The 52,231-nt window shown below is 39.5% G+C and carries 37 protein-coding genes, 4 tRNA genes and 1 rRNA gene; 38 read left to right on the forward strand and 4 right to left on the reverse strand.

Annotation, left to right across the window (positions count from 1 at the left end; genetic code table 11):
• The 9 genes from BM097_RS11940 to carB form a co-directional block, all read left to right on the forward strand.
• A 23S ribosomal RNA gene (locus BM097_RS11940) occupies positions 1-140 on the forward strand; the annotation flags it as partial.
• Positions 141-227: 87 nt separating this feature from the next.
• Positions 228-300, forward strand: a tRNA-Ala gene (locus BM097_RS11945).
• 167 nt (positions 301-467) lie between these two features.
• Positions 468-538: transfer RNA gene (locus BM097_RS11950), tRNA-Trp, on the forward strand.
• 160 nt (positions 539-698) lie between these two features.
• Entirely contained in the window at positions 699-1,922 is a 1,224-nt protein-coding gene (locus BM097_RS11955) for an EAL and HDOD domain-containing protein (RefSeq protein ID WP_090549997.1), read from the forward strand.
• 170 nt (positions 1,923-2,092) lie between these two features.
• Positions 2,093-2,320, forward strand: a complete 228-nt coding sequence (locus BM097_RS11960) for an HPr family phosphocarrier protein (protein ID WP_090550001.1) — start codon at positions 2,093-2,095, stop codon at positions 2,318-2,320.
• Between the two features lie 54 nt (positions 2,321-2,374).
• Positions 2,375-4,780, forward strand: coding sequence for an ATP-dependent DNA helicase (locus BM097_RS11965; protein WP_090550004.1), 2,406 nt, complete (start codon positions 2,375-2,377; stop codon positions 4,778-4,780).
• 143 nt (positions 4,781-4,923) lie between these two features.
• Positions 4,924-8,724 carry a phosphoribosylformylglycinamidine synthase gene (locus tag BM097_RS11970; RefSeq protein WP_090550008.1) on the forward strand — a complete coding sequence of 1,267 codons (3,801 nt, stop codon included), beginning with the start codon at positions 4,924-4,926 and terminating at the stop codon, positions 8,722-8,724.
• A gap of 63 nt (positions 8,725-8,787) precedes the next feature.
• Positions 8,788-9,858 (forward strand): carbamoyl phosphate synthase small subunit, encoded by a 1,071-nt coding sequence (locus BM097_RS11975; RefSeq protein WP_090550012.1) that lies wholly within the window; start codon positions 8,788-8,790, stop codon positions 9,856-9,858.
• Positions 9,859-13,059, forward strand: coding sequence for a carbamoyl-phosphate synthase large subunit (gene carB, locus BM097_RS11980; protein ID WP_090550016.1), 3,201 nt, complete (start codon positions 9,859-9,861; stop codon positions 13,057-13,059).
• 83 nt (positions 13,060-13,142) lie between these two features.
• On the opposite strand, the gene BM097_RS11985 is transcribed toward carB, so the two are convergent.
• Entirely contained in the window at positions 13,143-14,546 is a 1,404-nt protein-coding gene (locus tag BM097_RS11985) for an aldehyde dehydrogenase family protein (RefSeq protein ID WP_090550021.1), read from the reverse strand.
• A gap of 201 nt (positions 14,547-14,747) precedes the next feature.
• Here BM097_RS11985 and BM097_RS11990 point away from each other — a divergent pair, with 201 nt between their 5' ends.
• The 17 genes from BM097_RS11990 to BM097_RS12070 all read left to right on the forward strand — a co-directional run bounded on the left by BM097_RS11990 (position 14,748) and on the right by BM097_RS12070 (position 37,512).
• Positions 14,748-15,533, forward strand: a complete 786-nt coding sequence (locus BM097_RS11990; protein WP_090550025.1) for a YhfC family intramembrane metalloprotease — start codon at positions 14,748-14,750, stop codon at positions 15,531-15,533.
• A gap of 2 nt (positions 15,534-15,535) precedes the next feature.
• Positions 15,536-16,345 carry an alpha/beta fold hydrolase gene (locus BM097_RS11995; RefSeq protein ID WP_090550030.1) on the forward strand — a complete coding sequence of 270 codons (810 nt, stop codon included), beginning with the start codon at positions 15,536-15,538 and terminating at the stop codon, positions 16,343-16,345.
• Positions 16,346-16,405: 60 nt separating this feature from the next.
• A complete protein-coding gene (locus BM097_RS12000; RefSeq protein WP_090550034.1) occupies positions 16,406-17,050 on the forward strand; it encodes a MerR family transcriptional regulator in 645 nt (214 codons plus the stop codon).
• Positions 17,031-17,342, forward strand: coding sequence for a YbjQ family protein (locus tag BM097_RS12005; RefSeq protein WP_090550038.1), 312 nt, complete (start codon positions 17,031-17,033; stop codon positions 17,340-17,342). Before BM097_RS12000 ends, BM097_RS12005 begins: the two co-directional genes overlap by 20 nt.
• Before the next feature lie 110 nt (positions 17,343-17,452).
• Positions 17,453-18,142 (forward strand): YczE/YyaS/YitT family protein, encoded by a 690-nt coding sequence (locus BM097_RS12010; RefSeq protein WP_242944709.1) that lies wholly within the window; start codon positions 17,453-17,455, stop codon positions 18,140-18,142.
• Positions 18,143-18,154: 12 nt separating this feature from the next.
• Positions 18,155-18,610, forward strand: coding sequence for a GAF domain-containing protein (locus BM097_RS12015; RefSeq protein ID WP_090550042.1), 456 nt, complete (start codon positions 18,155-18,157; stop codon positions 18,608-18,610).
• 188 nt (positions 18,611-18,798) lie between these two features.
• Complete coding sequence (gene gltB / locus BM097_RS12020) at positions 18,799-23,340, forward strand: glutamate synthase large subunit (protein ID WP_090550047.1); 4,542 nt, start codon at positions 18,799-18,801, stop codon at positions 23,338-23,340.
• Positions 23,341-23,352: 12 nt separating this feature from the next.
• Positions 23,353-24,849, forward strand: coding sequence for a glutamate synthase subunit beta (locus BM097_RS12025; protein WP_090550050.1), 1,497 nt, complete (start codon positions 23,353-23,355; stop codon positions 24,847-24,849).
• Between the two features lie 57 nt (positions 24,850-24,906).
• Complete coding sequence (locus BM097_RS12030; protein ID WP_090550055.1) at positions 24,907-26,154, forward strand: glutamine synthetase family protein; 1,248 nt, start codon at positions 24,907-24,909, stop codon at positions 26,152-26,154.
• A gap of 17 nt (positions 26,155-26,171) precedes the next feature.
• A complete protein-coding gene (locus tag BM097_RS12035) occupies positions 26,172-26,738 on the forward strand; it encodes an ANTAR domain-containing response regulator (protein WP_090550058.1) in 567 nt (188 codons plus the stop codon).
• A gap of 144 nt (positions 26,739-26,882) precedes the next feature.
• Positions 26,883-28,469, forward strand: a complete 1,587-nt coding sequence (gene asnB / locus BM097_RS12040; protein WP_090550062.1) for an asparagine synthase B — start codon at positions 26,883-26,885, stop codon at positions 28,467-28,469.
• 23 nt (positions 28,470-28,492) lie between these two features.
• On the forward strand, positions 28,493-30,586 hold the full coding sequence (locus BM097_RS12045; protein WP_090550065.1) for a glutamine synthetase III family protein: 2,094 nt from the start codon (positions 28,493-28,495) through the stop codon (positions 30,584-30,586).
• 154 nt (positions 30,587-30,740) lie between these two features.
• Positions 30,741-32,486, forward strand: coding sequence for an ammonium transporter (locus BM097_RS12050; RefSeq protein ID WP_090550070.1), 1,746 nt, complete (start codon positions 30,741-30,743; stop codon positions 32,484-32,486).
• A 185-nt stretch (positions 32,487-32,671) separates the two neighbouring features.
• Complete coding sequence (locus BM097_RS12055) at positions 32,672-33,049, forward strand: hypothetical protein (RefSeq protein WP_090550075.1); 378 nt, start codon at positions 32,672-32,674, stop codon at positions 33,047-33,049.
• A 9-nt stretch (positions 33,050-33,058) separates the two neighbouring features.
• Positions 33,059-33,361 carry a hypothetical protein gene (locus BM097_RS12060; protein ID WP_090550080.1) on the forward strand — a complete coding sequence of 101 codons (303 nt, stop codon included), beginning with the start codon at positions 33,059-33,061 and terminating at the stop codon, positions 33,359-33,361.
• A 172-nt stretch (positions 33,362-33,533) separates the two neighbouring features.
• The gene (locus BM097_RS12065) at positions 33,534-35,729 is read left to right on the forward strand and encodes an alpha-galactosidase (RefSeq protein WP_090550083.1); all 2,196 of its coding nucleotides are present in this window, start codon (positions 33,534-33,536) and stop codon (positions 35,727-35,729) included.
• 121 nt (positions 35,730-35,850) lie between these two features.
• Positions 35,851-37,512, forward strand: coding sequence for a bifunctional metallophosphatase/5'-nucleotidase (locus BM097_RS12070; protein ID WP_090550141.1), 1,662 nt, complete (start codon positions 35,851-35,853; stop codon positions 37,510-37,512).
• 4 nt (positions 37,513-37,516) lie between these two features.
• Here the strand turns inward: BM097_RS12070 and BM097_RS12075 are convergent, their stop codons facing one another.
• The gene (locus BM097_RS12075) at positions 37,517-37,915 is read right to left on the reverse strand and encodes a DUF6548 family protein (protein WP_090550144.1); all 399 of its coding nucleotides are present in this window, start codon (positions 37,913-37,915) and stop codon (positions 37,517-37,519) included.
• Positions 37,916-37,942: 27 nt separating this feature from the next.
• Positions 37,943-39,388, reverse strand: coding sequence for a GGDEF domain-containing protein (locus BM097_RS12080; protein WP_090550148.1), 1,446 nt, complete (start codon positions 39,386-39,388; stop codon positions 37,943-37,945).
• A gap of 203 nt (positions 39,389-39,591) precedes the next feature.
• Here BM097_RS12080 and BM097_RS12085 point away from each other — a divergent pair, with 203 nt between their 5' ends.
• From BM097_RS12085 to BM097_RS12105, 5 genes are read left to right on the forward strand one after another with little or no spacing between them, the layout of a single operon-like run.
• The gene (locus tag BM097_RS12085) at positions 39,592-40,182 is read left to right on the forward strand and encodes an HD domain-containing protein (RefSeq protein WP_090550153.1); all 591 of its coding nucleotides are present in this window, start codon (positions 39,592-39,594) and stop codon (positions 40,180-40,182) included.
• A 14-nt stretch (positions 40,183-40,196) separates the two neighbouring features.
• Positions 40,197-41,264, forward strand: a complete 1,068-nt coding sequence (mnmA, locus tag BM097_RS12090; RefSeq protein ID WP_090550157.1) for a tRNA 2-thiouridine(34) synthase MnmA — start codon at positions 40,197-40,199, stop codon at positions 41,262-41,264.
• A 40-nt stretch (positions 41,265-41,304) separates the two neighbouring features.
• The gene (locus BM097_RS12095) at positions 41,305-43,737 is read left to right on the forward strand and encodes a homocysteine S-methyltransferase family protein (RefSeq protein ID WP_090550160.1); all 2,433 of its coding nucleotides are present in this window, start codon (positions 41,305-41,307) and stop codon (positions 43,735-43,737) included.
• 6 nt (positions 43,738-43,743) lie between these two features.
• Complete coding sequence (rsmH, locus tag BM097_RS12100; protein WP_177197457.1) at positions 43,744-44,787, forward strand: 16S rRNA (cytosine(1402)-N(4))-methyltransferase RsmH; 1,044 nt, start codon at positions 43,744-43,746, stop codon at positions 44,785-44,787.
• A 23-nt stretch (positions 44,788-44,810) separates the two neighbouring features.
• Positions 44,811-46,445, forward strand: a complete 1,635-nt coding sequence (locus tag BM097_RS12105) for a glycoside hydrolase family 9 protein (RefSeq protein ID WP_090550168.1) — start codon at positions 44,811-44,813, stop codon at positions 46,443-46,445.
• A 37-nt stretch (positions 46,446-46,482) separates the two neighbouring features.
• On the opposite strand, the gene BM097_RS12110 is transcribed toward BM097_RS12105, so the two are convergent.
• Entirely contained in the window at positions 46,483-47,211 is a 729-nt protein-coding gene (locus BM097_RS12110; RefSeq protein ID WP_090550172.1) for an ion transporter, read from the reverse strand.
• Positions 47,212-47,623: 412 nt separating this feature from the next.
• On the opposite strand from BM097_RS12110, the gene BM097_RS12115 reads away from it, so the two are divergent.
• The 7 genes from BM097_RS12115 to BM097_RS12145 all read left to right on the forward strand — a co-directional run.
• Positions 47,624-47,696 (forward strand) — tRNA-Val (locus tag BM097_RS12115).
• A gap of 26 nt (positions 47,697-47,722) precedes the next feature.
• Positions 47,723-47,796, forward strand: a tRNA-Met gene (locus tag BM097_RS12120).
• A 90-nt stretch (positions 47,797-47,886) separates the two neighbouring features.
• A complete protein-coding gene (locus BM097_RS12125) occupies positions 47,887-48,075 on the forward strand; it encodes a M15 family metallopeptidase (RefSeq protein ID WP_090550177.1) in 189 nt (62 codons plus the stop codon).
• Between the two features lie 98 nt (positions 48,076-48,173).
• Positions 48,174-49,847 carry a methyl-accepting chemotaxis protein gene (locus BM097_RS12130; RefSeq protein WP_090550182.1) on the forward strand — a complete coding sequence of 558 codons (1,674 nt, stop codon included), beginning with the start codon at positions 48,174-48,176 and terminating at the stop codon, positions 49,845-49,847.
• 133 nt (positions 49,848-49,980) lie between these two features.
• Entirely contained in the window at positions 49,981-50,331 is a 351-nt protein-coding gene (locus BM097_RS12135; RefSeq protein ID WP_090550185.1) for a hypothetical protein, read from the forward strand.
• A gap of 216 nt (positions 50,332-50,547) precedes the next feature.
• On the forward strand, positions 50,548-51,849 hold the full coding sequence (gene eno / locus BM097_RS12140) for a phosphopyruvate hydratase (RefSeq protein ID WP_090550188.1): 1,302 nt from the start codon (positions 50,548-50,550) through the stop codon (positions 51,847-51,849).
• A 107-nt stretch (positions 51,850-51,956) separates the two neighbouring features.
• Positions 51,957-52,231, forward strand: a 275-nt coding sequence (locus BM097_RS12145; protein WP_143084988.1) for a helix-turn-helix domain-containing protein, incomplete at its 3' end; no start/stop codon positions are given.

Genomic DNA, 52,231 nt, shown 5'->3' on the forward strand with positions numbered 1-52,231 from the left:
GTGAAGCCCCCCTCAAGATGAGATATCCCATTCCTTCAAGGAAATAAGATCCCTTAAAGACGATAAGGTAGATAGGTTCAAGGTGTAAGTGCGGTAACGCATTCAGCTGATGAATACTAATAGATCGAAGGTTTATTCTAAAAGAAAAGAATGTAGCAAAAATCGGAAGACTAAGTTTTACTGTGTGAAGTTTTGAGGTTGCTATCGAATAGATGGTTTACCCATTTGGGGGCGTAGCTCAGTTGGGAGAGCACCTGCCTTGCAAGCAGGGGGTCAAGAGTTCGAATCTCTCCGTCTCCACTAAAGTTCTTGTTAGTCACAAGAACTTTTTGTTTCTAAAAATTCAGTAGAAAAAAATGTGAAAAAATTGTGTTTTTTCTATTGAAAGCGACTTAAGAATGTGTTACTATTTATAAGTCGCGTGGGTGAGGGACTTAAACCATGTTTAGGTTTTTCGCTTACGATTTAGGGGACTGGTCAAATGGTATGATAGGGGTCTCCAAAACCTTTGGTGGGAGTTCGATTCTCTCGTCCCCTGTTTGACTAATAGCTGTGAATCTTATGATTCACAGCTATTTTTTTTATGCTATTAATTGAATCTAAAAATACAGAATGCTATAATAAAAACAAGTATTCTGAATATTCTGTCAGAATGATTTTGCAACAAAAAATATGGGGTTATACAAAGGAGAGGGATTATGCTTGCTACGTTAGTACCACTATTTTACGAAGATATGTCTGTTGCATCATATTGTTTATATGCACAGAAGGAAAACCTATTTGAAAAACCACATTTATTGATGGCTGGTAAATATGATGGGGCTGGTTCTATTGTTGGATTAGAAGTTTTTGATAGCGTTTCTGAAGACGATTTAGTTGCAAATTGTAGTATTATCGTTCCGATTAACAATATTTCTTTGTTTTCTAATATAGAACAACAGCTGACAGGGTTTGTTGGAAGAATTATTCTTCTTGTTGATCAAACTATAAAGCCTGAAGAATCTTATAATAAGCGTCTCCAGGATTTAAAGAGCAAGGGATTTAAGCTTGCACTTAAAGACTTGCCAATTACAAGTATAGATGAATTCAAATTCATGATGGATGATTTTGATTTATTACTAATAAATAGTGATAATGGGGATGTAATTGAACAGGCTAAAGCTTTTAGAAAGTTAGTTCCTAAAATTGATTTATGCGCAGAGAATATTCATACAATAGAAGAGTTTGAGGCAGCTAAGGAATCAGGATTGTTTAAGGTATTTGAAGGAACATTTTTCAGAGTTCCAATTAATACCGGTGATACTGAAGTTGCTCCAATTAAAGTTAATTATATGAAGCTTATGAAGGTTATTAATGAGCCTGATTTTGATTTAGATGATGTTGCTAATGTAATTAGTCAAGACCCTGCTCTTACTATTGAGTTACTTAAGATTGCTAATAAGCTTACAATTAATTCTAATATTCGTTCTATTGCCCAGGCTACTGCTTTACTTGGACAAAAAGAGCTTAGAAGATGGCTTAACACCACTTTACTTAGCGAATTGGCAGCAGGTAAACCAAATGAAATTACTAGACTTTCTCTTGTTAGAGCTAGATTTGCTGAAAATCTAGCGCCAATCTTTGATTATGCAATGAGAAAAGAGGAATTATTCCTAATGGGATTGTTCTCTCTATTGAATTTGATTTTAGATATGCCGATGGATAAAGCCCTAGAGCAGGTTGGTGTAAGTAATGAAATCAAGAAGGCTTTGGTTAGTGATGATGGCATATTTGCACCACAGCTTGAGTTTTTATTAAGCTACGAAGCTGGTGACTGGCAGGAAGTTTCAAGATTAATGGTTTTACATGATATTGAGATGGATGAAGTATATGATGCTTATGTAGAAGCATTGAAATGGTACGGTAATATGTTCATACAGTAAACATTATAAAAGATGCTCAAAACCCCGATTAAATCTAGTCGGGGTTTTGTTTTTGATACAGTGCAAAAATGACTAAAATCATAGCTCCTAATGCATTGACACTTTGTATATACCATGATATAAATGTTAAATAAGTTTTTGTTTTTTAGTAGTATAGGAGTTGGATTTTTATGAAATTTAAGATTCGTTTAGAGAACACACAGGATGCAGAAGAGTTTGTTAATGCTGCTTCACAGTGTGGTAGTGATATTGATCTTCACAGTGGTGTAGTTTACATCGATGGAAAGTCTCTTTTAGGAGTACTTGCAATGGGTATTAAGCGTGAGTTAGATGTTCATGTTTCTGAGCATGATGATTCAGTGTTCTTAAATGCCGTTAAGAAGTTCGTTGTTGCATAGTTTATTATATTGTATAATATGACCTGTGAGTTTAGCTCATAGGTCTTTTTTATTATGAAAGTATCAAGATTAGTTACTCCAGATGGAGAAAAAGCACAAATAAATATATCCGTAAGAAACCTTGTTGAATTCCTTCTTAGGGAAGGAGATATAGATGATAGAAGGGGGTCAGTCGACCCTTTTGAGGCTATGCAGGCAGGTAGTAGGATCCATAGAAAAATTCAAAGTTCTATGGGTCCCTTTTATAGTGCCGAAGTTCCTCTTAAATATCAGGTTGAATATGATGATTATATTCTTGGAATTGAAGGCCGTGCTGATGGTCTTGTTTTAGATAGAGATGAAGAAGGCCTGGTAGTGGCAGCCACAGTAGATGAAATTAAAGGCATGTATATGGATGTAATGACCTTTGAAAAGCCAGTTCTTGTACATGAGGCTCAGGCCAAGTGCTATGCCTATATTGTTGCCAGGGAATATCAGCTTGAGACAGTAGAGGTTCAAATGACCTATGTAAGTCTTGAGACTGAGGAAATAAAATACTTTAATCAGATATATACTTATGAAGAAATCGAAGATTGGTTTTTGACTATCATTGGTATATTTAAAAAGTGGTCAGATTTTCAATATTATCACAAGCAGGAGCTGCTTGAATCTGCCAAGGATTTGAAGTTTCCTTTTGAATATAGGGATGGTCAGAAGAAGCTTGTTGGAGATGTTTATAGAAGTATATTCAGGCAGAAGATTTTATTTATGCAGGCACCTACCGGCACAGGAAAGACTATTGCGAATGTTTATCCAGCAGTCATGGCATTAGGCCAGAATCTTGCTGAACGAATCTTTTATCTTACAGCCAAAACAGCTACTGCTATTGCAGCTAAGGATGCATATTCGCTTCTTACTCAAAATGGATACGAAGGAAAAACAATCATGCTTACTGCTAAGGAAAAAATGTGTATGTGCGATGAAGCGGATTGCAATCCAGATAATTGTCCTTTTGCCAGAGGTCATTTTGATAGAATTAATGATGCAATATATGAAGTAATAACTAAAGAAAATGTAATCACAAGAGATGTAATTTTAGGATACGCTAACGAGTATGTGGTTTGTCCATTTGAGCTAGCCTTAGATGTTAGTACTTGGTGTGAGGGAATCATTTGCGATTATAATTACGTCTTTGATCCTAATGTTTATTTGAAGCGATTTTTTGCAGATGGCAAAAGCGGCGAGCATATCTTCCTGATTGATGAAGCCCATAATATGGTAGATAGGGCTCGAGATATGTATTCTGAGACCTTAATCAAGGAAGAAATACTTTCCATAAAAAGATATGCAAAACCTGTTAGCAAAAAGCTGGTCAATGCCTTGGAAAAATGCAACAGAATATTGCTTGAATACAAGCGTGAATGTGAACATGATTTAACAGTGTTTGACGACATAGATATGCTCTTGAATGCCTGCGATAATCTTCAGATGATTTTAGAGCAACTTTTTAAAAAGGAAATCAAATTTGGTATATATCAGGATGAGGTTTTAGATTTTTATTTCAGATTGAGGAATTTTACAGCGCTGGCATATCAACAGGACAGTGCTCACTATAGGATATATGCAGATTTTGATGAGGATAAAAACTTCAATCTCCATCTGTATTGTATTGACCCATCTGCTCAGCTCCAAGACAGGCTTAAAATGGCCAGGGCATCAGTTTACTTTAGCGCCACATTGTTGCCTATTGATTATTATAAAAATCTGCTATGTAACGAGCAGGATGTTTACGCCATTTATGTAGATTCAGTTTTTGATCAGAAGAACAGGTTACTTTTGCTAGGGACAGATGTAACCAGTAAATATACCAGAAGAGGCGACGAGGAATACTTAAAGTTTGCAAAATACATCCATGCAATAGTGGAAAAGAAGCAAGGTAATTACATGGTGTTTGGACCTTCCTATAAGTTTTTGGAAGACATTCGTGAACGGTATGAAACCTTGGCAAAGGATGTCGATATTATTGTTCAATGTCAAAACATGACAGAACAGGAGCGTGAAGAATTTTTAGGGGAGTTTGATAAGAACAGAAATAAATCCATGGTTGCCTTTTGCACCTTGGGTGGTATTTTTTCAGAGGGAATTGATTTGGTTGGAGGAAAGCTGATAGGCTCCATAATTCTCGGTGCAGGCTTACCACAGGTTGGAAATGAGCGAAAGCTTATGAGTGATTTTTTTGATGAAAGTGGTAAAAATGGATTTGAATACGCCTATCTTTATCCTGGAATGAATAAGGTTATACAGGCAGCTGGGCGCTTAATCCGTACCAAAGATGATGTAGGAGTTATCGCTTTATTAGATGATAGATTTAGATTATCCAGCTACAGAAAAACTTTTCCACGAGAATGGAATGATGCTACTTTTACCACATTAGATGATATTTCGTTAAAAGTAACAAATTTCTGGCAAAAAAAGATATAAAAAATTATTAGGAGATGTGAATTTTTTGTGTTATACTCTTTTTGACTGTGAGGCTGACTGTCAGTGAATTACTAGTTTAGGTGACATAAATCTGACAGGAAGCAACACTCACAGATTTTCAAGTAAATATACGGAGGTGTAAAGTGGGCAAGGTAAGAAGAGTTTACGTTGAAAAAAAGCCACAATTTGCAGTATCTGCCAAGTCATTGCTATCCGAAATTGGAAGCTACTTAGGCATTAAGGATGTTACGGGAGTTAGAGTCTTGATTCGTTATGACGTTCAAGATGTTTCTGACGACGTTTTTAAGAAGGCAGTTAAAACTGTTTTTTCGGAGCCTCCTGTTGATAACGTTTATGAAGAGACTTTCGATATTACTGGCAGAGTCTTTTCTGTTGAGTTTCTTCCAGGGCAGTTTGACCAGCGTGCTGATTCAGCGGAGCAGTGTCTAAAGCTATTAAATGAAAACGAAGAGCCAACCATTCACACAGCAACTACCTATGTTATTGAGGGTAGCATATCTGACGACGAATTCGATGCTATCAAGAAGCATTGCATTAATCCAGTTGATTCTAGAGAGACATCAGAAGATTTACCAGAGTCTCTATCTAATAATTTCGATGAGCCAGCCGACGTCAAGACATTTGACGGTTTCACTTCAATGGCTGAAAATGATTTACAAGATTTATATAATTCCTTGAATCTTGCTATGACATTTAAGGATTTCCTTCATATTCAAAACTATTTTTCCAAAGATGAACACAGAGACCCTACTGTTACTGAAATCAGGGTGTTAGATACATATTGGTCTGATCATTGTAGACATACAACATTCTCTACAGAGCTTAAGAACGTTACTATCGAAGATGGTTACTACAAGGCTGCTATTGAAGACACTTACAATGATTATCTTGATAACTTCAAAATTCTTTATAAGGACAGAGATGACAAGTTCGTTTGCCTTATGGACCTTGCACTTCTTGCAATGAAGAGATTAAAGGCAGATGGCAAGCTTGCTGACCAGGAAGAGTCAGACGAAATCAACGCTTGTTCAATCGTAGTTCCAATCAATGTAGATGGAACAGAAGAGGAATGGCTTATCAACTTCAAGAATGAGACACACAACCATCCTACAGAGATTGAACCATTTGGTGGCGCTGCTACTTGTCTTGGTGGAGCAATCCGTGATCCACTTTCAGGACGTACTTATGTATATCAGGCAATGCGTGTTACAGGCGCCGCAGATCCTACAGTATCAGTAAAGGATACAATCGAAGGTAAGCTTCCACAGAAGAAGCTTGTTAGAGAGGCTGCTCATGGCTACAGCTCTTATGGTAACCAGATTGGTCTTGCTACAGGATACGTTAAAGAGCTTTACCATCCAGATTATGTTGCAAAGCGTATGGAGATTGGTGCGGTAATGGGTGCTGCTCCAAGACGTGCAGTTCAGCGACTTAACTCTGATCCAGGAGACAGAATAATCCTCCTTGGTGGACGTACAGGACGTGATGGTATCGGTGGTGCTACAGGTTCTTCAAAGGCACACAACACAGAGTCTACTGCAGTTTGTGGTGCAGAGGTTCAGAAGGGTAACCCACCTACAGAAAGAAAGATTCAGAGACTTTTCAGAAGAGAAGAAGTTTCTTATATAATCAAGAAGTGTAACGATTTTGGTGCCGGCGGTGTTTCAGTTGCAATCGGCGAGCTCGCTCCTGGTCTTACCGTTGACCTTGATAAGGTTCCAAAGAAGTATGCTGGTCTAGATGGAACAGAGCTTGCTATTTCAGAATCTCAGGAGAGAATGGCAGTTGTTGTTGATCCAGCAGATGTGAAGAAATTCCTTGAGTACGCAGCTGAGGAAAACCTTGAGGCTATCGAGGTTGCTGTTGTTACAAAGGAGCCACGCCTTGTACTTAACTGGAGAGGTAAGGAAATCGTTAATCTATCAAGAGCTTTCCTTGATACAAACGGTGCACATCAGGAAACAGACGTATATGTAGAGCTTCCTGACAGCAACAATAAATATATTGATAAATTCGGAATTGAAAAGGTAGCTGAGGACCTTGAAAGAGGAGATGTTAAGGCAGCATGGCTTGATACTTTATCAGACCTTAACAACTGTTCACAAAAGGGACTTGTTGAAATGTTTGACGGTTCAATCGGAGCAGGCTCAACACTGATGCCTTTCGGTGGAAAATATCAGCTTACAGAAACTCAGTCAATGGTAGCGAAGGTTCCTGTAGCAGATGGAAAGACTGATGCAGTTACAATGATGGCATTTGGTTTCAATCCTTATGTCAGCTCATGGTCGCCATATCACGGTGCCCAGTATGCAGTACTTGAATCAGTAGCTAGAATAGTTGCAACTGGTGGTGATTATAAGAAGATTAGATTTACATTCCAGGAGTACTTCCGCAGAATGAGCGAGGATCCAAAGAGATGGAGCCAGCCATTTGCAGCACTTCTTGGTGCATACAGAGCTCAGATGCAGTTTGAACTTCCATCAATCGGTGGTAAGGATTCAATGTCTGGAACCTTTAATGAAATCGATGTTCCACCAACACTTGTATCCTTTGCAGTGGATGTTGCTTCTGACAAAGACATTGTTACTCCAGAGCTTAAGGAAGCAGGAGATAAGCTCTTCGTTCTTAGAGTTTTAAGAGATGCTTATGATCAGCCTAACTACGAACAGGCAAAGCAGATTTACGCAGCCGTTCGTCAGATGGTTGAAATGGGAAACATCAAGGCTGCTTATGCACTTGATGCTTACGGACTTGTACCTGCTATTTCAAAGATGGCCTTTGGTAACAAGCTTGGCGTTAAGATTGAAGATGGTTTCTCAAACAAGACCTTGTTCGGATATTCAGTTGGTGATATCGTCCTTGAGGTTTCAGAGGATGCCGCTCTTGCTATTGATAGAGAGCTTTCTAAGGTGGGACTTACAGATTGCGGATATGTGGTAGGTGAGGTTACAAATGACGGAGTCTTCACATATAAGGATGTAAGAATCACAATGGATGAGGCACTTGAAGCTTGGACAAGCCCTCTTGAAAAGGTATTTAAGACAAAGAGTACAGATGATAAGACACCAGTTCAATCTGACATATATCAGGCTAAGGACTTCTACATTTGCAAAAACAAGATTGCAAAGCCTAGAGTATTCATCCCAGTATTCCCTGGTACAAACTGTGAATACGATTCAGCCAGAGCCTTTGAGCAGGCCGGGGCAATCACAAATGTTAAGGTTTTCAAGAACCAGACAGCAGAAGACATCAGAGAATCAGTTGATGAATTCTCAAGAGCAATTGCTCAGTCACAGATTGTTATGTTCCCAGGCGGATTCTCAGCAGGTGATGAGCCAGAGGGTTCAGCAAAGTTCTTTGCTACAGCATTCAGAAATGCAAAGATGAAAGAAGCTATCACAAATCTTCTCGAAAACAGAGATGGCTTGATGCTTGGTATTTGTAATGGTTTCCAGGCACTTATAAAGCTTGGCCTTGTGCCTTATGGAGAAATCCATACACAGACAGAGGATTCACCAACACTTACATACAACACTATCGGACGTCATATTTCAAAGATTGCATACACAAAGGTAGTCAGCAACAAGTCGCCATGGCTTGCAGGTACTCATTTAGGTGAGACATATTGTGCACCTGCTTCACATGGTGAAGGACGCTTCGTAGCTTCAGAGGAATGGATTAAGAAGCTTTTCGAAAATGGTCAGGTTGCTACACAATATGTTGATGTAGACGGAAATGCATCTATGGACGAGGAATGGAATATCAACGGAAGCTTTGCTGCTATCGAAGGTATCACAAGTCCAGATGGTAGAGTTTACGGAAAAATGTGTCATGCAGAGCGTAAGGGCGATGGTGTTTCTATAAACATCTATGGTAACCAGGATATGAAATTATTCGAATCTGGTGTAGACTATTTTAGGTAAAAAGAAACTCCAAGGTAAATTTACTACCTTGGAGTTTTAATAAAAAGGGTAGAAAGAGGAAAGATGAAAGCATTTTTAATTTTGGAAGACGGGACAGTTTTTGAAGGAACCAGCATAGGTTCAACAAGAGAGGTCATTAGTGAGATAGTTTTCAATACTTCTATGACTGGATATTTGGAGGTTCTTACAGACCCTTCTTATGCAGGCCAGGCAGTGTGTATGACCTATCCACTCATCGGAAATTATGGAATTACCGATGATATGGAAAGTGGCAGACCTTGGCCAGATGGATTTATTGTAAGGGAGCTTAGCAGAATCCCTTCAAACTTCCGCTGCAAAGGAACCATTCAAGATTTCTTGGTAAAGCATAATATTACAGGTATTTCAGGAATCGACACACGTGCCCTTACCAAAATCCTTAGAGACCGCGGAACTATGAATGGAATGATTACCACAAACGAGCACTTCAATTTTGAGGAAATCCAGCCAAAGCTTAAAGCATATGCAACAGGTGATGTGGTATCAAAGGTTACTTGCCATGAGAAATCTGTGTTATCAGGAAATGGTAAGAAGGTTGCGCTTTTAGATTTTGGTGCAAAGCGCAATATCGCCAAATCATTAAATGATAGAGGATGTGAGGTAACAATTTATCCTGCACATACAAAGGCTAAGGAAATTTTAGCAGCAAACCCAGACGGAATTATGCTTTCAAACGGACCTGGGGATCCTAAGGATTGCGGCGAAATTATAGATGAGGTTAAAAAGCTATATGACAGTGATGTACCAATCTTTGCAATCTGTCTGGGACATCAGCTTATGGCACTTGCAAATGGACTTGATACACACAAGCTTAAGTACGGTCACCGCGGTGGCAATCATCCTGTAAAGGATTTGGAGACTGGCAAGGTTTACATTTCATCACAGAACCACGGTTATGTAGTAGATACAGATGGCTTAGACGAAAAGATCGCAGTACCTGCATTTGTAAATGTAAACGATGGTACAAATGAAGGACTTAAGTACACAGGAAAGAACATTTTCACTGTTCAGTTCCATCCTGAGGCATGCCCAGGACCACAGGACAGCGGATATTTATTTGATAGATTTATTAAGATGATGGGAGGAGAGCAGTAAATGCCAAAAAGAAGTGACATTAAGAAAGTAATGGTGATTGGCTCAGGTCCTATCGTAATCGGTCAGGCAGCAGAGTTTGATTATGCGGGAACACAGGCTTGTCGTTCACTTAAGGAAGAGGGCATGGAGGTATGCCTTGTAAACTCTAACCCAGCAACAATTATGACTGATAAGGAGATTGCTGACCAGGTTTATATCGAGCCACTTACAGTTGATGTTTTAAAACAGATTATTATAAAGGAAAAGCCAGATTCACTTCTTCCAACACTTGGAGGACAGGCTGGACTTAATCTTGGTATGGAGCTTGCAGAATCAGGCTTCTTAGAGGAGCAGGGAGTTAAGCTCATCGGTACAACAGCTGAGACAATCTTTAGAGCAGAGGATAGACAGGCATTTAAGGACACCATGGAAAAGCTTGGAGAGCCTGTTGCAGCTTCACTCGTTGTAAATACAGTAGAGGATGGAATCAAGTTTACTAATACTATCGGATACCCAGTAGTACTACGCCCTGCTTACACACTTGGTGGTTCAGGCGGTGGTATCGCTCACAACCAGACAGAGCTTGTAGAAATCCTTACAAACGGTCTTAGACTTTCACGTGTACATGAAGTACTTGTTGAAAGATGTATCGCTGGTTGGAAGGAAATCGAGTACGAGGTAATGCGTGATGCCAATGGTAACTGCATCACAGTTTGTAACATGGAAAACATCGACCCAGTTGGTGTACATACAGGTGACTCAATCGTAGTAGCACCTTCACAGACACTTGGTGATAAGGAATACCAGATGCTTCGTACATCTGCGCTTCGTATCATCGACGAGCTTGGAATTACAGGTGGATGTAACGTACAGTACGCTCTTAACCCAGACAGCTTTGAGTACTGCGTAATCGAGGTTAACCCACGTGTATCTCGTTCATCAGCCCTTGCTTCAAAGGCAACAGGTTACCCAATCGCAAAGGTAGCAGCAAAGATTGCCCTTGGATACACACTTGATGAGATTCCAAATGCAATCACAAAGAAGACCTTTGCATCCTTCGAGCCAATGCTTGATTACTGCGTAGTTAAGATTCCACGTCTTCCATTTGATAAATTCATTACTGCTACTAGAAAGCTTACAACTCAGATGAAGGCAACTGGCGAGGTTATGTCAATCTGCAACAACTTCGAGGGTGCCCTTATGAAGGCTATCCGCTCGTTGGAGCAGCATGTAGATTCACTTTTAAGCTACGACTTCTGTGATATGACAGACGCAGAGCTTGAGGAAGCACTTACAGTAGTAGACGATAGAAGAATTTACTGCATCGCAGAGGCACTTAGACGTGGCGCTTCATACGAAACTATCCACAATATTACAAAGATTGATATGTGGTTCATTGATAAGATTAAGATTCTTGTTGAAATGGAGCTTAGACTTCAGCAGGAGGAGCTTACAGTAGACCTTCTTAAGGAAGCAAAGAGAATCGAATTCCCAGATAGCGTCATCGCTCACTTAAATGGCAAGATGACTGAGGAAGAAGTTAGAAAGATGCGTTATGACAACGGTATCGTGGCAGCATACAAGATGGTTGATACCTGCGCAGCAGAGTTTGATGCCATGACACCTTACTACTACAGCGTTTACGGCAGTGAGAATGAGGCTGTAGAGACTAAGGATAGAAAGAAGGTTCTTGTTCTTGGCTCTGGTCCAATCCGTATCGGACAGGGTGTTGAGTTCGACTACTGTTCAGTTCATGCTACATGGGCATTTGCTAAGGAAGGCTGGGAGACAGTCATCGTAAACAACAACCCAGAAACAGTTTCAACAGACTTTGATATTGCTGACAAGCTTTACTTCGAGCCTCTTACAAACGAGGATGTTGAGTCAATCGTAAATCTTGAAAAGCCTGATGGAGCCATCGTACAGTTCGGTGGTCAGACAGCTATCAAGCTTACAGAGCATCTTATGAAAATCGGTGTACCAATCCTTGGTACAAAGGCAGAGGATGTAGATGCAGCAGAGGATAGAGAGCTCTTCGATGAAATCTTAGAGCAGACACAGATTCCTCGTGCAGCAGGCGGTACAGTATTTACAGCCGAGGAAGCAAAGGAAGTTGCAAACAGACTTGGCTACCCAGTACTTGTTCGTCCTTCATACGTACTTGGTGGACAGGGTATGCAGATTGCCTTCAACGATGATGAAATCGAAAAGTTCATGGATATCATCAATCAGATTGCTCAGGACCACCCAATCCTTGTAGATAAGTACTTACAGGGTAAGGAGATTGAGGTAGATGCCATCTGTGATGGAGAGAATATCTTAATCCCTGGTATCATGGAGCATATCGAAAGAACTGGTATCCACTCAGGTGATAGTATCAGCGTATATCCAGCCCATACCATCACTCAGGATATTAAGGACAAGATTGTAGATTATACAGAGCGACTTGCAAAGGCACTTCACGTACTTGGAATGATTAATATCCAGTTCATCGCAATGGATGGTGAGGTGTACGTAATCGAGGTAAACCCACGAAGCTCTCGTACAGTACCATACATCAGTAAGGTAACAGGTATTCCAATCGTAGATCTTGCAGCAAAGTCAATACTTGGTCACAAGATTACAGATATGGGATATAAGCCAGGTCTTCAGCCAGAGGCAGACCACATCGCAATCAAGATGCCAGTGTTCTCCTTTGAAAAGCTTAGAGGTGCTGAAATCAGTCTTGGACCTGAAATGAAATCTACTGGTGAGTGCTTGGGTATCGCAAAGACCTTTGAGGAAGCATTATATAAGGCATTCCTTGGAGCTGGTGTGGTACTTCCAAAGCACAAGCAGATGATTATCACAGTAAAGGATGCTGATAAGCCAGAGGCACTTGAGGTTGCAAAGAGATTTGAAAAGCTTGGCTACAAGATTTATGCAACACGATCTACAGCAAAATACTTGCAGGACGGTGGAGTAGATGCACTTCAGGTAAACAAGATTACTCAGGAATCACCAAACGTTATGGACCTTATCTTAGGTCACAAAATCGACCTTGTAATCGACACACCTACACAGGGCCACGGTGATAAGACAAGAGACGGATTCTTGATTAGAAGAAATGCAATTGAAACTGGAATTAACTGTATCACAGCAATGGATACTGCAGTGGCGCTTGCAACATCACTTGAATCCGCAACTACAGAATATACACTTGTGGATGTAGCAAAAATATAAGAGTATTAAATAGAATATCCCGCTAGCTTTGGCTGGCGGGATATTTTTATTATGGTTATATTGTAGATTCTAAGCTTAGGATATTATCTTTCAAAAAATTCAACAAGCTTTCTTTTCCTAGGAGAATAAGGATGCTCTCTCATAGCTAGATTAAATATGGTGGAACCAATAAGAACTGTTTGAGGATGGGTGAATTCCATAAAGCCCCATTTTCCATGATAGGCACCCATTCCAGAATGCCCTACACCATTAAATGGAACGCCTTTTACCATCATATGAAGGCATACTTCATTTATGCAACCGCCACCAAACTGCATCTTTTGCATTACATTTTTTGCCCAGGCTATGTCCTTCGTAAATACGTAGAGGGACAGGCCCTTTTCTCTTTTTGAAATAGTATCAAGCAGGTTATCTATCTGGGAATCATTGTATGGTACTATAGGAAGAAGAGGGCAAAACAGCTCTCTTTGAACTATTTTTTCGTTAATATCTATTGGATATAAAATGGTTGGGGAATATTTTAAAGTTTCTTTATCACCAAAACCTCCAAATATAATTTTTTCCTTATAATCTTCAGCCATAGAGGCGCATTTGTTATAAGCTGCCTCATTTATAAGATGTGGATATTCTTCATTTAAAGTAGCATTTTCACCAAGCTGATTTATGAATGCCTGTTTTAATTCTTCTATGAACTCTTCAGCCACCTCATTTGCCACAGCAATCTGATTTATATTTATACAGATTTGTCCACTGTTAAGAGCTTTGAAAAAGGCAATTTTTCTAGCGGCATCCTTTAGGTTTGCGTCTTTTCTGATGATGCACCAGTTTCCAGTTTCGCCACCAAGCTCTAAGGCGGTAGAAGTAAGATTTTTAGCAGCTTCCTGAAGTACATGGACACCAACTCTAGGAGAACCAGTGTAGAAAATCTTATCAAAACGTTGAGCTAAACACATATCAGCAACATCATGGCCTCCATCTATGAGGGTGATGTATTCCTCTGAAAAGGTTTCACTTATAATTTCTTTTAAGGCCTTTGTACAGGCAGGAGATTTTGAACTTGCCTTAATGACGGCAGTATTTCCTCCGGCTATGGCAGCAGCGAGCACACCAAATGAGAGTATTACCGGAAAATTAAATGGACTTATAATTAAAGAAACTCCGTATGGAACTTTGTATACCTTGGTAATAATGCTTGGGAAACAATGGAATCCACTAAAATGAGTTTCAGGTCTGGCCCATTTTTTTAATCCCTTAATGGTTTCATTTATTTCTAATATAAGACTTCCAATATCGCAAAAATAAGCTTCCATTGGAGCACGGCCTAAATCTTCAAAAAGTGCCTGCTCCAATTTTTCTCTATTACATATGACAGCCATCTTTAGTTTTTTCAATTTATCAATTCGCCAGCCGATGTCTAAGGTTGCCCCTGATAAAAAGAAAGCTCTCTGTGCTTCAACTATTTTTTCGATTTCTGAATTAGTGTACATATTTTCCCCTCATAGATTACTTTAAACTATATTAAAGGTACTATATGTGTTCATATTACCACATGGATTATGGTATACTCTAAAATAATTGTGTAATATTTGTTAATTTCTAAAAATGTGTTGACCTTCCACCTTATGGAAGGTTTATATTCTAGACATAGACAAGGCCAAGTCTAAAACTTTTCTTCAAAGGAGGCTGTTATGGGAACAGTATCTGCGTTATCAATTATAGGAATGTGCATTGCTTTTATAGTGGCAGTTGGGCTTCCAATGGGACTTATGGTTTATGCATTTCTTAAACTAAAGGCAGATATGCTTTGGTTTGGGATTGGAGCTGCTACATTTATTATCTTCGCACTTGTGTTAGAGCAATGTCTTCATGTTGTTATGATTAAACAATTTGGTGAAGCATTAACAGGAAATCTTTTAGTGAAGGCTGTTTATGGTGGTCTTGCAGCTGGTGTGTTTGAAGAGATGGGGCGGTTCACTTCAATGAATCTTTTTAAAAAGAAGGGGCTCAATAAACTAAATGCATTAATGTATGGCATAGGTCATGGTGGAATAGAGGCTATTATCATTGTTGGATTAACATCAATTTCAAATCTGATTACATCAATAATGATTAATACAGGAACCTTTGAACCAATGCTAGCTTCCCTTGATGATGAAGTGAAGGCTCAAACCTTAAAACAGGTTTCATTACTTTGGACTACTAGTCCACTGGATTTTTACCTGGCAGGATTGGAGAGAGTTGTTGCTATTACCCTTCATATCTGTCTATCCTATATAGTTTATAAGGCGGTGACAAATAAAAAAGTACAGCTATTGTTATTAGCCATTGTCCTTCATGCAGGGGTGGATTTTGTGACAGTGCTTTTAGCAGGATATGTATCAAGCTTAGTGTTAGAGCTGGTACTATTAGTGATTGTAGCTATTATTGCAGTATTAGTATTTAAGATATATTCAAATGATAGGGAGATTGCATAATTATGAAGGAGAAGATTTACAGCACAAGGTGTGGGCAGATTCATTATTGGATTAATCCTGATGGAACGAATCAGGACAAGCAGCTGGTGTTTTTACCTGGATTAACTGCTGATCATAGATTATTTGATAAGCAGATTGAGTATTTTGAAGGTAAGTATCCAGTGTTTGTGTGGGATGCGCCTGCACATGCTCTTTCATATCCTTTTGATATGGATTTTTCCCTGGCAGATAAAGCTACATGGCTAAATGAAATCCTTATGGAGAATGGTTTTGATAAGCCTGTAATTATTGGACAGTCCATGGGTGGATATCTAGGACAGATGTTTATGCAGCTTTTTCCTGATAAAGCGGTCGGGTTTGTATCCATTGATTCCGCTTCATTGCAAAAGCAGTATTATACAGGAATTGAGCTGTGGCTACTTCATAGAATGACTCCTGTGTATCGCTATTATCCTTGGAAGACATTATTGAGACAGGGAACAAATGGGGTGGCAACCACTGAATATGGACGTGCTTTAATGAGGGAGTTCATGATGACCTATGATGGTGACCAGGAAAGATATTCAAGTCTTGCAGGTGGTGGCTACAGGATATTGGTAGAGGCTGTTGAAGCAGAGCTACCTTATGAGATTACATGCCCTGCAATGCTAATATGTGGCACTAAGGATATGGCAGGCTCCACTAAAAGATACAACAGAGCCTGGCATGCCAAGACAGGATTGCCACTTCACTGGATTGAAGGTGCAGGCCATAATGCAAACACCGACAGGCCAGAGGAAATTAATAGGTTAATAGAAGAGTTTATAAAGTAGAATTACTAACTGAGAAAGAAGAATGAGCTACAGGTAGTAGTTGGCAAGTGTGGAGACGGCATGAAGATTAATCAAGTAGAAGAACTAGTTGGAATTACAAAAAAGAATATCCGCTTTTATGAGGAGCAGGGGTTGATTAGTCCTAACAGAAATCTAGAGAATGGGTATAGGGATTATTCATTGAAGGATGTGGACCTATTAAATAAGATAAAGCTTCTTAGAAGATTAGAGGTTCCTATTGAGGAGATAAAAAGACTTGAAGCGGGAGAAATCTCTGTAGCAGATTGTCTGGATAGACATATTTCTAATTTTACACATAGACAGCAGGAACTGGATGTGATGAAGGAAATGTGCAGAGAAATGATTGAAGCTGATGTTCATTTTGATAATCTACAGGCTGAATCTTATCTTGAGGAAATGAAAAAGCTCGAGAAGGGAGGCATTAGATTTATGGATGTTAATAAGACTGATATAAAGAAAAGCAAGCAGGGGCCTATTATTGCAGCAACGGTTAGTATAGTATTCTTTTTGGCAATGATTATATTTATCTGCCTAACTGCTTTAAGTGACCCAGATACACCACTTGGATTTATTGCTATTATTGTTGTGCTTTTTGGTGCTATGATTGTTGGTACAGTTATTGCACTTAAACAAAGATTAAAGGAAATAGAAGGAGGAGAAATATATGAAGCTCGTAAGTATTGAAACAATCCCAGGTCAGAATTTTGAGGCCATTGGAGTAGTGAAAGGAACTATCGTACAGTCAAAAAACTTTGGTAAGGATTTTATGGCTGGCATGAAGACACTTGTTGGTGGCGAAATCAAAGGCTACACAGATATGCTTGTGGAAGCTAGACAGATTGCCACAAAGAGAATGGTGGATGAGGCAGAGCAGCTTGGAGCTGATGCCATTGTTGGTGTGAGATATGCATCATCATCTGTTATGCAGGGTGCAGCAGAGGTTATGGCATACGGAACAGCAGTAAAGTTCATTTAGAGTATAAATGCCAGAGCAGTGATGCTCTGGCTCTTTTTATGTTTATGATGTATAATTGTGCGCAGGAAAATTGGGTAAAACCGAACCCAGAATTATCGAGGAATATTTAGGTGTACAGATTTTTAAGAGAAGAGAATAGGACTAATAGGAATAGGAGGACTATTTTTTCAAACGCTATACTTGCTGCAGTGAGTTTATTTATAAATGGCTTTGGAGTGTATCTTACCATTCAGGCTAACATAGGTGCTGGACCGTGGGATGTATTAAATCTTGGAATATCAAATAGCTTTGGAATCCTTTATGGAACCGCATCCATAATTGTTTCATATAGTATTTTAGGGATTGATATCCTCATGAAGGAGCCCATAGGAATAGCAATGTTTATAGATGCTTTCGTAGTTGGAAAATCCGTTGATCTTTTCAATTATTTAGATTTAGTTAAGCCTTGCGGTTCTATCAAAACAGGAATCCCTGTAATGCTATTAGGGCTTGTGATAATGGCATATACTCAATATACATATATGGCTGCTGCACTTGGCTGTGGACCAAGAGACACATTGTTAGTTGGTTTAGTCAAAAGGCTTAAGAAGGTACCACTTGGTGTTGTGAGTATAGTATTGTTAAGTGCAGCTACATTTGTCGGCTGGCTTTTAGGAGGCCCTGTTGGTATTGGTACATTGATATGTGCTTTTTGTACTGGCCCGATAATGCAATTGGCATTTAATACAGTTCATTTTGATGCAGCAAAAATTCATCACCAAAAAATAACAGAATCTTTTAGAACAATATTAAATAAATAATGGAGAAGAAGTATGACAGATTATAATTTATTAGCAGAACAGATTAAGGCACTTGCTGAGGATGAACCAAACTACATTCCAGTGCTTTCTAATGCATCAGCAATTATTTATGATGCTATGGAGGATTTGAACTGGGCAGGCTTTTATTTAATGAATAAGGGCTCACTTTTACTTGGACCATTCCAGGGAAAGGTGGCTTGCATCAGAATAGCACTTGGCAAGGGCGTGTGTGGAACTGCTGCAGGAAATGATGAGACACTTGTAGTTCCAAATGTACACGAATTTCCAGGACACATTGCATGTGATTGTGCTTCTAATTCTGAGATAGTAGTGCCAATCCATAAGGATGGGAAAGTGGTTGGTGTACTTGATATTGATAGTCCAAAGCTTAATAGATTTTCAGAGGATGATAAGCTTGGGCTTGAGAAGTTTGTTAGAAGTCTGGAAAGCGTTATAATTTTCGAGTAAGAAAAAGAAGTCTTATATTAGAAAGTAAAGTATTGAATACTTTAGTACTGTAAATTGAAAAAGAACTTGCAATCTATCGAAAATAGTTGTATAGTTTTGCACAAGACAAAGGCGTCTAAAGAAATTCCCGTAGTGGGAGTTTCTTTAGGCGCCTTTTTTGTATATCTAAAAGTGGAAGGAGTAGCATAATGGACAATTGCAATCAGCAGGTGGGATTATATGATCCATCATTTGAGCATGACAACTGTGGAATTGGAGCGGTGGTTTCTATTAAAGGTGTAAAAACACATCAGACTGTATCTGATGCACTTAAGATTGTTGAAAATCTTGAGCATCGTGCCGGAAAGGACGCCGCAGGAGAGACTGGTGATGGAGTAGGAATTTTACTGCAGATATCTCATAAGTTTTTCAAGAAGACATGCGCTCAGCTGAAAATAGATATAGGTAACGAGCGCGAGTACGGTGTGGGAATGTTTTTCTTTCCTCAGGATGAGCTGAAACGTAAACAGGCTATGAAGATGTTTGAAATCATAGTTGAAAAGGAAGGAATGGAATTCTTAGGTTGGAGAGAGGTACCAACTAAAGCAGAGATACTTGGAACCCTTGCAAGAGATTGCATGCCATTTATATGTCAGGCATTTATTAAAAAGCCTAAGGATGTACAAAAGGGATTAGCTTTTGACAGAAAGCTGTATGTGGCAAGACGTGTATTTGAGCAGACAGCAGAGGATACTTATGTTGCATCTCTATCAAGCAGAACAATCGTATACAAGGGAATGTTTCTTGTAAACCAATTGCGTTTATTTTTTGAGGATTTGATGGATGAGGATTTTGAATCTGCTATAGCAACAGTACATTCTCGTTTTTCTACAAATACAAATCCATCTTGGGAGAGAGCACATCCTAACAGATTCATAGTACACAATGGAGAAATCAATACTATCAAGGGTAATGCCGACAAGATGCTTTCAAGAGAAGAGACAATGGTTTCTCAGGTACTTGAGGATGAGATGACTAAAATCACTCCAGTTTGCAATCAGGCCGGTTCGGATTCAGCCATGCTTGATAACGCATTGGAGTTCCTTGTAATGAACGGAATGCCTCTTCCACTTGCAGTAATGATTACCATTCCTGAGCCATGGGTTAAAAACAAGGCTATGGAACAGGCAAGAAGAGATTTCTATCAGTATTATTCAACAATGATGGAGCCATGGGATGGTCCTGCATCAATCCTGTTTTCGGATGGAGATATTATGGGTGCAGTGCTTGATAGAAATGGACTAAGACCATCCAGATATTACATTACAAATGACGATTATTTAATCCTTTCTTCAGAGGTAGGAGTACTTCCAATAGAGGAAAGCAGAATCAAGCTTAAGGATAGATTAAAGCCAGGTAAGATGCTGCTTGTGGATACTGTTGAGGGAAGATTAATAGATGATAATGAGCTAAAGAAGGATTTTGCGGCAAGACAGCCTTATGGTCAGTGGCTGGATGCTAATTTGGCTCACTTAGCAGATATTAAGATTCCAAATGAGCCAGTGCCTAAATATTCCAAGGAAGAAAGAGACAGATTGCAAAAGGCATTTGGATATTCCTATGAGGAGATAAAGGATTCTATTCTTCCAATGGCACTTAATGGTGTGGAAAATACTGGTGCCATGGGTATAGATGTGCCACTTGCGGTGCTTTCAAAAAATCATCAGCCACTGTTTAATTATTTTAAGCAGCTTTTTGCACAGGTAACAAATCCACCTATCGATTCAATACGTGAGGAGATTGTTACCGCAACAACTATCTATCTTGGTACGGCAGGAAATGTACTTGAGGAGAAGGAAGAAAACTGTAACATGCTACAGATTAACAATCCTATCCTTACTACTACAGATTTGATGAAGATTAAATCTATGAAGGTACCAGGCTTGCAGGCTGCCACTGTGCCAATTATCTTTTACAAAAATACCTCTTTAGAAAAGGCGATAGAGCATTTATTTGTGGAAGTAGATAAGGTGAATCATGAGGGGGCTAATATTATCATCCTTTCCGATAGAGGTGTGGATGAAAACCATGTGGCTATACCTTCACTTCTTGCAGTTGCAGCAGTACAGCATCATTTGGTACAGACTAAAAAGCGTACTTCACTTTCACTGATTCTAGAATCAGGTGAACCACGAGAGGTGCATCATTTTGCAACCCTGCTTGGCTACGGTGCATCTGCAATCAATCCTTATCTTGCTCAGGAAACTATAGCAGAGCTTATAGAGAAGGGGCAGCTTAAGAAGGATGTTCATGCTGCAATTGATTCCTACAATGAGGCAGTTATAAGTGGAATTATAAAGATTGCGTCAAAGATGGGTATTTCTACAGTCCAGTCATATCAGGGCGCAAAGATTTTTGAAGCGATTGGAATCAGTAAGGAAGTAATAGACAGATATTTCACAGGCACTATTTCACGTATCGGTGGAATTACCCTTAGTGATATAGAGTCTGATGTAGAAATGCAGCATTCTAAGGCCTTTGATCCACTAGAACTGGATGTGGATGAAACTCTTGATTCAAGAGGACAGCACAAGATGCGCTCAGGTGCAGAGGAGCATTTGTACAATCCTGCTACAATTCATTTACTTCAGCTTGCAACAAGAACGGGAGATTACAATACCTTTAAGGAATATACAAGTCTGGTAAATGAGGAAGACAATATCCGTAACCTAAGAGGATTAATTGATTTTAATTATCCTAAAAAGGGAATCAGTATTGATGAGGTAGAATCAGTAGATTCTATTGTTAGAAGGTTTAAGACTGGCGCCATGAGCTACGGTTCTATTTCAAAGGAAGCCCATGAGACTATGGCTATTGCCATGAACATGCTTCACGGAAAATCTAATTCCGGTGAAGGTGGAGAAGAGGATGAAAGATATGAGGTAGGTCCTGATGGACTTAATCGTTGTTCGGCTATCAAGCAGGTGGCATCTGGTCGATTTGGTGTAACCAGCAAATACCTGGTATCTGCTAAGGAAATACAGATAAAGATGGCTCAAGGTGCAAAGCCAGGTGAAGGTGGTCATCTGCCAGGCAAGAAGGTTTACCCTTGGATTGCAAAGACAAGACTTTCGACTCCAGGTGTTGCTCTTATTTCGCCACCTCCTCATCATGATATTTATTCAATCGAGGATTTGGCAGAGCTTATTTATGATTTGAAAAATGCTAATAAGGATGCACGTATATCTGTAAAGCTTGTTTCAGAAGCAGGAGTTGGAACCATTGCATCAGGTGTTGCAAAGGCAGGAGCACAGGTAATCCTTATTTCTGGCTATGATGGAGGAACAGGTGCAGCACCAAAGTCATCTATCCATAATGCAGGCTTACCATGGGAGCTAGGCCTTGCAGAGGCCCATCAGACTCTTATTATGAATGGTCTTCGAAATAAGGTGGTTATCGAGACAGATGGAAAGCTTATGAGCGGACGTGATGTGGCAATTGCCTGCGCTCTTGGAGCAGAGGAATTTGGATTTGCCACAGCTCCACTTGTAACTATGGGCTGTGTAATGATGCGTGTGTGCAATTTAGATACATGTCCTGTAGGTGTGGCTACACAAAACCCAGAGCTTAGAAAGAGATTTTCTGGAAAGCCAGAGTATGTGGTGAACTTTATGCGCTTTATTGCACAGGAGCTTAGAGAATACATGGCAGCATTAGGCTGCAAGACTGTTGATGAGCTTTGCGGTAGAAGCGATTTACTTAAGGTAAAGGAGAATACTGACAGTGCCTTTAGAAAGGTTGATATGTCAGCTGTATTAAGCAACCCAACAGGTGGCGAGAAGATAGAATACGCTAAAAAGAATGTATATAATTTTGAGCTTGAAAAGACCATAGATGAAAGAGTGCTTTTAAAGGAATTTAAGAGTGCCATTGCAGCAGGAAAGCCAAAGGAGATTTCTGTAGATATCGTAAATACGGATAGATCTCTAGGTACACTTCTTGGTGCGCAGCTTACCAGAAAGTACGGTGAAGCTTTGCCAGAGGATACCTATAAGGTAAACTGCCATGGAGCAGGTGGACAATCCTTTGGTGCCTTTATTCCAAAGGGACTTACCTTAGAGCTATCAGGCGATTCAAACGATTACTTTGGTAAGGGCTTATCAGGCGGTAAGCTGATTGTCTATCCACCAGAGGGAGCAACCTATAAGGAAGATGAAAATATAATCATTGGTAACGTGGCACTATATGGTGCTACTAGCGGTAAGGCATTTATAAATGGTGTTGCAGGAGAACGTTTTGCTGTAAGAAATTCTGGTGCAACAGCTGTTGTAGAAGGTGTAGGTGACCACGGCTGCGAATACATGACAGGTGGCCGCGTGGTTGTGCTTGGTGAAACAGGAAAGAACTTTGCAGCAGGTATGAGTGGTGGAATCGCCTATGTGTTAGATGAGGATGCTACGCTGTACAAGAAGCTAAATAAATCCATGGTATGCCTTGAGACAGTAACAGATAAATATGATGTTATGGAGCTGAAGGAAATTATTGGTGAGCACGTTTTGGCCACTGGCTCTAAAAAGGGCAAGGAGATATATGACAACTTCAGCAAATATCTGCCTAAATTTAAAAAGATAGTACCATTCGATTATAAGAAAATGCTGGCAGCCATGGTGAAGATGGAGGCTAAGGGCTTGTCTGCAGAGCAGGCTCAGATTGAAGCTTTTAATATGTTAATGGGAAATCAGGGTGCATAAGGAGGATTAGTCATGGGAAAATCTACAGGATTTTTAGAATATGAACGTGTAGAGGAAGTGGCTGTAAGTCCTCTAGAGCGTATTAAGAATTTTAATGAGTTTCACACTCCTCTTCCAAAGGAGGAGCGTGAGCGTCAGGCAGCCAGATGTATGGATTGCGGTGTACCATTTTGTCAGTCAGGTATGACTATTAAGGGGATGACTTCAGGCTGCCCTCTTAATAATCTGATTCCTGAATGGAACGATTTGGTTTATCAGGGCAATTATGACATTGCCTACAAGAGACTACACAAGACTAGCAACTTTCCAGAGTTTACTTGCAGAGTCTGTCCAGGCTTATGTGAAAAGGCTTGCACCTGTAGCTTGAACGGTGATGCTGTTACCACAAAAGCAAATGAGATGGCAATAATTGAATATGCATATGCCAATGGTTTGGCTGATGCCAAGCCTGTAAAGCAGCGCACAGGAAAGCGTGTTGCAGTAGTAGGCTCAGGACCTTCAGGACTTGCTGTTGCAGATCAGCTTAATAGAAGAGGCCACAAGGTAACTGTATATGAGAGAAATGACAAGGTAGGTGGTTTGCTTCGATATGGAATTCCAAACATGAAGCTTGAAAAGCAGATTATCGATAGAAAGATTCATGTAATGGAGCAGGAAGGAATTGAATTTATCGTAAATGCGAATGTTGGCGATAATGTAAAGGCTGCTGATTTAACAGACAAATTTGATGCTGTTGTTCTTTGCTGTGGCTCGTCAAATCCTAGGGATATTGCAGCAGAAGGCAGAAAGGAAGCAAATGGAATCTATTTTGCGGTAGATTTTCTGGCATCTACTACAAAGTGTCTGTGGAACAATAATATGCAGCTTGTGGACGGTCAATATATTTCTGCTAAGGGCAAGGATGTGGTAATCATCGGTGGCGGTGATACAGGAAACGACTGCGTAGGCACCTCTATCCGTCATGGCTGTAAATCTGTAACACAGTTAGAAATGATGCCAAAGGCTCCAGATGAAAGAGCAGAAAGTAATCCATGGCCACAGTGGCCACTTGTGTGCAAGACTGACTATGGTCAGGAAGAGGCTATAGCAAAGTTTGGACATGATCCACGTATCTATACTACTACGGTAAAGGAGTTTAAGACTGATAAATCTGGCAATCTGAAATCAGTTGTATTAGTTTCTCTGGAAGCCAAGTTAGATAAAAAGACTGGAAGAAAGCTGATGGTTCCAGTAGAGGGAACCGAAAAGGAAATCAAGTGCCAGCTTTGTCTTATTGCAGCAGGCTTTTTAGGCTCTGAAAAGTATGTAACTGATGCTTTTAAGGTAGGATTGGACGCAAGAACTAATGTGGCATCTGAAGGTAAGGGAAGCTTTGCAACAAATCAGCCAAAGGTATTTACAGCCGGTGATATGCACACAGGTCAATCTCTTGTAGTAAAGGCTATAAGAAGTGGACGAGACTGCGCAAGACAGGTAGATGAATATCTGATGGGGTATACAAACCTCTAGAATTTAATATCATAATCAACTATTATGATATTATAATAACCTTTAGGAGAGAAGGAAATGTCACATTTATCAATTGATGATATTATTAATTTTGTTGAAGAAAATGATGTAAAGTTTATCCGTCTGGCCTTTTGCGACTTGTACGGAAATCAGAAAAATATTTCTATAATGCCATCTGAGCTTAAGAGTGCTTTTGAGGATGGAATTAATTTTGACCCATTTTTAATATTGGGTTTTGAGGATGGGTTAGGCAAGGATTTATTCCTTAAGCCTGATGCAGATACTCTTCATGTGTTGCCATGGCGCCCACAATCTGGTCGTGTAATCAGATTTTATTGTGATGTAGTTTATGCTGATGGAACACCTTTTTCAATGGACTATAGGCAGTTTTTGAAGAATACCCTTAAGGAATGTGAGAAAATTGGATTTTCTACCAAGATGGGACTTCGCTCGGAATTCTATCTCTTTAAAACAGATGATAATGGTATTCCAACTAGCGAGCCTTTTGACAATGGCGGATATTTGGATGTTGCCCCTAGTGATAGAGGTGAAAACATTCGAAGAGAAATCTGCCTAAGCTTGGAGGAGATGGGTATATCGCCACAATCATCACATCATGAGAGAGGCCCAGGTCAGAATGAAATCGATTTTCAATCTGCAGATGCTCTCACCACAGCGGATAATTTTGTTACCTACAAAAATGTTGTAGAAAATATTGCCGCAAGAAATGGTGCCTATGCATGCTTTGAACCAAAGCCAATGGAGGATGCCCCAGGTAATGGACTCCATATACTTATGTCTACCCATAAGGGGGAGCAGAATCTTATCACTGAGGATAAGGAATTTGCTGATAGCTTTATGGCAGGTATTATAAACAGGATGCGTGATATCACAATCTTCTTAAACTGTCGTAGAGATTCCTATGACAGATTAGGCTATCTTGAGGCCCCTAAGTATATCACCTGGTCTATGCAGAATAACTCAAGATTATTTAGAGTGCCAGAAATCAATGGCAAGAGAAAGCATTTTATTCTTCGTTCACCAGATTCTTGTCTTAATCCATATCTTGCCACAGCAATTATTTTGCAGGCAGGAATTGCAGGTGTGAAGAACAAGGAAACTCTGCCTCCTGCTTTAGAGGTAAAAACAAGACTTTTAACAGAGGAAGAATATTCGAAATTAAAGGTTTTGCCAGCTACCATCGAAGAAGCAATAGAGTGTGCTGAAAACAGTAGCTTTATAAAAGAATCAAATTTTGCAGATATCGCAGAAAACTATATAGAGACAATCAAAATGAGCATCTAGCTTTTAAGGAGTAGACTATGGAAAGAGCGTTAATTGTCTGCGATAACGAAAAGGCTACGGCATTTTATAAGTCCTATCTGAAGGAAAATGGTTATGTTGATATGCTTCAGGTGGAAAGTATATCTGCTGCAAAGCGTGCTATCACTGATTATGATTTTGATATATGTTTTGTTAATCTGCCTTTAGGTGGTTCAAATTCAATTGATCAGGTTATAGATATAGCTGAGAAAAATGTATGCCAAATCCTTCTGTTTATCAAAGCTGATTACTATGATGAGATAACAGATAAGGTGGCTGATTATGGAATCATTACTGTGTCAAAACCAATCAGTAAGCAGCTGCTGTGGCAGGCCCTTCGTCATGCCCTTGCTGCCCAAAGGCGTATTGGCATGGCCCATAAGGAAAGTGCGAAGCTAGAGAAAAAGCTTGAAGAGCTTAAGACCATTTCCAGGGCAAAGCTGCTTTTGATTATCAATGAAAATTTGACAGAGGAAGAGGCTCATAAGCAGATAGAGAAGAATGCTATGGATTTTAGAATTTCAAAATATCAAATGGCAAAGGACATTATAAAAAAATATCAATAAATTTTTAAAATACTTATTGACAAATAAATGTCAAACGAATAATATACTAAACAAATAAAAATCAATGGAACGACAAAGGCGTCGTGGAAAGTGCTTTTATGCACGGACCACGGCGCTTTTTGTGTTTCTAGGGAAGGTGATTTTATGTGTTCAATAATGGCTTTAAGTAAATGCCATCTTGAAATGAAGGATTTCGAAGAGGCATTTTCAAAAACAGTAACCAGAGGGCCTGACATGCAAAAGGTTATCACAGTAAGTGATTCGGTATTGGGCTTTCAAAGATTGTCAATTATGGGTTTGAGTGATGCTGGAATGCAACCCTTTGAGCTGAACGGAAATTACGTGATATGCAACGGAGAGCTTTACGGATTCAAGAAGGTAAGGGAAGAGCTAAAGGCAGAGGGGTACAAATTCATAAGCGATAGCGATTGCGAAATAATTCTTCCAATGTATCGTAAATACGGATGTGAGATGTTTAGTAAATTGGATGCAGAATTTGCAATGGTTATTTACGACAAGGATTTGGATGATTTGGTGGCAGCCAGAGATCCGATAGGAATCAGACCTTTGTTTTACGGATACGATAGTGAAGGAGCAATCATGTTTGCTTCCGAGGCTAAAAATCTTGTGGGACTTACAGACAAGGTAATGCCATTTCCACCGGGACATTATTATTACAAGGGTGTGTTTACCTGCTACCGAGATCTGGCAAAGCGTAAGCCTTACAGTGAGGATTCACTGGAAGAGGTAGCAGCTAAAATCAAAGAAAAGCTGGTAGCCGGCGTAGAAAAGAGACTTGATGCGGATGCACCTGTAGGCTTCCTTTTATCAGGTGGACTTGATTCATCACTGGTGTGTGCCATAGCACAAAAGATGATGGACAAGCCAATAAAAACCTTTGCTATCGGAATGAACGAGGATGCCATTGATTTGAAGTATGCAAAGGAAGTTGCAGATTACATCGGTTCAGAGCACCACGAAATCATCATTGATAAGGATTTAGTAATTGAGTCTTTAGAAGAAGTAGTTGCTTCACTTGGCACCTACGATATTACAACCATTAGAGCAAGCATGGGAATGTATCTTATCTGCAAGGGAATCAAAAAGCAGTTCCCAGAAATTCGAGTATTGCTTACTGGTGAGATATCAGATGAGATTTTCGGATATAAATATACAGATTTTGCACCAAATGCAGAGGAGTTCCAAAAGGAAGCGGAAAAAAGACTTAGGGAGCTTTACATGTATGATGTGTTAAGAGCGGACAGATGCATATCAGTACATTCAATGGAAGCAAGAGTTCCATTTGGGGATTTGGATTTTGTAGATTACGTAATGAGCATTAATCCTGAAATGAAAATGAATAAATATCAAAAGGGTAAGTATTTACTAAGACATGCTTTTGAGAAAGATGATTATTTACCTTATGACATTTTGTTCAGAGAAAAGGCAGCCTTCTCAGATGCGGTAGGACATTCCATGGTTTATTACCTAAAGGAATACGCAAACAGCATTTACTCAGATGAAGATTTGGAAAATGCAAAACGTAAATACGAATTTAGAACACCTTTCACCAAGGAGTCACTTCTCTACAGAGAACTGTTTGAAAAATACTACAAAGGCCAGGCACACATGATAGTAGATTTTTGGATGCCAAATAAAACATGGCCAGGCTGCAACGTAAACGACCCATCAGCCCGCGTGCTGAGCAATTATGGTGCATCTGGCATTTAAATAAATTAAGGAGGATATAGATTATGAGTAAAGTTACAGAGATATTTGGAAGCAAAGTCTTCAACGATGAAACCATGAAGGAGCGTCTCCCTAAGGATGCCTACAAGGCCCTTAAAAAGACAGTGGAAGAGGGACGCCCTCTAGATAGAGATTTGGCAAATGTAATCGCCCACGCCATGAAGGAATGGGCAATCGAGCTAGGTGCAACACACTTCACACATTGGTTCCAGCCAATGACTGGTGTAACTGCTGAAAAGCATGATTCATTTATTCAGCCAGAAGAGGGTGGCAAGGTTATTATGACTTTCTCTGGTAAAGAATTAATCAAGGGTGAGCCTGATGCATCATCATTTCCATCAGGTGGATTGCGTGCCACATTTGAGGCAAGAGGCTACACAGCCTGGGACCCAACAAGCTATGTATTTATAAAGGATGATACACTTTGTATTCCAACAGCCTTTTGTTCATATTCAGGAGAGGCGCTTGATAAAAAGACTCCACTTCTTCGTTCTATGGAAGCTCTTGATAAATCAGCAGTAAGAGCATTAAAGCTGTTTGGATATGAGGATGTTAAAAGAGTTATTACAACAGTTGGACCTGAGCAGGAATATTTCCTTATTGATGAAAAGATGTACAACAAGCGCCCAGATTTGATTTATACAGGAAGAACATTATTTGGTGCAAAGCCTCCAAAGGGACAGGAATTGGATGACCATTATTTCGGAACTATCAAGCCAAGAGTATCAGCATTTATGAAGGAGCTTGATGAAGAGCTTTGGAAGCTTGGGGTTCTTGCAAAGACAAAGCACAACGAAGTAGCCCCAGCACAGCATGAGCTTGCGCCAGTTTATTCTACAACAAATATTGCAACAGACCACAATCAGCTTACTATGGAGATGATGAAGGTGGTTGCAAAAAGACATGGTATGACTTGCCTGCTACATGAAAAGCCATTTGCAGGAGTCAATGGTTCAGGTAAGCATAACAACTGGTCGATTTCGACTGATACCGGAGTAAACCTGTTAGAACCAGGTGCTACACCTTCCCATAACACACAGTTCTTATTATTCCTGACAGCGGTAATAAAGGCTGTAGATGAATATCAGGAGTTGCTCCGTGTATCGGTAGCTTCTGCTGGAAATGATCATCGACTTGGTGCAAACGAGGCACCACCAGCAATCATTTCTATGTTCCTTGGAGATGAGCTTGAGGCAATTGTTGAGTCAATCATCGATGGAACTGATTATGAGGATATTAAAAAGAAAAAGATGTCTGTAGGTGCTGTGGTAATCCCAAGCATTTCACAGGATACAACAGATAGAAACAGAACTTCACCATTTGCATTTACAGGTAATAAATTTGAGTTTAGATCACTTGGTTCAGCAGCATCTATATCAGGACCAAACGTAATCTTAAACACAATTGTTGCAGAGGAGCTTGATAAGTTTTCAGATGAGCTTGAAAAGGCAACTGATTTTGAAAAGGCATTAGCAGAGCTTTTAAAGAGAGAACTTACAGCCCATAAAAGAATTATCTTTAACGGAAATGGCTACTCAGAGGAATGGGTTAAGGAAGCTGAAAGAAGAGGACTTAAGAATCTTAAATCTACAGTAGATGCACTTCCAGCCTTTATTGACGAAAAGGCAATAGATGTATTTACAAAGCATAACGTATTTACGGAGCAGGAGCTTTATAGCCGATATGATATTCAGCTTGAAAACTACTACAAGGTGATTGATATTGAAGCTCTTACAATGGATGCTATGGTTAAGAAAAATATCATGGCAGCAGCAAATGATTATCAGTATTCATTAGCAGAAACAATAAATGCTAAGGCTGCTACAGGAATTGATGTTGATTCCACTGTAGAGACAAAGAGATTAAAGCAGGCATCAAAGCTTACCTTTACAATGGATGAGCGTTTAGAGAAGCTTGAGGCTGATATTGAAAAGGCAAAAGAATTAGAGGATACATATGAGCTTGCCAAGTTCCATCATGATGTGATTTTTGCAGACATGAATGAACTTAGAGAAGTGGTTGATGAGCTTGAGACAGTAGTACCAAGTGACATCTGGCCATATCCAACTTATGGAGAAATACTTTATAGCGTGAAATAAGGAACACTTCATCATGCCTTCCCCCTTTGGGGGAAGGGGGACCACGAAGTGGTGGATGAGGGTTAATAAAATAAATAACATAGCACAAAGGCGTGCGGCAATTATTAAGTAATTGCTGCGCGCTTTTTATATATTTAATTAGGAGGAAATAATTATGGAAGAATATTCAAGCATGTTATTTGGCGTTTGGTTCTTAATAGGCGCCGCCTTGGTATTTTGGATGCAGGCAGGTTTTGCTATGGTGGAGGCTGGCTTTACCAGAGCAAAAAATACTGGAAACATCATAATGAAAAACCTTATGGACTTTTGTATTGGTACAGTAATGTTCGTAATCCTTGGTTTTGGATTGATGTTTGGTGAAAATGCTTTCTTTGGTCTTGTTGGAAAGCCATCCCTTCAGGTATTTACAGATTATGCCAGCTTTGACTGGAGCAACTTTGTATTTAACCTGGTATTCTGCGCGACAACAGCTACAATCGTAAGTGGTGCTATGGCAGAGCGTACAAAGTTCATTAGCTATTGTATCTACTCAGGTATTATTTCATTAGTAATTTACCCAATCGAGGCACACTGGATTTGGGGAGGCGGCTGGCTTTCTGCTATCGGTTTCCACGATTTCGCAGGTAGCTGTGCAATCCACATGGTAGGTGGTATTTGTGCTCTTATCGGAGCTAAAATCTTAGGACCTAGAATTGGTAAGTTTAATCATGACAGCAAGGGCAGAATTACAAAAGTAAATGCTTTCCCAGGTCACAACATTGCACTTGGAGCACTTGGTGTATTTATTCTTTGGCTTGGTTGGTATGGATTTAACGGTGCTGCTGCAACATCAGTAGAGCAGCTTGCTTCTATATTTGTTACAACAACAATTGCACCAGCAGTTGCAACATGTACAACAATGGCTTACACATGGCTTAAGTATGGCAAGCCAGATGTATCAATGTCACTTAATGCATCACTTGCAGGCCTTGTTGCAATCACAGCCCCATGCGACGTTACAGATGCACTTGGTGCAATCATTATTGGTGTTGTTTCAGGCTTTTTAGTAGTATTTGGTGTATGGCTTCTTGACTACAAGCTTCACATTGATGATCCAGTTGGAGCTGTAGCAGTTCACATGATGAACGGTATTTGGGGAACAATTGCAGTAGGATTATTTGCAACAACATCAGCTCCTGATAGCACACTTACTGGTCTTTTTTATGGAGGAGGATTTAAGCTTCTTGGAATTCAGCTTTTAGGTGTTCTTTCAGTTGGCGCATGGGCAGCAGTTACAATTACTATCGCATTTACGTTAATAAAAAATACTATTGGACTTCGTGCATCAGCAGAAGAGGAAATTGTAGGTCTTGATAGAACAGAGCATGGATTGCCATCAGCATACTCTGGTTTCAACATGCTTGAGGATGATTTCGATACAGATGAATATGATGATGAGACAGCAACACTTATTACAGATACATTAGAGGCTGCAGGTCTTGCATCTATGGATGAGGCGGTTGAGGTTGAATACGCACCTTCACAGATTACATCTGCAGGAAAGCCTAGAATGACAAAGGTAGAAATCCTTTGCAAGGAGCGTAACCTTGAAAAGCTAAAGAATGCCCTTATCAAGCTTGGTATTACAGGTATGACAGTATCACATGTAATGGGCTGTGGTGTTCAGAAGGGTGCCCCTGAATATTATAGAGGTGTAGCTTTAGAGCCAGCATTACTTCCAAAGATTAGAGTGGATGTTGTAGTTTGCAAGGTTCCTGTTAAGGATGTAATTGAAACTGCAAAGAAGGTTCTTTACACAGGTCATATCGGTGATGGCAAAATCTTCGTATATGATGTTGAGCAGGTTGTAAAGATTAGAACAGGTGAGGAAGATTTCGCAGCACTTCAGGATGTGGAATAAAAATAGGGAGAATTAATATATAATATATAAAACAAGCGGGAGATATTCCAATACGGAATGTTGCTCGCTTGTTTTTGAATAAAGAAATTGATGATTATATGTTAAAAATAGCCTTAACACTTGTTATAATAATTCTGCTGTAAAAATATATTCCAAAATGGAATTTTGGTAAAGGAGGAAATGTTATGGCATGTTTTACAGTACCAGCAGGTGAGGCTGTTGTTACAACAATCGTGAAAAAGACAATGGAAAAGAAGGGCATTGAGAAAAAAGAAAATGATGGCTCAATTCCTATGACTAGAAAATTAAAGTGGCTTTCAAATCTTTTATGGGGAGGTTCTGCATTACTTGCATTTGAGCATGTTTGGCATGGAGAGGTTCAGCCTTTCTTCCCATTCTTAACTGCAATGTCAAATCCAGAGGACACAGCAGAAATGCTTCATGAAATCGCTACTGTAGGTGTTTCAATGGCAGTACTTGTTACATCTATTTGGGTTGGAATTTGTGTTACTGCAGATATGATTGTTAGAAGACCTTCTTCAACTGTGAAGTCTACTTTTTAGGAGGAGAATATGACATTATTGATTACAGTCATAGCAGCTGTTATTTCAACTGCTATTTGGTACAACAGAAAGAATGATGACATGCAGCTACATGTGTTGATGTTTATGTTTTGGGGAGCTTCAATCATGTGGTTTGTAGATGCTATTTTTGAATATGCAGAGCTTAGAGCAGAGTATTTTACACCTGCAATTGAGGATATGATTAATGATACATTCTTAGGTTTTTCAGTAATAGCTCTTGCACTTGTTATTTGGATTTTATTTGTATTAATCAAAGATCCAAAGGGTGTTGTAAGAAAAACATTATCATAAGCAGATTTTTATCAAAAAAGACCATTTTTTCGAATGGTCTTTTTTTATTTCCTTAAACGTTTATGATATACTGAATTAGAATTTTCATACAGATGGGCTCAGGAAATGGAAAAATTAGTATAAAGAAGAGTGAGTTTTGATTATTACAGTTACCACAAGTTAGGAGGAAATAGTGAGTATAGTTTTTGATGATTCAAGAAAGATTTTTAGATTGTTAACAAAGGGAAGCGAGTATCAGATTAAGATAGATGATATTGGACTACTTATTCATAACTATTATGGTAGACCAGCCTGCGACACAGATATGACCTATCAGATTATTTCTATTGATAGAGGCTTCTCTGGCAACCTGTTTGAAAATAGAGTAGATAGAGGTCGTTCTATTGATGTGCTGCCACAGGAATATTCTGGCTGCGGTGTAGGTGATTATAGAATCAGCTCTATCGGTATTGTTGCTAAAAACGGAAGCCGAAGCTGCGATTTGAGATACAAGAGCCATCGTATATACGATGGAAAGGAAGAAATTCCAGGTCTTCCATCAGTTCGTAAATACGATGATGATGTTACCTCTCTTGTTATCACTATGGAAGATAAGGTAGTAGGACTTGAGGTTGAATTACATTATTCTGTATTCGAGGATAAGGATGTAATCACAAGACACACCAGATTTATAAATGTCAGCGATAAAAAGATTCATTTGGAAAAGGCTGCATCAGCCATGCTTGATGTGCAGTACGGAAGCTGGGACGAAATTCATTTCGCAGGAAGACACTGTATGGAAAGAGTGATGTCCCGCAACAAGCTTACACAGGATATAAAGGTGATTAGCTCCAAGCGTGGTATGACCAGCCATCACCAGAATCCATTTGTTATTTTATGCGATCACGGTGCAACAGAGGCTTATGGTGAGTGCTACGGAATGATGCTTATGTATTCTGGTAATCACAAAATCGAGATTGAGCAGGACCAGGCAGGCAGCACAAGAATTGTTGCAGGAATCAATGAGGAAAACTTCTCATGGTGCCTTGAAGCGTCAGAATCATTTGACACACCAGAGGCGATTATGGCGTATACCAAGGACGGTTTAGAAGCCCTTAGTCATATCTATCACAATATTATTCGCCAGAATGTATGTGACAGAAGATATATGGATATTAAAAGACCTATCCTTATTAACAACTGGGAGGCAACATATTTTGATTTTACCTCAGAAAAGATTATTGATATTGCAAAAGATGCATCTGAGCTTGGAATCGAAATGATGGTTTTGGATGATGGATGGTTTGGAAAGCGTGATGACGATAATTCAGGCCTTGGAGACTGGTTTGTTAATGAGAAAAAGCTTGAGGGTGGCTTGAAGAAGCTGTCCGAGGAAATTGAAAAGCTTGGTATGAAGTTTGGATTGTGGTTTGAGCCAGAGATGGTAAACGAGGATTCTAATCTTTATAGAGAGCATCCAGAATGGGCTTTGGTAGATCCTGAAAGACATCCAACAATGGCAAGAAATCAGCTTGTACTTGATATGAGTAATAAGAAGGTAGAGGATTACCTTTTTAATTGCATCAGCAATATTTTGGATGAAAATAATATTTCATATATAAAGTGGGACTTTAATAGAAGCTTAAGTAATGTATATTCAAACAATCTTCCTAATAAAAAGCAGGGCGAGGTATCACATAGATTCATTTTAGGCACCTATTCCCTTCTTGAAAGATTGCTTGAGGCTTACCCAAACCTTATGATCGAAGGCTGCTCAGGTGGCGGCGGACGTTTTGATGCAGGTATGCTTTATTACTGCCCTCAGATTTGGTGTTCAGATGATACAGATGCTATCGAGCGTCTTGAAATCCAGGAGGGGACATCCTTTGGATATCCAGTAAGTGCAGTAGGAAGCCACGTATCAGCTTCACCAAATCATCAGACAGGAAGAAGCACACCTCTTTCTACACGCGGTGTGGTTGCTATGTCTGGTACCTTCGGATATGAATTGGATATTACCAAAATGTCCGAAGCAGAAAAGAATGAAGTTAGAGAACAGATTAAGACCTACAATAAATATTATTGGTTAATACAAAAGGGAGATTACTATCGTCTTGTAAATGAAGAACAGGCAGAAATTTATAAGGCATGGGAATTTGTTTCAACAGATAAATCAGAGGCACTGGTTAATATAGTAGTGAAAAAGGTGCAGGCCAACGCCAAAATTAAGGTTATTAAGCTAAGAGGCTTGGAAGAAAATGCCATGTATATTTTGGAAGGAACAGACACTATTTTATCTGGTGCAGCCCTTATGTATGGAGGATTTGCTATCAATATTTCAAATGGTGATTATCCAAGCGTACAGCTGCATTTTACTAAGGCAGAATAACAGAAAAATACCCAAGCAAGGTGAGGAAAATTCGTCATATTTTTTTGAGTGTTCATATATTTTTCACAATTAAAATTAGATATAATAAACTTAGTTTCAATAAACTAAGGAGGAATGATTTATGAGACACAAAAATGGATTCAGGAGAGTTATCACTCTTGTATTGGCAATTGCAATGGTTCTATCAATGAGCCTTGTGCCACAGACAGCACATGCTGCAGAGTATAAGGCAGATGTGAAGTCTATTGCCAATGTCCCAAATGATTTGAGTGGAAAGACTATTATTCTCCACACAAATGACGTACACGGTGCGATAGAGGGCTATGCTCAGGCAGCAGCACTTAAGTACGAATTTAAGGCTAGAGGAGCAGAAGTTATTTTAGCTGATGTTGGAGATTTTAGCCAAGGCTCACCTTATGTAAGCACAACAAAGGGTACAGATGCTATCACAATGATGAACTTCGCTGGCTATGATGTAGTTACTCTTGGAAACCATGAATTTGATTATGGTTATGAGCAGCTTAAGAACAATCTTTCAAGAGCTTGGTTCAAGACAATCTGCGCTGATGTTCTTGATAAGGATGGCAAGCCAGTTTGCGACCCAACATACGAGTACACTACAGCTTCAGGATTAAAGGTTGGCTTCTTCGGTATGGAAACACCAGAGACACAGACAAAGGTTAATCCAGCACTTATTAAGGGAATCAAGTTCCTTTCTAAGGCAGAGCTTTATCCATGCGCTCAGGAGCAGGTTAACAAGCTTAAGGCTGATGGATGTGATGTGATCGTTTGCTTGGCACACTTAGGCGTTGATGACGAGTCTGCTCCAGATGGACATAGAAGTGTAGATTTATATGCAAAGACAACAGGCATCGACATTATTCTTGATGGTCACTCACACACTGTAATGACAGAAGGTCTTAATGGAGAGCCAGTACAGTCTACAGGTACAAAGTTTGAAAACATTGGAATGGTTGTTATTGATAACAAGACAAAGAAAATCGAATCAAACTATCTTGTAAAGGTAGATGATGGTATTGTTAAGGCTCCAGTTATTGAAGCTTTATCAAAGTCTATTCTTGATAGAGTAGATGCAGAATATGGTGTTGAATTTGCTAAGTCAGAAGTTGATTTGAATGGTAAGAAGGCACCAGGTGTTAGAACACAGGAGACAAACCTTGGAGATTTAATTACAGATGCTTTAAAGTGGTCTGTACTTAAAGAGGGTGGACTTAAGGTTAAGGATGATCACGTTGTAGCTATCACAAATGGTGGTGGTATCCGTGCTTCTATTGACGCAGGTAGCGTTACAAAGAAGGACCTTAACACAGTTCTTCCATTTGGAAACACAGTTTCAGTTGTTTATATTACAGGTGCTGATTTATTAGAGGCTCTTGAGGCTAGTACATTCTCAGCTCCAACAGCAGTAGGTGGATTCCCACAGGTTTCTGGTATCAAGTTTACAGTTGATACTACAAAGCCTTTTGCACAGGGAGAAGCTTACCCAGCATCTACATACTACAAGCCAGCAGCAATCACACGTGTTACTATCGACAGCGTAAATGGTAAGCCATTCTCACTTACAGATAAGTACGCAGTTGTTACAAACAACTTCTGCGCAGCTGGTGGAGATACATACTTTGTATTCGGCAATGCTTCAGAGCAGTTTGATACAGGTATCGTAATGGACGAGGCTGTTATGGATTACGTTAAGACAGAACTTGGCGGCAATATTACAGCTAAGGCTTATGGCACAGCTAAGGGCAACATTGTTATTAAATAATTGTCTAACTAAATAAACCAAAGAAACGTTGTAGCAAGCTCTTTTTCCTTTTCTTAAAAGTGAATTTGAGCTTGCTATATTTTTCTAGAGGATCAGCCTTCTGATCAATTTTTTCCAGGAAGATTCTAATCCAAACTACATCCTCATCCTTGCCTTGAAAATCATCAAAGCTAACCTTTGCGCCATCAAGGCTTAGAAATCTGGCTTTCATTTTTTCTAGACGTTCTATTGTTGGCATCCATTCAGGAAGTACATCCTTTACTTCATAAATCGCATGCTTCATTTTCTTGACGTATTCATCTACACCGTTTTCTTCTACATGTAAATGCTCTGCCAAAAATTCATCGAAATATTTATATTCATCATAGAAATTCTGATTAGTAATTCTGTTATTTGACATCATATAATATCACCATCCTTGTCATTACTGTTAGCGGCGTTTTTCAGGGTGTGCTTCATAGAAAGCATTTTTATCTTCGTACATATTTTCATCAGCGTAGCGCATAGCCAAGCGAAGATTTCCAGCTGAATTATCATGGTAGTGACCAATAGCAAAGTTTAGCCAGTCAGGGTCACATGCTTTCTTTCGTACTGCTGCAAGCTTTTGAAGAAAGGCCTCCTCTGAATCCTCTAAAGAGATAACTACAAATTCATCGCCGCCAGCTCTAAAGATTTTGTCATCAGGAAAAATCTCCTTTAATACCTTGGCAGCATCCTTTAACAGATCATCGCCTGAGTTATGACCGCCTTTGTCGTTGATTGATTTAAGACCATTTAAATCGAAGAAAGCAACGGAAAATGGTTTAGGCTCAAGCTTTAGCTTTAGGGACAATTCATCTACGTTTACGTTCATGCAGTTACGGTTGAAGACACCTGTTAATATGTCTACATTGCTTAGATATTCAAGCTTTTCCATGAAGGTATGATTGGCCACCTCGGCGCTCAGGAAGAAGGATAGTAGCTCTACAATCTCTTTTATTCGAGCCAAGTTGGTATCATCAAAATCCGTTAAATATAAATAGCCTATTATTTCACCATGATGGATAAAAGGTGACAAGCATAGATTCTTAACATGTGCTTCCCTCATGGTTTGTACCCAGTCAGGTGCAATAGTCCCGTAATAATCCATGTCATTTTCATCCTTAATGATGATAATGTTGGTGGATTCCACAAGCTTTTCCCAACTAGCTATTATTTCGTAAGGGAAATTTTGAAAATAATCTTTTATTGAATGAATATTATTTTTAACTGACTCACCAATAACCTCGAAGGACTTTCTTTCAGAATCCACAGTCAAGATGCATGCATTAAGTGAATCAGTGTATGCTCTTAAATCATTTATAACCACATTCATGCTGGAGTAAAATTCATTTTCATTTCTAAGCTCCAGGCAGGCCTTTATAACATAGCTGGAAATATCAGGAGAAACGGCACTGAATTTTCCAGTATCCATGTTTTTGTTAAGCTGATATGTAAAATAGCAATAGGAAATATTTTCCTCGTGGTCACAATCGCAAGGAATTAAAAAATCTTCAGTCCAATAGCCGTACATTTTAGTAGTATCTACATAGGTGTGAATATACTCCTTATTCCAGGCGGCCCTGAAACAAATCTCTTCAAATTTCGGCTCTTTTGCTATAGAAAGTGTGTAAAGCTGTCCCTCTATGTAAGAATCTAAATCTTTTAATTCTGCAGGTTTTTGACCATAAGTTTCAATAAAAAGTCCGTAGAAGCTCTTTTTGAACGCATCATTTACAGCGAAGAATCGTACATCGCCACAGGTACCGTCAGGATTTTTCTCCACAGAAAGTGCTGTACAAGGAGCAGGAGCCAGATTTACAAATTCTTTTAAAAGTTCATAAATAGGTCTTTTCATGCTATCCTCACTTAATTACATAGTAACTTTAATATATTGTAGTTAATAAATGTGCGTACTTTGTGAATAATTTTTAAAAATAAATATGATAGGGAAAAGATAGATTTTGTAATTTCTTTGTTTATTTTTCCCTAAAGCATAAGTATAATAAGCCTATAGTTTTTATAGGTAAGAGACTCAATATCTAAAATAGGAGAAAAGTAATGACTGATAGACTAAAGAGACAACTGGATTTTGCTCTTGAAATAGATAAAGAGAAAAATATATTTAGACAGACACATCTTTCAGGCCATGGAAGAAATGAAAATGATGCAGAGCATGCCTGGCATATGGCTATAATGGCATATCTTCTAAGAGAATATTCCAATGAGCCTGTAGATATAGGTAAGGTTATGCTGATGTGCCTGATTCACGACATTGTGGAAATAGAGGCTGGGGATACCTACGCTTATGATGAAGAAGGAAAGAAGACTCAGGCTTTAAGAGAAAAGGCTGCTAAAGAGCATCTTTTTGGAATGCTACCTAGTGATCAGGCCAGCGAGCTTATGGCTCTTTTTGAAGAGTTTGAAGCTTATGAGACTGCTGAATCAAAGTTTGCTCATTCTATGGATAATCTTCAGCCGCTAATGCTTAATAACAGTAACGGTGGAGAGGATTGGAGACAGCACGGTGTAAGTGCTACACAGGTTCACGGTAGACAAGATAAAACAGCCCTTGGCTCTAAGGAGCTTTTTAAGGTTGTTGATTCTATAATAGAAGCCAATGTAAAGGCTGGGAATATTAAAGACGAATAAGAGGTTTATTATATATGAAAGCATTAATAGCTATGAGCGGTGGCGTAGATAGTAGTGTCGCTGCATTATTAATGAAGGAAAAGGGATATGAGTGCGTAGGCTGCACTATGAAGCTTTATGCCAACGAAGATATCGGGGTGTGCAATGGTCACACATGCTGTTCCTTAGACGACGTAGAGGATGCCAAGGCTGTTGCAAGACGTCTTGAGATGCCGCATCATACCTTTAATTTCCAGGAGAAATTTAGAGAGACAGTTATTGATAATTTTATAAGCTGCTACGAATGTGGTATGACACCTAATCCATGTATTGAGTGTAATAAGCACATGAAGTTTGATGAGCTTTATCGCAGAGCACAGATTTTGGGCTGCGAAAAGATTGTCACTGGACATTACGTTAGAATTCGTAAATGCGATAATGGATATCAACTATTAAAGGGACTTGATGGTAATAAGGACCAAAGCTACGTACTTTATAACATGACTCAGGAGGAGCTTGCACATACAGAGTTTCCACTGGGAGAGCTTTCAAAGGATGAGGTACGCCGTATAGCAGAAAGTCACGAATTTATCAATGCAAACAAGCCAGATAGTCAGGATATCTGCTTTGTTCCAGATGGAGATTATGTCTCAGCTCTTAAGAGATTCACAGGCAAGGAATATGAGCCAGGTGATTTTGTAGATATGGAAGGGAATGTTCTTGGAAAGCACAAGGGCATAGTAGGCTATACTATAGGTCAGCGAAAGGGACTTGGAATATCTGCCGCATATCCTTTATATGTAGTAGCTTTAGACGTTCCTGGCAATAGGGTTATCCTTGGAAAGAATGAGGATTTATTCTCAAAGGATGTATTAGTTAAGAATATCAATTGGATTGATCCAAATGATGATAGAGAAGAGTTTGATTGCAGCGCAAAGGTGCGCTACAGAATGGCAGATCAGCCTTGCCATGTGGTTAGACTAGATAAAACTACAGCTAAGATAACATTTGTGGAACCACAGAGAGCCATAACACCAGGTCAGGCAGCAGTATTTTATGATGGGGACGTGGTGCTTGGCGGTGGCACAATCGTGGGCAAGTAGTATTAGTAGGCAACAGGTTCTTGCATGAAAGGGAGACAGGATGACACGACAAGAGTTTAGACAGCTATTAGAAGAAAGAATTGTTTTTATTGACGGTGCTACAGGAACAGAGCTTCAAAAGCGGGGGCTTAAAGCAGGGGTTTGTCCTGAAAAATGGATTATCGATAATCCTTCTGCAATTCAGGATTTGCAGAGATTATATTACGAGGCAGGCTCAGACATAGTTCTTGCCCCTACCTTTACAGCATCTAGAATAAAGCTGGCAGAATATGGTCTTGAGGATAATCTGATTCAGATGAATAGACAGCTCGTAAGACTTACTAGAGAAGTGGCAGGCGAAAAGGGACTTGTGGCAGCTGATATTTCCATGACAGGTAAGCAGCTGTTTCCTCTTGGGGATTTAATGTTTGAGGATTTGGTGGATTGCTACAAGGAGCAGGTGGCTGCAATACTTGAAGAGGGTGTCGATTTATTTGTTGTGGAGACAATGATGAGCCTTCAGGAATGTAGAGCAGCAGTACTTGCAATCAAAGAATCCTGTGACCTTCCTATTATCGTGTCACTTACATTCAATCCTGATGGAAAGACACTGTATGGAACTGCACCTGATACAGCCATGATAGTTCTTGAATCTATGGGTGTAGATTGCGTGGGCATGAACTGCAGCACTGGCCCAGATGCTATGCTTGATTTGGTAAAGCAGATGGCTGCTGTTGCAAACGTCCCTATTATGGTTAAGCCAAACGCAGGATTGCCAGAGCTTGAAAATGGCAAAACTGTCTATAAGATGGGACCAGATGAATTTACAGAAGCATGTCTTAAGCTTTATGAGGCAGGTGCTTCACTTTTTGGTGGCTGCTGTGGTTCAACACCAGAGCATATTAGGGCGCTTGTTGCGGCCCTTAAGGACAAGCCTCAGCACGTATATAAGAACGAACCTCTTAGAGTAGTTACCTCTGAGAGAATGAATACATGGATTGATTTGGATGGGCCATTTATGGTTATCGGAGAAAGAATCAATCCAACTGGAAAGAAGAAGTTCCAGGAATCCTTAAAGAATGGTTCCCTTTCAATGGTAGTGGATTTTGCCAGAGAGCAGGAGGAAAAGGGAGCCAACATATTAGATGTAAACATGGGTATGAATGGTATCGACGAAAAGCAGATGATGCTCGATAGCATTTATGAGGTTACATCAGCTGTTGATTTACCTCTTTGTATCGATACCAGCCATGTGGATGTTATGGAGGCAGCTCTTCGTATTTATCCTGGTAGAGCACTTATCAATTCCATCTCAGCAGAGGAAGCAAAGATGGGGGACATGCTTCGTCTTGCTAAAAAATACGGTGCTATGTTTATCACCCTTCCTTTATCAGGGGCAGGCCTACCTAAGGATATTGAGGAGAAAAAGCAGCATATAAATACAGTCTTAACTGCGGCAGAGCGTATTGGCCTTCGCAAGGAGGATGCTGTTGTTGATGTATTAGTACAGACAGTAGGCGCAGAGGGTACAGCAGGCTTACAGTGCTTTGAAACTATTGAATATTGCAAGAATGAGCTAAAGCTTCCTACAGTGTGCGGTCTTTCAAACATTTCCTTTGGAATGCCTAACAGACCATTTGTTAATACAACATATCTTACTATAGCAGTTAGCAAGGGACTTACAATGGCTATCGCAAATCCTAATCAGGAAATGCTTATGTATTGCGCAGCAGCTGCGGATACATTGATGAATAAGCCAGGTGCCTTGGAGAAATATGCATCACTACCTGTGGTAGAGGCAAGTGTGGGTGCAGCAGGAAAAGCTTCTACAGCTCCAGCTACTGGTGCTACAGGTGCAGCAGTGGATTTAAGCCCAGTGGCAGAATGTGTTGTTAAGGGCAAAAAGGAGCAGATAATACCTGAGATTCAAAAGCTTATTGATGAGGGCGTGGAGCCTCAGGCTATTATAGAAGAACACCTTATCAAGGGAATCAATGTGGTAGGAGATCTTTACGATAAAAAGAAATACTTCCTGCCTCAGCTAATTGCTGGTGCTAATGCAATGGAACTTGGTATGAAGCATATCGAACCACTTCTTGCAAGCGAAGATTCTGATGCTAAGGCTACAATCGTTATCGCTACTGTTGAGGGCGATATACATGATATTGGAAAAAATCTGGTGGCGCTTATGCTTAAAAACTACGGCTATAATGTAATAGATTTAGGTAAGGATGTGCCAGCAGATGTTATAATTGATAAAGCGGTAGAGGTGGATGCTGATATCATCGGCTTATCTGCGCTTATGACTACCACAATGATGCGAATGGATGATGTGGTAAAGCTTGCCAAGGAAAAGGGCTGCAGAGCTCAGATTATTATTGGCGGCGCCTGCATCAACGAATCCTTTAAGGACGAGATTAACGCTGACGGTTATTCTGCAGATGCAGCAGACTGCGTTAAGCTTGTGGCTAATCTAATGAAGAAGTTTGGTTAGGAGATTATGGAAGAAAAGAAGCATAAAAGAAGAGTACATTATTCTGGAAAATATCCAAAGAAATTCGAAGAAAAATATAAGGAGCACAATCCTGAAAAGTATGCTGATACTATAGAGCATGTTATTGCAAAGGGCTCTACCCCTGCAGGCATGCATATTTCTATTATGGTTCAGGAGATATTAGATTTTCTACAGATTAAACCAGGTCAGCAGGGCTTAGATTGTACCCTAGGCTACGGCGGTCATACTAGAAAAATGCTAGAGCAGCTTAAGGGCGAGGGCATAATGTACGGCCTTGACGTGGATCCAATCGAATCTGCAAAGACTGTAGAGCGTTTGCGTGGCGCTGGCTTTGGAGAGGATAATTTTCAGTTTAGACTTATTAATTTTGCAAACATTGATCAGGTTGCGGCAGAGGCTGGAAAGTTTGATTTTGTTTTGGCTGATTTAGGTGTATCATCTATGCAGATAGATAATCCTGAGCGTGGTTTTTCTTACAAGATAGATGGGCCACTGGATTTGCGATTAGACCCTGAGCATGGTGAAAGTGCAGCAGAACGTCTTCATAATATCACCGAGGAAGAGTTTATCGGAATGATGGTAGAAAACTCTGACGAGCCTTATGCTGAGGAGATTGCACACAAGGTATTTACTCTGATGTCAAAGGGCAATCCTATGGACACCACCACAGCCTTGCGTGAAGCTATATCAGAGGCCTTATGGAAGGTGCCAAAGGAGGAAAAGGAGCAGGCCATCAAAAAATCCTGCGCAAGAGTATTCCAGGCACTTCGTATAGACGTTAATAGTGAATTCGAGGTACTTTATTCATTTTTGGAAAAGCTCCCTGGTATTCTTAATCCAGGTGGCAGAGTAGCAATACTTACATTCCATTCAGGGGAAGACAGACTGGTCAAAAAGTCATTTAAGGAATTGGCAAAGCTTGGAGTATATTCTGAGGTTTCTTCTGATGTAATAAGACCATCAGCTAAGGAATGCAGAATAAATCCTAGAAGTAAATCTACAAAAATGCGCTGGGCTATAAAGGCGTAAAATATATTATTGGGGGAATAAAAATGAACAAGATTTTTGTTAATCAGGTTGGGTTTTTACCTAATTCTGAAAAGAGAGCTGTGCTTAATTTTAATGCAGCAAAGTTTCAAGTAATCGATGCAAACGGAGAGTCAGTGTTCAAAGGGGAAACTACCCACTTTGGCACTGATGAAATCTCTGGTGAGGACACTTATATCGCTGATTTTAGTCCAATTAAGAATCAGGGTATGTACAAAATCCTTGCTGGTGATGTTTCCAGTGCATCTTTTTTTGTTGGAGATAATGCGTTTGGTAAGCTTATGGAGGATGTTTGCAAATGCTTTTATTATCTTCGCTGCGGTCATGGTTTGGATAAGAAATATGCAGGAAAGTATTATCATGACCCTTGCCATGTTTCAAAGGCAACAGTTTACGGGGAGGATGTTCCAGCTGTAGATGTGTGCGGTGGCTGGCATGATGCAGGTGATTACGGTAGATATTCCACTGCAGGCGCTGTAGCAGTGGCACATTTATTATATGCTATAAGATTTTTTCCAAAGCTTCTTGATGTGGAATTTGATATTCCAAAGGTTTCCTGTGAGAAAGGGCTTTTGCCAGATATATTAGCAGAAGTAAAAGTGGAATTGGATTTTCTTATGAAAATGCAAAGAGAGGATGGAAGTGTATGGCATAAGGTTACAACCTTTAGTCATGCTCCATTTATCATGCCAGAGGATGACAAGGAGGAGTTATATCTCTTTAGTGTATCATCACTTGCTACAGCAGATATTGCAGCTGTTTTTGCACTGGCACATTCCGTATATGCGATATTTGATAAAAGCTATGGAGATTTACTTTTAGAGAAAGCCTTAAAGGCCTATGAATGGCTAGAGGCAAATCCTAAGCCTTTATTATTTAAAAATGCCGAAGGCTCTAATACAGGGGAATATCCTGAAAACGAAGATTACTCTAACAGATTCTGGGCGGCAGCAGCTTTGTACGAGGTGACAGGTGAAAAGAAATACTATGAGGATGCCTTGAAGCAGAAGCCACTTATTGAAGCGTACGATAAGGGAGATGCATTTAAGGAATATACAGGAAATATTTTTACCTGCTTTGGCTGGGCAGATGTTGCAGGTCTTGGCGCGCTGTCAGTCATCTTAAATGATGATGGAAGTGAGCTTCATGCATTTGTGGAGAATGCACTAATAGAAGAGGCTGAAAGATTAGTAGAAAACGCTTCGGAAAATGGTTTTGGCCTATGCATGAAAAAGAATAATTTTATCTGGGGAAGTAACATGGAGCTGTTAAAGTATCTCATGGTACTTACAGTGGCAAATGAAATAAAGCCAGCTGAGAAATTCGTAAATACGATAACAGCTGGAATCGATTATTTATTGGGCTGCAATAGCATGGATGTAAGCTATGTTACAGGACACGGTGAAAAGGCATTTAAGAATCCTCATCTACGTCCTACATTTGCAGGCAAACTAGAAGCATGGCCAGGCTTGGTTTCAGGCGGTCCTAACACAGGCCTTCAGGATGAAAGGGCACAGAGCCTTCCAAAGGATACTGCTCCTATGAAGTGCTATATAGATCATGTGGATTGCTATTCACTTAACGAAATTACTATTTATTGGAACTCGCCATTAGTATTTGTATTGGCTGGGTTGTTGTAATAATTTAATATTTTATTAAAGACAAATCTAAGTATGATTACAACTCATACTTAGATTTTGTTTTTGTAATCTCTGTCATATAAGCAGCTGTAATAATACCTGATGGCAGGGCAATCACAGCCACACCTACAAGTGCTGAACACATGGTAATAAGGCGTCCAATAGGAGTTACAGGTGATATATCGCCATAACCGATTGTTGTGATAGAAATGGTTGCCCAGTAGAGAGCATCGAAAAAATTATTAAATAGGTTAGGCTCTAGCTGGAATATCAGCATGGCAGAAACAAATATATACACAATAATCAGAATGAGAACAGCCATAAGCTGAGACTTAACCTTGCGAATAACATTGGCGATTATTATCATTGTTTTCGAATATCTAATCAGCTTTAGGGCGCGGAATATTCTAAAAAGGCGAAGTAGACCAATCATTGAAGAGACAGGTGTAAACAGATAGATAACAGGTAAAATAGATAGAAAATCAAATATTGCCAGTGGCGTGAAAAGATAGGCTATGTAAGCTCTATAGCTTTTATAGCCCATTTTATAGTCGGCAGTGTAAACTCTGGCGATGTAGTCTGTCAGAAAAATGAAGCTGGTTAGAATTTCAATCCAGTAGGTATAGGTGGTTTCCTTTTTTAACATCATAGGAATTAAACCTACAATAATTGCTGCTGTCATTAATTGATCGTAGGCATGGCTGGACTTATCACCAAATTTTGAAACCTCTAATACTTCGTATATTCTTCGCTTGAAATCGTACATAAATTACCCTCTACATAAATCCGTTGTACAATGCGGCTACCCCTAGAATTGCTAACACAATACAAAAGAAACGACATATCCATACAAATCTCCTTGAAGCTATCTCTTGAGTGTCTGAGTGCATTCCAGAATCATCAATTAATTGTTTGTTGTTATCAGCCATATTATTATCCTCACAAGAATCACTATATGGGTAATAATATCATCTATATGTGAAATAATTATAAAACTTTTATAGCTATTAAATGTACGATAGTATAGGGACTGGGGGCTGAGATGGGATGGGAAATTTCAGCAAATTAATGCTCAAAATAAAAGTATTGCGAATATTTGTTTTTGAGTTGACATTCTTTGAATCCAATGCTATATTATACGAGTCGCTTGAAGCGGTAAACAAATCGCAAAAAGCTCTGGGATCTTAGCTCAGCTGGGAGAGCATCTGCCTTACAAGCAGAGGGTCACAGGTTCGAGCCCTGTAGGTCCCATTTTAAATCAAATATTTCATTAATATGGCGAGATAGCTCAGTTGGCTAGAGCACGCGGTTCATACCCGCGGTGTCGAGGGTTCGAATCCCCCTCTCGCTACGCAACAAGAAGGAATCCATCAGGATTCCTTTTTTTGTTGCGTAGCGAGAGGGGGATTTCTGTATTTATTCAAACCGTGGGTCTCCCGCGATGTCTGACTACACTGGCATCACAAAAGAACAGTATGCAAACCGCATGCTTTTAAGAGATGTTATGCTTCGTCATGGGTTTAATCCATTAGCAGAAGAGTGGTGGCATTTTACCCTTGCTAATGAACCATATCAAAATACTTATTTCACATTTCCAGTGAGTGCATCCTCTGTAAAGAAAAAAGTATAAAAAAATTGTGAAAAAAGCCTATAGATAAGCCTTTTCTTTTATAATTATTGTGTCGGGGTTTTGTGTATTAATATACATCATGTATTGGAGGAAAAGGTATGAATAAGAGGAAAGGGACAATAGCACAGGCACTAAATGGTTTTTCGACATTTACTATCAAGCTGTTTCAAGGGATAACTTTGATAATGGCAATATTTTTGGCTGTGATTTTTGTTAATATTTATAGCTTTTATAATGTGCAATTTGTAACCGAAACCTACCAGATGGAAATTAGAAAGGATGTGCAGACAATTAATAAGCGTTTGCTTCTTGCTGTTGCATCTAATGATTCTGAGGTTACAGCTGCACAGAAGGAGGATTTGGAAGGAAGATTCCCGAAGATTGAGGGATATTTTTCAACTATTTCGGATAACCTTAACAACGATACTTTAGGCTCTCAGCTTACAACCAATTGGAAGGCATTCGAGGATGCTTCCTTTGAGATGTTAGCTTTGGTGGAAAAAGGAGATACTAAGGGCGCATTAGAATATTATAATTCTACACTTAATGATGTATCAGAGACCTTAGCAGATTCTTTGGATGAAACTGGTACACTGGCAGAAAAGGCAGCAGCTGGTAAATATAGAACAATTCTTGTTATCATTGGCGCTGCAGTTGTTGTTTTAATTATTGGACTTATAGTTATCATAACAATTAATAAGAAAAAGAGTAAAGCCCTTATCCATGAAATAGAAGAGGATTTGGATGTTCTTGCAAAGGCTACGGAAGAGATAGCTAAGGGCAATGTCCATGTTGAAATTGATTATGATGCTGATAATGAAATTGGCAGAGTTGTAAATCAGCTTAGAACAGCAGTTGATTCCCTGATTTATTATATTGATGAGATTGGAAACAACATGTCTACTATGGCACAGGGCGATTTTAATGTTACCTTTGATAAAGACTTTGATGGGGATTTCAGGGATATCCAGAATGCAATCGAAGCCTTTTCACAGCAGATATCTGATTCTATGACAGAGATTATGGAGGTGTCTGAGATGGTATCTGATGGTGCTAATCAGATAGCAGGCGCAGGACAAAACCTAGCAGATACAGTTACATCACAGGCGAATATTGTTGACGATTTATCTGTTACCGTTAATCATATTACAGATCAGATTTCTACAAGCTCAGCAGATGCTACAACTATTTCAAAAGAGGTTGAGGTGGTTGCAGAGAATATTGTAGAAGGTAATAAGAGGATGCAGGATGTAGTAAATGCAATGGATGCCATTTCATCATCATCTCAGGAGATTTCAAAGATTATTGATACAATCAATGAAATCGCAGATGAAACAAATCTGTTATCCCTTAACGCATCCATTGAGGCTGCCAGAGCGGGAGAGGCAGGCAAGGGCTTCGCGGTTGTTGCAGGAGAAGTTTCGAAGCTGGCTGGACAGACAGTGGAGGCTGCGCAGGACACAGCAGAGCTTATTAATGCATCTCTTAGAAATGTAGAAATAGGTATATCAATTGCAAATGATACAGCAACAAAGCTTAATGCTATGGTGGAACAGGTTCAGGGAATTGCTGGCAAAGTAAAATCTATTGCAGATGCATCTAATACCCAGGCTGAATCCGTAAAGGAAATGTCTAGTGACATTAGTGAGATTTCTTCTGTTGGTCAGAACAATGCCGCCACATCGGAGGAGTCACTTGCATTAAGCTACGAGATGAACGAGCATGCTAATTCACTGAAGGGATTGGTTGAAAAGTTTAATCTTAAAAGGTAAAGAAGAAATTTTACAGGTACAAACTATAATATCGATAGAATAGTTCGATTTTAGTGGAAAAATATAGAAAAATTAGATATTATATATGTATCAAATATTATTTACTGATATCATATTGAGGAGGCATAATGTAATGGGGAAAAAATTTAAGCTCAAGGTAACCGAGTACAACGACAAAAAAGAGGTTATCAACGAAGAACTAATGGGGAAGGCTACTAATATTCAGGATGCTGAACGCTATATGCGTGATTTTATATTAGGTGGTATGATCTTTTTTAATTATCGTGTAACTAACGTATCTAAGGATATTAAGGTTTCTGTTAAAGAAGCTCCTGATTATGAATGTACATATAGATTTTATGATACTTCAGATAGCATTATTTTTATCTCACATGCGTTCGATTACGATATTGTTAAAGAAGACGAAGATGGAAGCGTAACTACAAAACATGCTTCGTGCTCTTTAGTCGAAGTTGACAACTAGTAAAAATGAGGGCTATAGGGTCTGGCTGCATAAGCCAGATCCTATTTTTTATAAAAATTTTTTTAATTCTCTACTTAAAATTCTTGACGATTTTACACAGTTCTGTTAATCTACTTATGGTTAGCAATAGCTAACTAATGTGTGAATCATTGTGGAACTCCTTATATTGTTGCTACCAATTGGGAGTTCCCGAATTTAAGAAGGAGGAAGTAATTTATGGATTACTTAGAGATTGAAAAGGTTGTAGGTAGAGAGATTTTAGATTCAAGAGGAAATCCTACAGTAGAGTGTGAGGTTACTCTTGTTGATGGCACCGTTGGAAGAGGAATGGCTCCATCTGGCGCATCAACAGGTGAGTTCGAAGCATTAGAGCTTCGCGACGGAGATAAGAATAGATATTTAGGTAAGGGAGTAAAGAAGGCTGTTGAAAATATCAACGGACCTATCGCTGAAGTAATCGAAGGCATGAATGCATCAGACATCTATGCTATCGATGCAGCAATGATTAAGGCTGATGGCACAAAGGACAAGTCAAACTTTGGTGCAAACGCAATCCTTGCAACATCAATTGCTTGCTGTAGAGCAGCAGCTACATCACTTGAGATTCCACTGTATAGATTTCTTGGTGGTGTTCAGGGTACAAAGCTTCCAGTTCCAATGATGAACATTTTAAATGGTGGTGCTCATGCAGATAGCGCTGTTGATACACAGGAGTTTATGATTATGCCTGTTGGTGCTCCATCATTTAGCGAATGCTTACGCTGGTGTGCAGAAGTTTTCCACGCACTTAAGGCTATCCTTAAGGATATGGGAGATGTTACAGCAGTAGGTGATGAAGGTGGTTTTGCTCCAAATTCACTTAAGAACGATGAGGACGCTATAGAGACAATTCTTAAGGCTATTAAGGCTGCTGGCTTTGAGCCAGGCAAGGATTTCATGATTGCTATGGATGCAGCATCCAGCGAGTGGAAGTCTGAAAAGGGCAAGGGCTACTATCATCAGCCTAAGTCTGGTAAGGACTTTACAACAGATGAGCTTATTGATCACTGGGCAGCGCTTGTAGACAAGTATCCAATCATCTCTATCGAGGATGGTCTTGACGAAGAGGATTGGGAAGGCTGGCAGAGAATGACAGCAAAGATTGGTGACAAGGTTCAGCTTGTAGGTGATGACCTTTTTGTTACAAACACAGAGCGTCTTTCAAAGGGTATTGCTAATGGATGTGGCAATTCAATCCTTATCAAGCTCAACCAGATTGGTTCAGTATCAGAAACACTTGAAGCTATCAAGATGGCTCACAAGGCAGGTTATACAGCAATTTCATCACATAGAAGTGGTGAGACAGAGGATACAACAATTGCAGATTTGGCTGTAGCTCTTAACACTTGCCAGATTAAGACAGGTGCTCCTTCACGTACAGAGCGTGTTGCTAAGTATAATCAGCTTCTTCGTATCGAAGAACAGCTCGGTGGTGCAGCATGCTATCCAGGAATGGACGCATTTAATGTAACAAAATAGATGAATATTATGAACTAGGCTAAACACATGGATGCTACCTTTGTATTTGATATGATCCTCCTTAAGTAGACAAGGTAAATAACCAAATCTACTTAAGGAGGTTTTTTATGTCAAAATCCCCATTTACTCCAGAGTTTAGAGAAATGGTATCAAAATTGTTTTTAGATGGTGAGTCTTCAATTGAGTTATCCAAGAAATATGGTGTCTCTGCTTACACAGTTCGAAAGTGGGCTTTAAGATATAAAGAACAAGGTATTGAAGCTTTCGCAAATCATGTTGGTAACAAGGCCTATTCACTTGAATTTAAGCAGCAATGCGTAGAGCTATATCTTTCAGGGACGCTCTCAATAGATGAAATAGTTGCTAAGTATTGTATATCAGC

The organism is Pseudobutyrivibrio sp. OR37, assembly GCF_900113655.1.
In the GTDB taxonomy this organism is placed as follows: domain Bacteria; phylum Bacillota; class Clostridia; order Lachnospirales; family Lachnospiraceae; genus Pseudobutyrivibrio.

Coding starts and splice junctions, on each gene's coding strand:
- BM097_RS11955 (WP_090549997.1), top strand. CDS start 699: ATGCTTGCTACGTTAGTACCACTATTTTACGAAGATATGTCTGTTGCA.
- BM097_RS11960 (WP_090550001.1), top strand. CDS start 2,093: ATGAAATTTAAGATTCGTTTAGAGAACACACAGGATGCAGAAGAGTTT.
- BM097_RS11965 (WP_090550004.1), top strand. CDS start 2,375: ATGAAAGTATCAAGATTAGTTACTCCAGATGGAGAAAAAGCACAAATA.
- BM097_RS11975 (WP_090550012.1), top strand. CDS start 8,788: ATGAAAGCATTTTTAATTTTGGAAGACGGGACAGTTTTTGAAGGAACC.
- carB (WP_090550016.1), top strand. CDS start 9,859: ATGCCAAAAAGAAGTGACATTAAGAAAGTAATGGTGATTGGCTCAGGT.
- BM097_RS11985 (WP_090550021.1), bottom strand. CDS start 14,546: ATGTACACTAATTCAGAAATCGAAAAAATAGTTGAAGCACAGAGAGCT.
- BM097_RS11990 (WP_090550025.1), top strand. CDS start 14,748: ATGGGAACAGTATCTGCGTTATCAATTATAGGAATGTGCATTGCTTTT.
- BM097_RS11995 (WP_090550030.1), top strand. CDS start 15,536: ATGAAGGAGAAGATTTACAGCACAAGGTGTGGGCAGATTCATTATTGG.
- BM097_RS12000 (WP_090550034.1), top strand. CDS start 16,406: ATGAAGATTAATCAAGTAGAAGAACTAGTTGGAATTACAAAAAAGAAT.
- BM097_RS12005 (WP_090550038.1), top strand. CDS start 17,031: ATGAAGCTCGTAAGTATTGAAACAATCCCAGGTCAGAATTTTGAGGCC.
- BM097_RS12015 (WP_090550042.1), top strand. CDS start 18,155: ATGACAGATTATAATTTATTAGCAGAACAGATTAAGGCACTTGCTGAG.
- gltB (WP_090550047.1), top strand. CDS start 18,799: ATGGACAATTGCAATCAGCAGGTGGGATTATATGATCCATCATTTGAG.
- BM097_RS12025 (WP_090550050.1), top strand. CDS start 23,353: ATGGGAAAATCTACAGGATTTTTAGAATATGAACGTGTAGAGGAAGTG.
- BM097_RS12030 (WP_090550055.1), top strand. CDS start 24,907: ATGTCACATTTATCAATTGATGATATTATTAATTTTGTTGAAGAAAAT.
- BM097_RS12035 (WP_090550058.1), top strand. CDS start 26,172: ATGGAAAGAGCGTTAATTGTCTGCGATAACGAAAAGGCTACGGCATTT.
- asnB (WP_090550062.1), top strand. CDS start 26,883: ATGTGTTCAATAATGGCTTTAAGTAAATGCCATCTTGAAATGAAGGAT.
- BM097_RS12045 (WP_090550065.1), top strand. CDS start 28,493: ATGAGTAAAGTTACAGAGATATTTGGAAGCAAAGTCTTCAACGATGAA.
- BM097_RS12050 (WP_090550070.1), top strand. CDS start 30,741: ATGGAAGAATATTCAAGCATGTTATTTGGCGTTTGGTTCTTAATAGGC.
- BM097_RS12055 (WP_090550075.1), top strand. CDS start 32,672: ATGGCATGTTTTACAGTACCAGCAGGTGAGGCTGTTGTTACAACAATC.
- BM097_RS12060 (WP_090550080.1), top strand. CDS start 33,059: ATGACATTATTGATTACAGTCATAGCAGCTGTTATTTCAACTGCTATT.
- BM097_RS12070 (WP_090550141.1), top strand. CDS start 35,851: ATGAGACACAAAAATGGATTCAGGAGAGTTATCACTCTTGTATTGGCA.
- BM097_RS12075 (WP_090550144.1), bottom strand. CDS start 37,915: ATGATGTCAAATAACAGAATTACTAATCAGAATTTCTATGATGAATAT.
- BM097_RS12080 (WP_090550148.1), bottom strand. CDS start 39,388: ATGAAAAGACCTATTTATGAACTTTTAAAAGAATTTGTAAATCTGGCT.
- BM097_RS12085 (WP_090550153.1), top strand. CDS start 39,592: ATGACTGATAGACTAAAGAGACAACTGGATTTTGCTCTTGAAATAGAT.
- mnmA (WP_090550157.1), top strand. CDS start 40,197: ATGAAAGCATTAATAGCTATGAGCGGTGGCGTAGATAGTAGTGTCGCT.
- BM097_RS12095 (WP_090550160.1), top strand. CDS start 41,305: ATGACACGACAAGAGTTTAGACAGCTATTAGAAGAAAGAATTGTTTTT.
- rsmH (WP_177197457.1), top strand. CDS start 43,744: ATGGAAGAAAAGAAGCATAAAAGAAGAGTACATTATTCTGGAAAATAT.
- BM097_RS12105 (WP_090550168.1), top strand. CDS start 44,811: ATGAACAAGATTTTTGTTAATCAGGTTGGGTTTTTACCTAATTCTGAA.
- BM097_RS12110 (WP_090550172.1), bottom strand. CDS start 47,211: ATGTACGATTTCAAGCGAAGAATATACGAAGTATTAGAGGTTTCAAAA.
- BM097_RS12125 (WP_090550177.1), top strand. CDS start 47,887: ATGTCTGACTACACTGGCATCACAAAAGAACAGTATGCAAACCGCATG.
- BM097_RS12130 (WP_090550182.1), top strand. CDS start 48,174: ATGAATAAGAGGAAAGGGACAATAGCACAGGCACTAAATGGTTTTTCG.
- BM097_RS12135 (WP_090550185.1), top strand. CDS start 49,981: ATGGGGAAAAAATTTAAGCTCAAGGTAACCGAGTACAACGACAAAAAA.
- eno (WP_090550188.1), top strand. CDS start 50,548: ATGGATTACTTAGAGATTGAAAAGGTTGTAGGTAGAGAGATTTTAGAT.